This is a genomic window from Streptomyces sp. NPDC052773 (genome assembly GCF_044547145.1).
GTDB lineage: Bacteria > Actinomycetota > Actinomycetes > Streptomycetales > Streptomycetaceae > Streptomyces.
In genome coordinates this window covers 57,672-107,956 of sequence record NZ_JBITZX010000014.1, presented here as the reverse complement: position 1 = coordinate 107,956, position 50,285 = coordinate 57,672, and the positions used below count along the sequence as shown (strand labels likewise).

83 protein-coding genes and 1 pseudogene (2 of these 84 cut by a window edge) are annotated in these 50,285 nt (G+C 70.1%); 75 read left to right on the top strand and 9 right to left on the bottom strand.

The features are described 5' to 3' along the window. From ACIG0D_RS27485 to ACIG0D_RS27390, 20 genes are all read left to right on the top strand, one after another. Nucleotides 1-93, top strand: the end of a protein-coding gene (locus ACIG0D_RS27485; RefSeq protein WP_399805964.1) for a hypothetical protein. 528 nt of this gene lie to the left of the window's left edge; 93 of the gene's 621 nt are visible here — the last part of the coding sequence; its start codon lies off the left edge, out of view; the stop codon is at nucleotides 91-93. Next, on the top strand, nucleotides 90-419 hold the full coding sequence (locus ACIG0D_RS27480; RefSeq protein WP_399805962.1) for a hypothetical protein: 330 nt from the start codon (nucleotides 90-92) through the stop codon (nucleotides 417-419). The genes ACIG0D_RS27485 and ACIG0D_RS27480 overlap by 4 nt, the downstream gene beginning before the upstream one ends. Continuing rightward, nucleotides 416-724, top strand: coding sequence for a hypothetical protein (locus tag ACIG0D_RS27475; protein ID WP_399805960.1), 309 nt, complete (start codon nucleotides 416-418; stop codon nucleotides 722-724). The genes ACIG0D_RS27480 and ACIG0D_RS27475 overlap by 4 nt, the downstream gene beginning before the upstream one ends. After that, on the top strand, nucleotides 721-927 hold the full coding sequence (locus ACIG0D_RS27470) for a hypothetical protein (RefSeq protein ID WP_399805958.1): 207 nt from the start codon (nucleotides 721-723) through the stop codon (nucleotides 925-927). The genes ACIG0D_RS27475 and ACIG0D_RS27470 overlap by 4 nt, the downstream gene beginning before the upstream one ends. Nucleotides 928-970: 43 nt before the next feature. After that, the gene (locus tag ACIG0D_RS27465; RefSeq protein WP_399805956.1) at nucleotides 971-1,195 is read left to right on the top strand and encodes a hypothetical protein; all 225 of its coding nucleotides are present in this window, start codon (nucleotides 971-973) and stop codon (nucleotides 1,193-1,195) included. A gap of 7 nt (nucleotides 1,196-1,202) precedes the next feature. Beyond that, nucleotides 1,203-1,628 (top strand): hypothetical protein, encoded by a 426-nt coding sequence (locus ACIG0D_RS27460; RefSeq protein ID WP_399805954.1) that lies wholly within the window; start codon nucleotides 1,203-1,205, stop codon nucleotides 1,626-1,628. Beyond that, nucleotides 1,625-2,422 carry a hypothetical protein gene (locus ACIG0D_RS27455; RefSeq protein WP_399805952.1) on the top strand — a complete coding sequence of 266 codons (798 nt, stop codon included), beginning with the start codon at nucleotides 1,625-1,627 and terminating at the stop codon, nucleotides 2,420-2,422. Before ACIG0D_RS27460 ends, ACIG0D_RS27455 begins: the two co-directional genes overlap by 4 nt. Beyond that, nucleotides 2,419-2,631 (top strand): hypothetical protein, encoded by a 213-nt coding sequence (locus ACIG0D_RS27450; protein ID WP_399805950.1) that lies wholly within the window; start codon nucleotides 2,419-2,421, stop codon nucleotides 2,629-2,631. The genes ACIG0D_RS27455 and ACIG0D_RS27450 overlap by 4 nt, the downstream gene beginning before the upstream one ends. Nucleotides 2,632-2,716: 85 nt before the next feature. Beyond that, nucleotides 2,717-3,034, top strand: coding sequence for a hypothetical protein (locus ACIG0D_RS27445; RefSeq protein WP_399805948.1), 318 nt, complete (start codon nucleotides 2,717-2,719; stop codon nucleotides 3,032-3,034). Then, entirely contained in the window at nucleotides 3,031-3,228 is a 198-nt protein-coding gene (locus tag ACIG0D_RS27440) for a hypothetical protein (RefSeq protein WP_399805946.1), read from the top strand. Before ACIG0D_RS27445 ends, ACIG0D_RS27440 begins: the two co-directional genes overlap by 4 nt. Nucleotides 3,229-3,297: 69 nt before the next feature. Beyond that, nucleotides 3,298-3,789 (top strand): hypothetical protein, encoded by a 492-nt coding sequence (locus tag ACIG0D_RS27435; RefSeq protein WP_399805943.1) that lies wholly within the window; start codon nucleotides 3,298-3,300, stop codon nucleotides 3,787-3,789. Between the two features lie 265 nt (nucleotides 3,790-4,054). Then, complete coding sequence (locus tag ACIG0D_RS27430; protein ID WP_399805941.1) at nucleotides 4,055-4,237, top strand: hypothetical protein; 183 nt, start codon at nucleotides 4,055-4,057, stop codon at nucleotides 4,235-4,237. Further along, nucleotides 4,234-4,476, top strand: a complete 243-nt coding sequence (locus ACIG0D_RS27425; RefSeq protein WP_399805939.1) for a helix-turn-helix transcriptional regulator — start codon at nucleotides 4,234-4,236, stop codon at nucleotides 4,474-4,476. The genes ACIG0D_RS27430 and ACIG0D_RS27425 overlap by 4 nt, the downstream gene beginning before the upstream one ends. Then, complete coding sequence (locus ACIG0D_RS27420) at nucleotides 4,473-4,898, top strand: hypothetical protein (RefSeq protein ID WP_399805937.1); 426 nt, start codon at nucleotides 4,473-4,475, stop codon at nucleotides 4,896-4,898. Before ACIG0D_RS27425 ends, ACIG0D_RS27420 begins: the two co-directional genes overlap by 4 nt. After that, nucleotides 4,895-5,080, top strand: coding sequence for a hypothetical protein (locus ACIG0D_RS27415; RefSeq protein ID WP_399805935.1), 186 nt, complete (start codon nucleotides 4,895-4,897; stop codon nucleotides 5,078-5,080). The genes ACIG0D_RS27420 and ACIG0D_RS27415 overlap by 4 nt, the downstream gene beginning before the upstream one ends. Beyond that, the gene (locus tag ACIG0D_RS27410) at nucleotides 5,077-5,382 is read left to right on the top strand and encodes a hypothetical protein (RefSeq protein ID WP_399805933.1); all 306 of its coding nucleotides are present in this window, start codon (nucleotides 5,077-5,079) and stop codon (nucleotides 5,380-5,382) included. The genes ACIG0D_RS27415 and ACIG0D_RS27410 overlap by 4 nt, the downstream gene beginning before the upstream one ends. Nucleotides 5,383-5,412: 30 nt before the next feature. Further along, complete coding sequence (locus ACIG0D_RS27405) at nucleotides 5,413-5,865, top strand: HNH endonuclease signature motif containing protein (protein ID WP_399805931.1); 453 nt, start codon at nucleotides 5,413-5,415, stop codon at nucleotides 5,863-5,865. Beyond that, a complete protein-coding gene (locus ACIG0D_RS27400) occupies nucleotides 5,865-6,473 on the top strand; it encodes a hypothetical protein (RefSeq protein WP_399805929.1) in 609 nt (202 codons plus the stop codon). The genes ACIG0D_RS27405 and ACIG0D_RS27400 overlap by 1 nt, the downstream gene beginning before the upstream one ends. A 131-nt stretch (nucleotides 6,474-6,604) precedes the next feature. Beyond that, nucleotides 6,605-6,898 (top strand): hypothetical protein, encoded by a 294-nt coding sequence (locus ACIG0D_RS27395; protein ID WP_399805928.1) that lies wholly within the window; start codon nucleotides 6,605-6,607, stop codon nucleotides 6,896-6,898. Beyond that, nucleotides 6,895-7,140 (top strand): hypothetical protein, encoded by a 246-nt coding sequence (locus tag ACIG0D_RS27390; protein ID WP_399805926.1) that lies wholly within the window; start codon nucleotides 6,895-6,897, stop codon nucleotides 7,138-7,140. The genes ACIG0D_RS27395 and ACIG0D_RS27390 overlap by 4 nt, the downstream gene beginning before the upstream one ends. Nucleotides 7,141-7,195: 55 nt before the next feature. Here ACIG0D_RS27390 and ACIG0D_RS27385 read toward each other — a convergent pair whose 3' ends face one another. After that, on the bottom strand, nucleotides 7,196-7,567 hold the full coding sequence (locus ACIG0D_RS27385) for a hypothetical protein (RefSeq protein WP_399805924.1): 372 nt from the start codon (nucleotides 7,565-7,567) through the stop codon (nucleotides 7,196-7,198). Between the two features lie 88 nt (nucleotides 7,568-7,655). Then, nucleotides 7,656-7,952, bottom strand: coding sequence for a hypothetical protein (locus ACIG0D_RS27380; RefSeq protein WP_399805922.1), 297 nt, complete (start codon nucleotides 7,950-7,952; stop codon nucleotides 7,656-7,658). 579 nt (nucleotides 7,953-8,531) lie between these two features. Between ACIG0D_RS27380 and ACIG0D_RS27375 the strand changes: the two genes are divergently transcribed. The 42 genes from ACIG0D_RS27375 (at nucleotide 8,532) to ACIG0D_RS27170 (ending at nucleotide 39,303) form a co-directional block, all read left to right on the top strand. Continuing rightward, nucleotides 8,532-9,290 carry a GntR family transcriptional regulator gene (locus ACIG0D_RS27375; RefSeq protein WP_399805920.1) on the top strand — a complete coding sequence of 253 codons (759 nt, stop codon included), beginning with the start codon at nucleotides 8,532-8,534 and terminating at the stop codon, nucleotides 9,288-9,290. Between the two features lie 170 nt (nucleotides 9,291-9,460). After that, nucleotides 9,461-9,706, top strand: a complete 246-nt coding sequence (locus ACIG0D_RS27370) for a helix-turn-helix transcriptional regulator (RefSeq protein WP_399805918.1) — start codon at nucleotides 9,461-9,463, stop codon at nucleotides 9,704-9,706. Further along, entirely contained in the window at nucleotides 9,703-10,020 is a 318-nt protein-coding gene (locus ACIG0D_RS27365) for a hypothetical protein (protein WP_399805916.1), read from the top strand. Before ACIG0D_RS27370 ends, ACIG0D_RS27365 begins: the two co-directional genes overlap by 4 nt. Further along, nucleotides 10,020-10,214 carry a hypothetical protein gene (locus ACIG0D_RS27360; protein WP_399805914.1) on the top strand — a complete coding sequence of 65 codons (195 nt, stop codon included), beginning with the start codon at nucleotides 10,020-10,022 and terminating at the stop codon, nucleotides 10,212-10,214. Before ACIG0D_RS27365 ends, ACIG0D_RS27360 begins: the two co-directional genes overlap by 1 nt. Beyond that, on the top strand, nucleotides 10,211-10,339 hold the full coding sequence (locus ACIG0D_RS27355; RefSeq protein ID WP_399805912.1) for a hypothetical protein: 129 nt from the start codon (nucleotides 10,211-10,213) through the stop codon (nucleotides 10,337-10,339). The genes ACIG0D_RS27360 and ACIG0D_RS27355 overlap by 4 nt, the downstream gene beginning before the upstream one ends. A gap of 2 nt (nucleotides 10,340-10,341) precedes the next feature. After that, nucleotides 10,342-10,506, top strand: a complete 165-nt coding sequence (locus ACIG0D_RS27350; RefSeq protein ID WP_399805910.1) for a hypothetical protein — start codon at nucleotides 10,342-10,344, stop codon at nucleotides 10,504-10,506. Nucleotides 10,507-10,598: 92 nt separating this feature from the next. Then, on the top strand, nucleotides 10,599-11,042 hold the full coding sequence (locus ACIG0D_RS27345) for a hypothetical protein (protein WP_399805908.1): 444 nt from the start codon (nucleotides 10,599-10,601) through the stop codon (nucleotides 11,040-11,042). A 66-nt stretch (nucleotides 11,043-11,108) separates the two neighbouring features. Next, nucleotides 11,109-11,309 carry a hypothetical protein gene (locus ACIG0D_RS27340; RefSeq protein WP_399805906.1) on the top strand — a complete coding sequence of 67 codons (201 nt, stop codon included), beginning with the start codon at nucleotides 11,109-11,111 and terminating at the stop codon, nucleotides 11,307-11,309. 305 nt (nucleotides 11,310-11,614) lie between these two features. Further along, nucleotides 11,615-11,800, top strand: a complete 186-nt coding sequence (locus tag ACIG0D_RS27335; protein ID WP_399805904.1) for a hypothetical protein — start codon at nucleotides 11,615-11,617, stop codon at nucleotides 11,798-11,800. Nucleotides 11,801-11,892: 92 nt separating this feature from the next. Then, a complete protein-coding gene (locus ACIG0D_RS27330; protein ID WP_399805902.1) occupies nucleotides 11,893-12,102 on the top strand; it encodes a hypothetical protein in 210 nt (69 codons plus the stop codon). A 22-nt stretch (nucleotides 12,103-12,124) separates the two neighbouring features. Further along, nucleotides 12,125-13,408: a hypothetical protein gene (locus tag ACIG0D_RS27325; RefSeq protein WP_399805900.1), complete on the top strand. Its 1,284-nt coding sequence runs from the start codon at nucleotides 12,125-12,127 to the stop codon at nucleotides 13,406-13,408. Nucleotides 13,409-13,414: 6 nt separating this feature from the next. After that, nucleotides 13,415-15,475, top strand: a complete 2,061-nt coding sequence (locus ACIG0D_RS27320) for a hypothetical protein (protein WP_399805898.1) — start codon at nucleotides 13,415-13,417, stop codon at nucleotides 15,473-15,475. 222 nt (nucleotides 15,476-15,697) lie between these two features. Beyond that, entirely contained in the window at nucleotides 15,698-16,090 is a 393-nt protein-coding gene (locus ACIG0D_RS27315; protein ID WP_399805896.1) for a hypothetical protein, read from the top strand. Between the two features lie 88 nt (nucleotides 16,091-16,178). Next, on the top strand, nucleotides 16,179-16,364 hold the full coding sequence (locus ACIG0D_RS27310; protein WP_399805894.1) for a hypothetical protein: 186 nt from the start codon (nucleotides 16,179-16,181) through the stop codon (nucleotides 16,362-16,364). Continuing rightward, nucleotides 16,361-16,825: a hypothetical protein gene (locus ACIG0D_RS27305; protein ID WP_399805892.1), complete on the top strand. Its 465-nt coding sequence runs from the start codon at nucleotides 16,361-16,363 to the stop codon at nucleotides 16,823-16,825. Before ACIG0D_RS27310 ends, ACIG0D_RS27305 begins: the two co-directional genes overlap by 4 nt. 9 nt (nucleotides 16,826-16,834) lie before the next feature. After that, on the top strand, nucleotides 16,835-17,092 hold the full coding sequence (locus tag ACIG0D_RS27300) for a hypothetical protein (protein ID WP_399805890.1): 258 nt from the start codon (nucleotides 16,835-16,837) through the stop codon (nucleotides 17,090-17,092). A gap of 12 nt (nucleotides 17,093-17,104) precedes the next feature. Then, nucleotides 17,105-17,692 carry a GIY-YIG nuclease family protein gene (locus tag ACIG0D_RS27295; protein WP_399805888.1) on the top strand — a complete coding sequence of 196 codons (588 nt, stop codon included), beginning with the start codon at nucleotides 17,105-17,107 and terminating at the stop codon, nucleotides 17,690-17,692. 122 nt (nucleotides 17,693-17,814) lie between these two features. After that, a complete protein-coding gene (locus ACIG0D_RS27290; protein ID WP_399805886.1) occupies nucleotides 17,815-18,039 on the top strand; it encodes a helix-turn-helix domain-containing protein in 225 nt (74 codons plus the stop codon). A gap of 140 nt (nucleotides 18,040-18,179) precedes the next feature. Beyond that, nucleotides 18,180-18,503: a hypothetical protein gene (locus ACIG0D_RS27285; RefSeq protein ID WP_399805884.1), complete on the top strand. Its 324-nt coding sequence runs from the start codon at nucleotides 18,180-18,182 to the stop codon at nucleotides 18,501-18,503. Nucleotides 18,504-18,546: 43 nt separating this feature from the next. Next, on the top strand, nucleotides 18,547-18,837 hold the full coding sequence (locus tag ACIG0D_RS27280) for an HNH endonuclease (protein WP_399805882.1): 291 nt from the start codon (nucleotides 18,547-18,549) through the stop codon (nucleotides 18,835-18,837). A gap of 279 nt (nucleotides 18,838-19,116) precedes the next feature. Next, nucleotides 19,117-19,560 (top strand): hypothetical protein, encoded by a 444-nt coding sequence (locus ACIG0D_RS27275; protein WP_399805880.1) that lies wholly within the window; start codon nucleotides 19,117-19,119, stop codon nucleotides 19,558-19,560. 299 nt (nucleotides 19,561-19,859) lie between these two features. Then, entirely contained in the window at nucleotides 19,860-20,135 is a 276-nt protein-coding gene (locus tag ACIG0D_RS27270; protein WP_399805878.1) for a hypothetical protein, read from the top strand. Next, entirely contained in the window at nucleotides 20,071-21,654 is a 1,584-nt protein-coding gene (locus tag ACIG0D_RS27265) for a terminase (RefSeq protein ID WP_399805876.1), read from the top strand. Before ACIG0D_RS27270 ends, ACIG0D_RS27265 begins: the two co-directional genes overlap by 65 nt. A 5-nt stretch (nucleotides 21,655-21,659) precedes the next feature. After that, a complete protein-coding gene (locus ACIG0D_RS27260; RefSeq protein WP_399805874.1) occupies nucleotides 21,660-21,815 on the top strand; it encodes a hypothetical protein in 156 nt (51 codons plus the stop codon). Further along, nucleotides 21,812-23,164, top strand: coding sequence for a phage portal protein (locus ACIG0D_RS27255; RefSeq protein WP_399805872.1), 1,353 nt, complete (start codon nucleotides 21,812-21,814; stop codon nucleotides 23,162-23,164). The genes ACIG0D_RS27260 and ACIG0D_RS27255 overlap by 4 nt, the downstream gene beginning before the upstream one ends. Continuing rightward, nucleotides 23,164-24,219, top strand: a complete 1,056-nt coding sequence (locus ACIG0D_RS27250; protein WP_399805870.1) for an HK97 family phage prohead protease — start codon at nucleotides 23,164-23,166, stop codon at nucleotides 24,217-24,219. Before ACIG0D_RS27255 ends, ACIG0D_RS27250 begins: the two co-directional genes overlap by 1 nt. Continuing rightward, on the top strand, nucleotides 24,219-25,706 hold the full coding sequence (locus ACIG0D_RS27245; protein ID WP_399805868.1) for a phage major capsid protein: 1,488 nt from the start codon (nucleotides 24,219-24,221) through the stop codon (nucleotides 25,704-25,706). The genes ACIG0D_RS27250 and ACIG0D_RS27245 overlap by 1 nt, the downstream gene beginning before the upstream one ends. 83 nt (nucleotides 25,707-25,789) lie before the next feature. Beyond that, nucleotides 25,790-26,137 (top strand): hypothetical protein, encoded by a 348-nt coding sequence (locus ACIG0D_RS27240; RefSeq protein WP_399805866.1) that lies wholly within the window; start codon nucleotides 25,790-25,792, stop codon nucleotides 26,135-26,137. A gap of 11 nt (nucleotides 26,138-26,148) precedes the next feature. Further along, a complete protein-coding gene (locus ACIG0D_RS27235) occupies nucleotides 26,149-26,421 on the top strand; it encodes a hypothetical protein (RefSeq protein WP_399805864.1) in 273 nt (90 codons plus the stop codon). A gap of 10 nt (nucleotides 26,422-26,431) precedes the next feature. Then, entirely contained in the window at nucleotides 26,432-27,247 is an 816-nt protein-coding gene (locus ACIG0D_RS27230) for a hypothetical protein (RefSeq protein ID WP_399805862.1), read from the top strand. Beyond that, nucleotides 27,248-27,721 (top strand): hypothetical protein, encoded by a 474-nt coding sequence (locus tag ACIG0D_RS27225; protein ID WP_399805860.1) that lies wholly within the window; start codon nucleotides 27,248-27,250, stop codon nucleotides 27,719-27,721. Nucleotides 27,722-27,734: 13 nt separating this feature from the next. After that, nucleotides 27,735-27,968 carry a hypothetical protein gene (locus tag ACIG0D_RS27220; protein WP_399805858.1) on the top strand — a complete coding sequence of 78 codons (234 nt, stop codon included), beginning with the start codon at nucleotides 27,735-27,737 and terminating at the stop codon, nucleotides 27,966-27,968. A 2-nt stretch (nucleotides 27,969-27,970) separates the two neighbouring features. After that, nucleotides 27,971-28,957, top strand: a complete 987-nt coding sequence (locus ACIG0D_RS27215; RefSeq protein WP_399805856.1) for a phage tail tube protein — start codon at nucleotides 27,971-27,973, stop codon at nucleotides 28,955-28,957. 7 nt (nucleotides 28,958-28,964) lie between these two features. Next, complete coding sequence (locus ACIG0D_RS27210; protein ID WP_399805853.1) at nucleotides 28,965-29,474, top strand: hypothetical protein; 510 nt, start codon at nucleotides 28,965-28,967, stop codon at nucleotides 29,472-29,474. A 10-nt stretch (nucleotides 29,475-29,484) separates the two neighbouring features. Beyond that, complete coding sequence (locus ACIG0D_RS27205) at nucleotides 29,485-30,036, top strand: hypothetical protein (RefSeq protein ID WP_399805851.1); 552 nt, start codon at nucleotides 29,485-29,487, stop codon at nucleotides 30,034-30,036. Between the two features lie 76 nt (nucleotides 30,037-30,112). Then, nucleotides 30,113-33,877, top strand: coding sequence for a hypothetical protein (locus tag ACIG0D_RS27200; RefSeq protein ID WP_399805849.1), 3,765 nt, complete (start codon nucleotides 30,113-30,115; stop codon nucleotides 33,875-33,877). Nucleotides 33,878-33,893: 16 nt separating this feature from the next. Continuing rightward, on the top strand, nucleotides 33,894-36,611 hold the full coding sequence (locus ACIG0D_RS27195) for a carbohydrate binding domain-containing protein (RefSeq protein WP_399805847.1): 2,718 nt from the start codon (nucleotides 33,894-33,896) through the stop codon (nucleotides 36,609-36,611). Nucleotides 36,612-36,622: 11 nt separating this feature from the next. Continuing rightward, the gene (locus tag ACIG0D_RS27190; RefSeq protein WP_399805845.1) at nucleotides 36,623-37,060 is read left to right on the top strand and encodes a hypothetical protein; all 438 of its coding nucleotides are present in this window, start codon (nucleotides 36,623-36,625) and stop codon (nucleotides 37,058-37,060) included. A gap of 4 nt (nucleotides 37,061-37,064) precedes the next feature. Continuing rightward, entirely contained in the window at nucleotides 37,065-37,559 is a 495-nt protein-coding gene (locus ACIG0D_RS27185) for a hypothetical protein (RefSeq protein ID WP_399805843.1), read from the top strand. Between the two features lie 62 nt (nucleotides 37,560-37,621). Continuing rightward, on the top strand, nucleotides 37,622-38,560 hold the full coding sequence (locus ACIG0D_RS27180; protein WP_399805841.1) for an N-acetylmuramoyl-L-alanine amidase: 939 nt from the start codon (nucleotides 37,622-37,624) through the stop codon (nucleotides 38,558-38,560). Nucleotides 38,561-38,583: 23 nt separating this feature from the next. Next, the gene (locus ACIG0D_RS27175; protein WP_399805839.1) at nucleotides 38,584-38,940 is read left to right on the top strand and encodes a hypothetical protein; all 357 of its coding nucleotides are present in this window, start codon (nucleotides 38,584-38,586) and stop codon (nucleotides 38,938-38,940) included. A 12-nt stretch (nucleotides 38,941-38,952) separates the two neighbouring features. Next, on the top strand, nucleotides 38,953-39,303 hold the full coding sequence (locus tag ACIG0D_RS27170) for a hypothetical protein (RefSeq protein ID WP_399805837.1): 351 nt from the start codon (nucleotides 38,953-38,955) through the stop codon (nucleotides 39,301-39,303). 326 nt (nucleotides 39,304-39,629) lie between these two features. Here ACIG0D_RS27170 and ACIG0D_RS27165 read toward each other — a convergent pair whose 3' ends face one another. After that, nucleotides 39,630-39,842, bottom strand: coding sequence for a hypothetical protein (locus tag ACIG0D_RS27165; RefSeq protein ID WP_399805835.1), 213 nt, complete (start codon nucleotides 39,840-39,842; stop codon nucleotides 39,630-39,632). A 191-nt stretch (nucleotides 39,843-40,033) separates the two neighbouring features. On the opposite strand from ACIG0D_RS27165, the gene ACIG0D_RS27160 reads away from it, so the two are divergent. From ACIG0D_RS27160 to ACIG0D_RS27135, 6 genes are all read left to right on the top strand, one after another. Further along, complete coding sequence (locus ACIG0D_RS27160) at nucleotides 40,034-40,192, top strand: hypothetical protein (RefSeq protein ID WP_399805833.1); 159 nt, start codon at nucleotides 40,034-40,036, stop codon at nucleotides 40,190-40,192. Between the two features lie 250 nt (nucleotides 40,193-40,442). Then, on the top strand, nucleotides 40,443-40,877 hold the full coding sequence (locus ACIG0D_RS27155) for a DUF6221 family protein (protein ID WP_399805831.1): 435 nt from the start codon (nucleotides 40,443-40,445) through the stop codon (nucleotides 40,875-40,877). Then, nucleotides 40,874-41,515, top strand: coding sequence for a hypothetical protein (locus ACIG0D_RS27150; protein WP_399805829.1), 642 nt, complete (start codon nucleotides 40,874-40,876; stop codon nucleotides 41,513-41,515). Before ACIG0D_RS27155 ends, ACIG0D_RS27150 begins: the two co-directional genes overlap by 4 nt. After that, on the top strand, nucleotides 41,512-42,546 hold the full coding sequence (locus tag ACIG0D_RS27145) for a tyrosine-type recombinase/integrase (protein WP_399805827.1): 1,035 nt from the start codon (nucleotides 41,512-41,514) through the stop codon (nucleotides 42,544-42,546). Before ACIG0D_RS27150 ends, ACIG0D_RS27145 begins: the two co-directional genes overlap by 4 nt. Next, nucleotides 42,543-42,821, top strand: coding sequence for a hypothetical protein (locus ACIG0D_RS27140; RefSeq protein WP_399805825.1), 279 nt, complete (start codon nucleotides 42,543-42,545; stop codon nucleotides 42,819-42,821). The genes ACIG0D_RS27145 and ACIG0D_RS27140 overlap by 4 nt, the downstream gene beginning before the upstream one ends. A gap of 333 nt (nucleotides 42,822-43,154) precedes the next feature. After that, complete coding sequence (locus ACIG0D_RS27135) at nucleotides 43,155-44,042, top strand: Ku protein (protein ID WP_399805823.1); 888 nt, start codon at nucleotides 43,155-43,157, stop codon at nucleotides 44,040-44,042. On the opposite strand, the gene ACIG0D_RS27130 is transcribed toward ACIG0D_RS27135, so the two are convergent. Beyond that, a complete protein-coding gene (locus ACIG0D_RS27130; protein WP_399805821.1) occupies nucleotides 44,039-44,377 on the bottom strand; it encodes a DUF6233 domain-containing protein in 339 nt (112 codons plus the stop codon). The two genes, ACIG0D_RS27135 and ACIG0D_RS27130, sit on opposite strands and share 4 nt — an antisense overlap. Before the next feature lie 45 nt (nucleotides 44,378-44,422). Here ACIG0D_RS27130 and ACIG0D_RS27125 point away from each other — a divergent pair, with 45 nt between their 5' ends. Both ACIG0D_RS27125 and ACIG0D_RS27120 read left to right on the top strand, forming a co-directional pair. Then, a complete protein-coding gene (locus ACIG0D_RS27125) occupies nucleotides 44,423-44,647 on the top strand; it encodes a MarR family transcriptional regulator (RefSeq protein WP_399805819.1) in 225 nt (74 codons plus the stop codon). Then, nucleotides 44,644-44,865 (top strand): hypothetical protein, encoded by a 222-nt coding sequence (locus ACIG0D_RS27120; RefSeq protein ID WP_399805817.1) that lies wholly within the window; start codon nucleotides 44,644-44,646, stop codon nucleotides 44,863-44,865. Before ACIG0D_RS27125 ends, ACIG0D_RS27120 begins: the two co-directional genes overlap by 4 nt. Nucleotides 44,866-45,081: 216 nt before the next feature. On the opposite strand, the gene ACIG0D_RS27115 is transcribed toward ACIG0D_RS27120, so the two are convergent. Further along, complete coding sequence (locus ACIG0D_RS27115) at nucleotides 45,082-45,279, bottom strand: hypothetical protein (RefSeq protein ID WP_399805815.1); 198 nt, start codon at nucleotides 45,277-45,279, stop codon at nucleotides 45,082-45,084. 9 nt (nucleotides 45,280-45,288) lie between these two features. Continuing rightward, nucleotides 45,289-45,492 (bottom strand): hypothetical protein, encoded by a 204-nt coding sequence (locus tag ACIG0D_RS27110; RefSeq protein WP_399805813.1) that lies wholly within the window; start codon nucleotides 45,490-45,492, stop codon nucleotides 45,289-45,291. A gap of 89 nt (nucleotides 45,493-45,581) precedes the next feature. Between ACIG0D_RS27110 and ACIG0D_RS27105 the strand changes: the two genes are divergently transcribed. Then, nucleotides 45,582-45,944 carry a hypothetical protein gene (locus tag ACIG0D_RS27105; RefSeq protein ID WP_399805811.1) on the top strand — a complete coding sequence of 121 codons (363 nt, stop codon included), beginning with the start codon at nucleotides 45,582-45,584 and terminating at the stop codon, nucleotides 45,942-45,944. 61 nt (nucleotides 45,945-46,005) lie between these two features. Here ACIG0D_RS27105 and ACIG0D_RS27100 read toward each other — a convergent pair whose 3' ends face one another. Both ACIG0D_RS27100 and ACIG0D_RS27095 read right to left on the bottom strand, forming a co-directional pair. Continuing rightward, entirely contained in the window at nucleotides 46,006-46,182 is a 177-nt protein-coding gene (locus ACIG0D_RS27100) for a hypothetical protein (protein WP_399805809.1), read from the bottom strand. A 34-nt stretch (nucleotides 46,183-46,216) separates the two neighbouring features. After that, nucleotides 46,217-46,483, bottom strand: a complete 267-nt coding sequence (locus ACIG0D_RS27095; RefSeq protein WP_399805807.1) for a GntR family transcriptional regulator — start codon at nucleotides 46,481-46,483, stop codon at nucleotides 46,217-46,219. A 214-nt stretch (nucleotides 46,484-46,697) separates the two neighbouring features. On the opposite strand from ACIG0D_RS27095, the gene ACIG0D_RS27090 reads away from it, so the two are divergent. After that, nucleotides 46,698-46,877 (top strand): hypothetical protein, encoded by a 180-nt coding sequence (locus tag ACIG0D_RS27090; RefSeq protein ID WP_165996261.1) that lies wholly within the window; start codon nucleotides 46,698-46,700, stop codon nucleotides 46,875-46,877. Here ACIG0D_RS27090 and ACIG0D_RS27085 read toward each other — a convergent pair. Continuing rightward, a complete protein-coding gene (locus ACIG0D_RS27085) occupies nucleotides 46,874-47,122 on the bottom strand; it encodes a helix-turn-helix domain-containing protein (RefSeq protein WP_399805804.1) in 249 nt (82 codons plus the stop codon). The two genes, ACIG0D_RS27090 and ACIG0D_RS27085, sit on opposite strands and share 4 nt — an antisense overlap. A 243-nt stretch (nucleotides 47,123-47,365) precedes the next feature. Here ACIG0D_RS27085 and ACIG0D_RS27080 point away from each other — a divergent pair, with 243 nt between their 5' ends. The 3 genes and pseudogenes from ACIG0D_RS27080 to ACIG0D_RS27070 all read left to right on the top strand — a co-directional run. After that, nucleotides 47,366-47,599: a hypothetical protein gene (locus tag ACIG0D_RS27080; protein ID WP_399805802.1), complete on the top strand. Its 234-nt coding sequence runs from the start codon at nucleotides 47,366-47,368 to the stop codon at nucleotides 47,597-47,599. Between the two features lie 182 nt (nucleotides 47,600-47,781). Beyond that, nucleotides 47,782-49,200, top strand: a pseudogene (locus ACIG0D_RS27075) (polynucleotide kinase-phosphatase); the annotation flags it as partial. Between the two features lie 171 nt (nucleotides 49,201-49,371). Further along, nucleotides 49,372-50,285, top strand: the 5' portion of a protein-coding gene (locus ACIG0D_RS27070; protein WP_399805800.1) for a hypothetical protein. It continues 619 nt past the right edge of the window; the window shows 914 of its 1,533 coding nt (coding positions 1-914); the start codon lies at nucleotides 49,372-49,374; its stop codon lies off the right edge, out of view.

Genomic DNA, 50,285 nt, shown 5'->3' with positions numbered 1-50,285 from the left:
CCGGCTGCCGAGCAGGCCGAGTTGGAGCGCCGCCGCCAGGCATCGGCCGCCTTCCTCGCCGCTCAGCGTGACCTCGACGAGGAGGCGTCGTGAGCGACCAGCCGGACGAGATCGGCATCGACGACATCAAAGCCGTCCGCGCCGAAGGCCGCGCCGAACTCCGCGCGCTGATGCGGGCCCAGATCGACATCGGCCGCGCCCGCCGCACCCCACCCCCCAAGCCCGCCGCGCCCAAACCGCCCGGACACCGGCCCGGCGCCTGGCCCGCCGGCACCAGCCCGCCCGGCCCCCCGCCCGAGTGGCAGATCCCCGACCACGTGTGGCGGGCCGCCGCCCGCCACCTCAGCAACGAGATCAACCGCCCCGACCAGCCCTGCGACTGCGGCAACTGCCCGCCCGACACCGAGGAGACCCGATGACCACCCGACGCCCCGCCGCCCAGATGCCCGACACGATCCGCCACATCCTCCGCGCCAAGCAGGACCCCGCCCGCGCTGTCGCCTGCCCCCACTGCGGAGCCGCCCCCCACCGGCCGTGCCGCCTGCGCACCAACGGCCGCGTCCTCGCCGAACCCCACCCGCAGCGCCGCTCCAACTGGGCCCAGACCACCGCCTGCTGCCCCACCTGCCAGGTCACCCCCGCCGTGCCCTGCCACGACAACGGCCGCGCCCTGCCTACCGTCCACGCCCGCCGCTACCAGGAAGCCGAGGCCACCGCCGCATGACGCCATACGAGCGCCTGATGGCCGAAGCCGTGCCGACCGGCACCTTCGGCCGCGCCCGCCCCACCCGCCGGCAGCAGACCGAGCCCGCGCCCGCGTGGACGCCCGAACAGCAGGCCGCCCACCGCGCCGAACTCGAAGCCGCCCTCAGCCCCAAGCGGCCCCGCCGCCCGCAGCTCCGCCTCGTCGACACCCCCGCCGCCTGACCTGCCGCCCACACCACGGCACCCACCACCCCGAGAGGACACCATGCCGTACCCGCCTGCGGACGACCGCCTCCGCCACCTCCTGGCGCAGCGCATCAACTGCCACGTCGACACCTGGAACCTGGCGTTCTTCATCGCTGGCGCCATTGTCGACGACCCCGAGATCCGAGTCGAGCTTGACCGCATCGCCGCGGCGCACGCCTCCGGCCAGCCGTGCGGCGACCGCCACTGCCGTGCGTGCTTCGAAGCCGCCACCACCACCCCGTGAGGACATCATGACCCAGCAGACACCCGGCCGCGCGATGACCATGCGGGAGATCCGCGAAGGCCTCGGCCACGCCCAGCCCGGCCAGCCCGAGCCGACCGTGCAAGCCACCCGCTACGAGGTGTCGCTCCTGCCCGAGGGCGACATCAACCGACTCTCGTTCACGATCAACGTCGAGTACCGGGGCGGTGACCGGTGGGCCGTGGTCCGGCACCGGCAGTGCATGAACGCCCAGGGCGAGTGGTCGTGGGAATCGGTCCCGTCCGAGCGTGAGGACGAATGGCTGGCCGAGCACCGCTTCGACCTGGACACCGCGCTCCGGCTGGCGAAGCAAGCCGCCCCGCACGTCGTCGTCAACGGCCACACCGCGGCCGAGGCGTACCGCCGATCTCAGAGCCCCGTCGTCCCGGCCGCCAGCGAGGAGACCGGACGATGAGCACAGGCCAGCACGTCGTCATGTGGTCCGGCGGCATCACCTCCTGGGCCACCGCCCGCCACGTCATCGCCGAACACGGCACCAGCAACGTCACCCTGCTGTTCGCCGACACCAACGCCGAAGACCCCAGCCTCCACACCTTCAATGCCGCGGCCAGCGCCCAGCTCGGCGTACCGATCACCCGCGTCGTTGATCCCCAGGAGCGCGACCCGTGGCAGGTGTTCGAGGACAAGCGGTGGCTCGGCAACACCCGGATCGCCCAGTGCTCCCATGTCCTCAAGCAGGAGCCGTGCCGCGCGTGGCTGGCCGAGCACACCAACCCTGCGGACACGGTGCTGTACGTCGGCATCGACTGGACGGAGGAGGAACGCCTGCCCGGCATCGTCAAGGGCTGGGCGCCGTGGACGGTCGATGCCCCACTGACTCGGCCACCGATCCGCCACAAGGACCAGCTCCTCGCCGAAGCCCGAGCGGCCGGCCTGCCGATGCCGCGGCTGTACGAGTTGGGGTTCGCACATAACAACTGCGGCGGCGCTTGCGTCAAGGGTGGCCAGGCCCAGTGGGCGCGGCTGCTGCGGGTGTTCCCCGACAGGTACGCCCGCGCGGAGGCCGCCGAGGAGAAGATGCGTCGCCTGCTCGGCAAAGACGTGTCGATCCTCCGCGACCGCACCGGTGGCCAGACAAAGCCGCTCACCCTGGCCGCGCTCCGGCAGCGCATCGAGGAGCAGCCCGACCAGCTCGACCTGTTCGACGAAGGCGGCTGCGGCTGCTTCACCGAGCTGAGCGCCGCATGACCGCCCGCACTTGGCGGCCCGACGGCCCCGGCTCGTTCCAGGCCCCGCCCGCTGTGACCGCCGTCCAGGACCGTGCTGGCCGCCTGTGGACCAAGCGCGGCCCGCGCTGGACCTGCAACGGCAGGCGGTTCATCCGCTGGCGGGTGCTGGTCGCCGAGCACGGGCCCGTCACCGAAGCCGCCCGCCCCGCTGTCCCGGTCTCGTCCTGACCGGAGCCCACCCCGCAAGCACGGCCGCCCACTGTCAGTGCCACCCGCTAACGTCCCAACACACCACAAACCCGGAGGAATCGACATGAACGATCCGCAGATCACCGACGAAATGCCCGACACCTGGGTCCGCCAGATCGCCGACGCCATCGAGACCTACGACCACCCTGTGACCGACGCCCACGAGTCCGCCATCGTCATCGACCTCACCCCCACCGCGATCCGTGCCCTCGACGCCGACCCCGGCGAGCAGCTGATCATCGGCTGGACCGAACGCGCCGGCGTCGACTGGGGGTTGGGCCGCGTCGACCACGTGCCCGACCCGCAGCCCCTCGACGCCACCACCCCTCAGGAGATCGCCGCCCGCGTCCACCTCCTCCTCACCACGGGGAGGCCCGCGTGATCCGCCACGCCGTGCCCTACGTGGCCGCGTCCGACAACTGCTGCTGCGCCATCCAGACCTGCGGCGGACTCATCCCCGACTCGGACTGCCCCGACCACGGCGCGAAGAAGGAACCCGTCATGGCCTGGCACCACGCCGACAGCCCGACCTGCCTCGAAGGGCAGGCCTCCCGCCGCGAGCGCCGCACTCGATGACCACAAGCACGGCCGCCCGTGTTGGAGCCACGGGCGGCCGGCCCGCCGATCTTCCCACGAGGAGCAACCATGAACCACCACACCCCGCCCACCGAGCAGGCCGCACTCGACCTGGACGCGATCTCCGCCCGCGCGGCGGACGCGCAGCAGTACGGCATCGAGGACGAAGGCTTCGAGCAACTCGTCCGCGAGGACGTGCCCGCGCTCGTCGCCGAAGTCCGCCGCCTCCGCGCCGCCGTGCTGCCGCCGCCCGTGCCCCGGGCCGACGTCCTCCGCGAAGCCGCCGACGAGCTCGGCCGTATGGACTACGACGCAGACAGCAACGACTACGGCTACGACACCTACCGCGACGCTTGGAACGGCGGAGTGATGGACGGCGCGGAGAAGCTGCGCCGCATGGCCGACGAGGCGCAGCCCGCCCCGTGCGCTGAGTGCGGCCACTCCCACGCCGTGCACCGGGACGGCGACGATCCCGTCACCCCCGGCGAATGCACCGCATGCCCGGACGACGAACGCCACGACTACACGCCCGGCCGAGGCGCGGAGGTAGGGACATGCTGAGCACACCCATACCGAAGGACCTGTGTCCAGTACACCGAGAGTCCTTCCGCCGCTGGCGCGAGAACCACTACAGCCCATGGAAGGCAACCGAATGGCCGGGCGGCATCCACATCCGCGACAGCCGCACCAGCCACGCCGAACGGGCTCGGGACTGGGACCGCAAGAACCAGGAAGCGATGGACCGAGTTGCGGCCATCTGCCGGTCCGGACGATCCCCGCAATGCAGCAAAGCCGCTCCCGGTCAGGCGACACCGGGGGCGGAGCGGTGACCGGGCGCCGTGCCGCCGGGTGGGCTGTGCTGTCGCTCATCCCGCTCACGCTCGTGACGCTCGCCGTCCTCGCCGGCCAACTCGCCGAGCTGGCGGTCGGGGTGGTGATCGCCGCGTTCTGCTGCCTGGCGCTCTGGGTGGGCGTCCGGCTTCTCGACGAAGGCAGGCGGCGGCCATGAAGTCACTGACCGCCCGGCGCCGCCACATCCTCGCCCTGGTCGCCAACGGCCACACGAACGCCCAGATCGGCCGGCTGCTCGGCATCCACGAACGCACCGTCAACCGGCACCTCGCCGAGATCTTCCACACCCTCGGCGCCCGAGACCGCGCCCACGCCGTCGCCATCGCCCTGGTCGTCGGCGAGCTCGGCACCCACCAGATCCACCTCCCCAACGAGCAGAAGGAGACCGCCGCATGACGACCCCCACCGACCCGACCGCCCTCGAGACGCCCGAGAACGGCCACAGCGGGCCACAGGACGCCCTCAACACCCACGGCGGGCAACGAGAGGCGAGGGAGGGGGAGAACGGCGCTCAGACGGGCGCACAGAGCTTCGAGCACTCAGTTGCTGCTGCCGAGAAGCGTCTTCGCCTCGCCCACCAGGCCCGCCGGGCCAAGGAACACCAGCTCGACGACATCCGCCGCGCCCTCTGCGACATCGGGTTCATGCATGACGACGACCCCTACTCCCACGCCGACCTCGCCGACGTCATCCGGCAGAACGGGCAGGCGCTGCACGACGCAACCCCGCCCACCCACAACGCCGGCCCCAGCATCCGGGAAGCGGCAGCCGACGACCGGCGCTGGTGGACCGACAAGTACGCCGGGGAGCAGCCGTGACCGACGACCTCAACCCTGGCCCGCACCTCGTCTACCGCAGCACCCGGGATCTCGACGGCACCCGCACCCACTACCTCGTCGACCTGGCAGCACCCGACGACCCCCGCGACCGGGCCATCTGTCGCGGCCTCCTGCTCCACGCCCTCCGCCTCATCGACGAAGCCGACCAGGAGACGCCGTGACCGACCGCCACCACCTCGACCTGTGCCCCGACTGCGGCGGCCTCCGCGTCACCGAACTCACCAGCATCGGCACCGTCGACATCACCCTCGACGGCCACACCGCACCCGTCGAACTGTGGATCGGGCCACCGGCCGGACCGTGCCACGTCAAGGCCACCGCCCTCCCCCTCACCCTCGCCCGCGAAATCGCCATCGACTGGGGACTCATCCCCGCCGACACGCCGCCCGAGCCCACACCCGTCCAGCGCGCCCTCGACATCCTCCGACCCCACCTCGCCTGGGACCACCGCTACCGCCCCTGAGCCGCCCCGCCCGCACCAAGGAGCACCGCCATGAACGATGGTCGCCCCAGAAGGGGACGTCGCCCGAAAACACCTGCTGAGAAGTTGATCGGCAAGTATCGAGTCGACCCGGACACCGGCTGTTGGCTGTGGACTGCCTCGTTCAACAACACCGGTTATGGGCGCCTTCGAGAGCACCCCACCAACAGGACACTCCTCGCCCATCGCGTCTCCTATGAGGCGTTTATCGGGCCGATACCTCAGGGGCTCGTCCTCGATCACCTCTGCCGGAACCGGGCTTGCATCAACCCCAAGCACCTCGAACCGGTGACGTTCGCGGAGAACGTGCGCCGCGGCGAGGCGGTCAAATGGCACTGCCCTCAGGGGCACGCATACGACGAAAGCAACACCGGCAAGGGGGCGCGTGGCTCGAAGCGTTGTCTGACCTGCCATCGAGAACAACAGCGTGAGTACTACCACCGCACCAAGAACGGAGCAGTCTGATGCGCGACGACGCACCCGAGTCCCAGCCTTGCGCCGTCTGCGACCGACCCGCCCGCGAGCGCGTCCACCGCGGCTGCCGCGAACGCGTCGACGCTTACCTGCGCGAACTCCCGAAGCTCTACCGGCAGCTCGGCGCCGCCCTCACCCCCGGCCGACGCGGCGGCGACGGACGCTCCGCCACCCGCACCGCCCCGCTGCCGTGCAACGAAACCGCGCTCGACCTCCTCGGCCGCGGCGGCATCGAAGGCGTCGTCGGCGGCTGGGCCCGCGACCTGTGCGAGCGAGAGGAGTGGGACGTTCCCCAGTTCGGCACCATCGTCGCAACCGTCGACTGGGCCTGCGGCATCCTCGGGCTTAACCTCGCCATGATCTGCGACGAACACCCGGCCATACGGGAAATGGCCGACGAACTCCGGCAGACCGTCGGCCAGGCCCGCCGCATCATCACCGGGGAGAAACCGCCCCGCCGGATCGGCGTCTCCTGTGCCTGCGGGCACACCCTCCGCGTCACCCTCGACACCGCCGGCGTCCGCTGCCCCGCCTGCAGCACGCAGTACGGGCACTCCGAAGCGCTCCGGCTGCCGCTCGCCGAAAGGCGGGCAGCTTAGGCGAGCGGACCTGTCGCGGCATATGCCAAGTGGTACCACCTACGGATATTCGTAGGTGGTACCACCATCGCGACGTAGGCCGTGCGCTACGGTGAAATCACGCCCCATGAATTGCACGTGCGGAGGCCAGGATGAGCGAGCAGCCGTGGACCATCGACTCGATCGCCCACGCCCTCCCGCACCCTGTCACCAGGCAGAAGTTCCTCACGGAGATCAACCTTGCCCCCGTCGATCAGCTCCCGACCGTTGTCGACAAATGGGTGCGCTTCATCGAGCAGTGGGAAGCAGGACGTGATCACGCCGAACAGCTTCGTGACCACTTCCAGGAACACGGCCACCTCCCGGCGACCTACGAAGCTACCCTCGTCGACGTGACAGATCAGGTACTGGAGGAAGCGGAGCGTATCCGCCGAGGCGCCGCGTGACCTACCGCCTACGCCTCGACCCCAGCATCCACGCCATCTACGCATCCCTCCCCGAAGATGGCCGCCGCGACATCGCAGTCTGCCTGCTCGACGCCCTTGCCGACCCGATCGCCCACTCCGTCCCTTTCGGCGTCGACGACGGCATCATGCGAATCCTCGCCCATGGCAGCGTCACCATCTCGGTCCTCCTCGACCACGACGCCAAGGCGATCACCGTCGTACAGATCGGCTACGCCGGCTGAACAGCACGGGCCCCACCCACCCGGGTTGGGGCCCGCTTTCGTTCTCGACCAGCTGCTACAGCTGAGGTCGCTGCCGCTGCAACGCCTCCTCCACCGCCGCCACGAACTTCGCGAACGTGTCCCGCTGATTCCACGTGAACATGATCGCCCGCGGGTTGCCGGCCACCGCCTTCACCGGATCACTCGCAGCGGCCCGCAGCCGACCCCCATCCGCAGCCGTCAGCAAGTGCACATAGCCGTTCACGAACCGCGTCGGATCCTGCCGCAACACCTTCAACACGTCCGGCAGCAGCACCACCCCGCTCCGGTTCCCGCCCAACCGCGCCACCCACCGCCGCTTGAACTCGACCCGATCTGGATACAGCAGCGCCGACGCCAAGTGCCCCTTGAACACGAGCGGACCCGCCGCCCCCTTCGAAAGATCCATGCCCGGCAGTCTGGCCCACCACCAGCCAGGCGGCAGCAGAACACAGAAAGCCCCCGCCCAGGACAGGCGGGGGCTCCGAGAGTGGCGGTCAGACCCGCGTCACCTCGAGCGGCGCCGGCACCGGCGGGGCATCCAGACCCAGCCCCTCCGCCAGCAGCATCCGCGCCGCGGTGTTCCGCTCGAACACCGACCGGCCGACCGGCATCGACAGCACGCGCGAGCCGTCACGACGCTCCACCAAGGCGCCGAAGAAGCCGGCGTCCGTGATCGACGAGTCCACCAGCTCGACGTCCAGGGCGTTCAGCAGCTGGGGGAGCGGCGTGTCGAGGAGGTAGTCCGGAGACGGCTTGCCCTGGGGAGACGAGCAGCCCTGCGATACAGTCATTGGCGAGACCTTCTCTCTGGCGAGTGATGGTTGAAGATCCAGCGGCTGGCACCGCTGGTGATGAACTGGCCGGGCGCGGGCAAGGCGCCCGGCCGTTCGTGTTCTGGACGGTACAGATTTTTCGACGAGCGCAACCTGGGGGCTGCAATTCGCGCTCGACGGCAACCGAACGCGACAGAACCTAGCCGGTCCGCGCTGTGGTCGACAACCGCTTCGGAAGAACAACACCGCAGGTCAGCGCATATTGAGATGCGTTACGGTGGGGTCAGGCGATCGGGCTGGAGCGGTCGCCGTTGTGGACCACGTTGCGCAGCGGACGCTCGGTCGGATCGTAGGGGTCCTCGTACATCTGGATCGGCCCACCGTCGGGGTCCTGAACATGGCGCTCCCACCGTGCGCACAGGCGCGCACCCTCGGTTCACGACCGCCTACTCAGCGCGGTCATCCTAGACAGGAGGCTCTACTGGTATAGGACTGCTTGTCAAGATGTCTGAGTTGGCGGAGATGGACATCCGGTATACGTCCAGTCTGTTCCGGCAGGTAGACCGGTATCTTGGTCGCTTGTAGACCTGAGGAGGGATGGACGTGACAGATCCAGCGCAGGGCAAGAAGCCGCGCTATGCCGAGATCGCGGATGAGCTGCGTGCGCGGATCGAGGCTGGTGACTACGCAGAGACCGGCAAGCTCCCGAGCGAGCGTCAGCTCACGGAGGAGTTCGACGCGGCAAGGAACACCGTAAGAGACGCACTTCAACTACTTCGTGTCGATGACCTTATCGAGTCGCGCGGTGGATCCGGGGTGTACCTCCGCAGCTTCCGGCGTATCCAGCGGGATGCCGTGGAGCGCCTGTCCCGCAAGCACTGGGGCGCCGGCCGTGCTGTCTGGGATAAGGATCTTCAGGGGAGAGATCGCACCGAGGACGTGAAGGTCTTCAAGACCGCCCCTCCGGAGCACGTGGCGCGCACGCTCGGGGTGAGAGGGCAGGACGTCTGGTGTCGCGACAAGCTGTATCGATCCGAGAACCGCGTCGTGCAGCACTCAGTGGCTTGGTATCCGGCCGACATCGTGGAAGGGACGGCTATCACCGAGCGAAACACCGGCCCGGGTGGCAGCTATGCCAGGCTGGAAGAGGTTGGCCACGGTCCGGTCCGATACAGCGAGGAGATCGAAGTCCGTCTCCCGCTGTCCGCGGAATCCAAGCTGCTGGGCATCACCTTGAGCACGCCGATCATCCTCATCGTCCGAACGGCTTACAACGCTGAAGACCGGCCGGTTGAAGTCAACGAGATGAAGCTGGACTCCGACAGCTACAGGTTGATCTACAAGTTCCCCTCCTGACCTGCATAGCTTGCTCGCAGCCCCCGCCCCTCCAGGCGGGGGCTTTCTCATGCCTCCAGAACCTGTCTAGAACCAATCCGTTGACCGGAGCTGTCCAAGCTGTTTAAGTGGTCCTAGACAGGTTCCGGCGACCGGGGCCTACCGACCGAGCTATGCCTGAAAGGAGTTCCATGAGCGACACCGCTTCCGCCCCGGCCCCCACGGAGAAGCTGCTGCCGGCCGCCGACGTGGCGATCGCCCTGAACCTCTCGCTGACCGCCGTATACCGCCTTGTCCGCAGCGGCGACCTGCCCAGCCACCGGTTCGGCAAGGGCAAAGTCCGCCCGCGCGGCGTGCGTATTCCCGAGTCCGCCGTCGAGGCCTACCTCAACGGCACCCTGACCACCCCCACCGTCGCGCCCGAGGAGGCTGCGTGAGCACCGAGACCCCCACCCCCACCTTCTCCCTCTCGCCGGTCGCCGTCGACGCGATGCACCGTTTGGAGCTGGCGCTGGCCGACCGGATCGTCGCGAACTTCGACTCCTACGGCTCGCTGTGGGGCTTCGACACCGTCGAGGACGCCGAGCGGTCGATCGACTGGGAGCTCGTCAGTGGCACGGCCATCGACGAGTGGGAGACCATCGACCGCGACGGCCGGCCGCTGCGTGTCGTCCGGATCGCCGACCCGACGTTCCTCGACACGATCTGCGTCTTCTCCGCCTGGGGCACGGGCTCGAAGGCGGTGGCGTGATGGCGACCGCCCACCTGGCCGCGCTGGCTGCCGCGCTGGAGTCCGGCGACCGTGCGCAGGTGTTCGCCGAGTTGGCGGACGAGGCGCTGGAGTTGTCCGGCCGTGCGTCGTTCGGGCAGCTGTCGGACTTCTGGGGCGACCTGCACGAGACGTTCTGGTACGAGGCGAAGGTCGCCCGGGGAGCGGTCCGGTGACCGCCCGCCCCGAGTCCCGGCCGCAGCCGGCGGACACCCGTCGAGTGGAGCCGACGCCGGATCTGCCGCCGCTGCCGGTGGAACCGAAGGCCCGCCGCCGCGCGCTCGCGGTGCGGGGGTGGTGACGGTGGCCGAGCACGAGAAGGTCAAGGACCCGCTTCCGATCCGGCCACCGCGCCCGCACCCGCAGGGCATCAGCCCGTTCGTCTGCTTCTTCAGCTTCGGCCAGTGCGCCTACTGCGGTGCGTGGCTGGACGACTGGGATGGCGGCGTCTGCGACGCCTGCCGCTGACCCCCTGATCGCCGCGGGTGGCGTGTCCGCCCCCGTCCCGTCGCCCGCGGCCCTCTCCTTCCTTCCCGCCTCAGCCTCTGAGAGGAGGCACCGTGATCTTCTTCGACGACGACGACCCGAGGCTGAGCCCCATGTGGGCCGGCCGGCGCGCACCGTTCGCGGCCTTCCAGTCGGCGCTCCGCGGCGTGGCCGGCGCCTACGACCTGCGTGACGGCCGCAGCGACGACCCAATGAGCCGGATCGCTGTGTCGATCGACGACTGGTACGGCCAGCGGATTGTCCCGGCCCGCCGTATCCCGGTGACCGCGTTCGACGATGTGCTGCACGCCGTGCAGCTGTTGCGGGGCCGCCAGTTCGCTGAGAACCGGCGGTCCGGCTGGACCAGCCAGGCGCAGACCGACCGCTGGGCTGCCAACCGGGAGCAGCTGCTGGCCCGCGGCGCCGACCCGGACGAGTTCCGGCAGCGCCTCCGAGCCGAGTACGCCGAAGCCGCCCGACTTCACGAGGCATCCCGCCTCCTCGACGGCACGGCCTGACATCCGCCGCTGCCAGACCTTCGCTCACCCTTCCACCCCCCTTCGACCCGAGAGGTCTATCCCGTCATGCCCACGCTCACCCTGATCACGTCTGCTCCGTCGTCGGACGCGGCGTACCGCACCGACCTGATCCGCCGCTTCCTTGCCGCCCCCGACGAGTTCACCGAGCTGGCGCTGCTCGCCGAGGCGGCCCGCTACGACAAGGCCAACCCGGGTGAGTCGCTGGTCGACGAGCTGTGCGGCGCCGCTCTCGGGGACGTGGCCTGATGGCCGACCGCTGCGCTCAGTGCGAGGACCACGCCCGGAACGGCTGCCCCGACCATCGCAAGAGCCGTGGTGGTGACTGACGGCTGCCCGATCCGCCCGACCTGCGCGGGCGGTGAGGGGAGCCGGGACAGCCCCGGCCCGGAAAGGAGCCGTCGATGTACGCCCAGAACGATCCCGAGCCCGAGTACCCGATCCGTAAGCCGCTCGACGAGGTCTGACCCGCCCAGCCCCGGACCCGGCGCGACGCCGCCGGATCGGATCCGGCCCGGGGCACGCACCACCCCAACCGACCGAGAGGAATCCCCATGAACCACAAGATCCACGTCACCCCCTGGCGCTCGCGCCGCCCCGCTCTGGCCGCCCAGTTCGACTGGAGCTGTTCCTGTGGTCGGCGCGCCTCCAGCCCCTCCCCCGACCGGGCCGCCGCCGAGAAGGACGCCCTGCGGCACGCCCCGCCGCAGAACAAGGTCACGCGGTGCCACCACTGCTGACCGGCTGTCCGCGGCGCCCGGCTCGTCCCGGGCGCCAAGGAGATCTGGCGCAGCACCACCCCACATCCGTTTTCGACCCCGAAGAGGTCGTCATGATCCGTCTCATTCGCTGGCTGCTGCTCGCAGCCTTCCTGATCACGGTCGGCGTGTGGCCGGCCGCCGCCACCCCGATCGCGCTCGCTGCCACCGGCGCGGCCGTGATCCTCAGCCTGATCCCCGTCCCCGTGTGGCTGGCCGCCGGGCTCATCGCCTGGTGGAGGCACCAGCCCGCCCCCGCGCCGACCCCGACCGTCACCGCCTGAACCCGCGAAAGGACTGATCACCGTGACCGCCACGTCCATCGAGCACGTCAACGGCCATCCGGTGGCCGAGCGTGGCTTCGACGCCGTAGCGCTGGCTGAGGCGGAGGCGATCCGGACCCGCGCCGCCGCCGAAGCCGAAGCCGCCCGGATCGAAGCCGAAGGCCGGGCCGAGGCCGAGAAGATCAAGGCTGCCGAGGAAGCCGAGCGGCAGCGCATCGCCAACGAGCGTGCCGCGATGCGGCTGGAGAAGGAGAAGGCCGACCACGCCGCGTACCTCGCGAAGAAGGCCGCGGAGAAGACGAAGGCCGACGCTGAGAAGCAGAAGGCCGAGCAGGCCGCCCAGGAGGAGGCCGAGCGGGAGGCGCAGCAGCAAGCGGAACAGGAACGCGCGGAGCGCTGGTGGAAGTGGGGCGCGCGCGGCATCTACGCCGTCGGCCTGATCATCGCCGCCCCCGTGCAGTTCATGCACTTCTGGGACCCCAAGCGGCCCTTCCTCGTCGCCGCCCCGGCCCTGCTCGAAGGCCTCGCCCTGGTGCTGGCGTTCGGTGCCGCCTGGGCAGTCGCTCACCGCCGGGACGTCGCCCCCTACCGGGTCGGCATCATGCTCGGCGCCGCGATCGCCGCTGCGATCAACCTGCACGGTGGGCTCACCAATCCGCACATTGGCTTCAACGCCGGCCTGATCGGCGCCATCGCTTCCCTCGGCGGGCCGATCGTGCTGATGGCCTACGAGCACGGCATCGCGCAGAAGGCCGACGGGATTCCGTCGTTCCGGGAGCGGCGTGCCGCAGAGCGGGCCCGGCGTGAGGAGGAGGCGGCGAAGCGGAAGGCGCGCGAGGAGCGGAAGGCCGCGGAGGAGAAGGCGGCCCGCGAGAAGGCTGCCGCGCAGACTCGTGCCTACGAGGAGCAGCGGCGCCGCGACGAGGACCGCAAGACCCACCACCGAGATGTGTGGGACGTCGCCGACGCGATGCGCTCCGCCCGCGGCGCGGAGTTCGTCACCGAGCAGATCTGGGCCGACGCCTGGTACCGGGTGACGGGCTGCAAGACCGTCGGCATCACCCCCGAGATTGAGGCCCGCTCGCGCGTCGCGCAGGCCCGCATGAAGACGGCCGCCGAACTGCCCATAGAGGGCCCGTTGTCGCTGGTCGATTCCCAAAAGGGTCCCCGCGTCAAGAAGGACCCGGACGCACCCGACGGGCGCCGTAACAACGGCGGCACCCCGCCCGTCCGCCGGCCCGGCCAGACCGCCCCCATCCACCCTCTCGCTCGCGTCCAGGCGCGCCTCGAGCAGAAGAAGGACTGACCCGCCATGGCTACTCCGCTGCCCGAAGAGCGCCCCACGCTGACGCTCGTCCCACCGCCCGCAACCCCCGTCTGCAAGGAGCAGGCCGAGCCGGGCCGCCCGGCCTGGATCGAGTCCGCCCGCACCGTCGCAGCCCGCACCAACCGGATCGCCTCCCTGGCCCTGCTGCCGCACACCGTCCGCGGCTACCGAGAGCTCGGTCGGCGCTGGATCGAACGCTTCCACGACGACTACCCGCAGATGATCGCCTCGACGAACCTGGCCATCCGCGACGCGGCCGGCGACGTCAACCAGGAAGCCCGCCTCAAGGACCACCGCGCGCAGCTGCGGGAGGAGTACCGGCGGCACCGCCTCGTGTACAGCGGCAAGACCGCGGGCGTGGCCGCCGCCGTCGCCGGGGGAGTCGGCTTCGGCGCCGTCACCGGCAGCCTGTGGATCGACCTTGCCGCGCTGCTCGGGGCGTGGGGGATCGGCGCCTTCCACGGCCGCGACCGCGGCGAGCCGTCCACGGAGGAGGTGCTGGGCCTGCCCGCCGAGGAGACGATCCGCGGCCACGGCTCGATCACCCTGGACGACCTGCCGGAGGGAGCGAAGCCGTTCCCGATCCGCCGCGCCGAGACACCGCAGCAGGCCGCGATCTGCGTGCTGCTGGCGATGGTCGCCGAGGGCGTCCCGGTCGTGGAGGTGTGGGACGTGGAGCGGCAGCCGTGGGGCTGGCAGTGCAAGGTCCGCGTCAGCGAAGGCACCCCCGAGGTCATCATCGCCAAGGCGGGCGGCCTGGAGACCCGCTTCGACCTGCCCACCAACGGCGTCCGGCCTCAGCCCATGGCCGAGCGCCGGGCCTGCGCCATCCTCCGCCTCGTCGAAGGCAACCCGTTCGCCACCGCCCCCGGCCTTCCCTACCGGGCTCCCAAGTCCATCAGCATCACCGACAAGTCCCGGCTCGGCACCTCCGTCGGCGGCGACCCGCTGGAGGCCGCGTTCGCCGGCGTCATGGGGCTCGTCGTCGCAGCGTCCGGCGGTGGCAAGACCGGCATGCTGCAGGCCATTGGCGAGATCACCACCGCCTGCTACGACAACATCACCATCGACCTCGACCCGCACGGCGACGGCTTGGAGGACCTGCACGACGCGGTCCGCGTCACCGGGCGCAGCCACGAGCAGATCGAGGCCGTGCTGTTGTTCCTGCTGATGCTGTCCAAGGGCCGGGCCCGCCTGCGGGCCAAGCTCGGCATGGGCAAGAAGTGGAAGATCAGCAGGCAGCACCCGCACATCACGGTGATCTTCGATGAGTTCCCGAAAGGCTCCGAGCTCGCCAAGCGGCTCGCCTTCGAACTCCTCCTCGTCGGCCGCAAGGAAGCCGTCACCCTGATCATCGCGTCGCAGGGCGGCACCAAGCTGTACCTCGGCGAGAACATCGCCCAGATGATCGCGCTCAAGGCCGTCGGCCCCTGCAAGGTCGGCGACACCCGCGCGGTGTTCGGTGATGGCGCCGTCGCCGAGGGGTGGCTGCCCCACAAGCTCAGCCCGGCCACCGACACCGACCCGAAGGACGCCGGCCACATCTTCGTGCAGGGCGTGCCCGGGATGGCCGACGAGCCCATCGAGTACGCCATCCACCCGACACCGTCCGACGTACTGCGGAAGCTGGCCGCGGAGCGACGCGAGGACGGCCTGCTCGACCCCGACCAGGACTCCCTGCGTGCCATGGCCGATGTCGACCTGCCGGACATCGGGATGCCGCTGCCGAAGCTCCTCACCTGGGAGCAGCTGCTGCGTCTGTGCGGCGCGGAACCGCCGGAGGGCGCCGCGGCCGAGGGCGCTGCCCGGGTCGTCGTCGAGGACGCGGTCACGGTGATGGAGAAGCAGGGCGTCGACCGGATGAAGACCGAAGCGCTGCTGCTGGCCCTGCGCGACTACGAGGACGCCTACGTGGCGTGGACCGTCGACGACCTGAAGGCCCGGCTGAAGGAGGCCGGCGCAGGATCGCCGGAAACGCTCGGCCGGATCGGCGACGAACAGAACCCGCGAGGCTACAAGCTCGCCAAGCTCACCTCGCTCCTGTGACCGATACGCGAACTATGTACCCCTGAGCAGGGCCTGCTCAGCCCTGCTCACGGCGCAAACCCGCAGGTCACAGCCGCTCAGCCTGCTGCTCACGACCTGCTCACCGACTGCTCTGAGCAGCCCCTGATCAGACCCCTGAGCAGCCCTGACCTGCACATTCACCCGCTGAGCAGCCCTGAGCAGCGGGAACAAACCACCACAAACCAGAAACGGAGACCGATCATGCCCAAGAAGTGGAACCCCGGCCAGGAGCGCAAGTTCTGCCGCGAACTCCAGCTCGGCAAGCCCTACTACGTCGTCCACAACGTCGAACGACGCGTGGCCCCCTATGAGGACGCCCAGCTCTACAGCGAGTACGTCTTCACGAAGCGGCTGCCGATCACCGGCACCCCCTGCACCGAGCACGGAGCCTCCGCCAGCACCCTGCTCCGCCAGCACGGCCCCATCTACGACGCGCCCCCGCGCGGCATGCGCAACCTCGCCGACCCCGCCCCGCAGGTCGCCGGCCCGCTCCCCAAGGGCTACACGGCCCGGCTCGACGAGGCCGAGATCCGCGGCCTGGAGAAGCGCGTCGCCGACATGCCCGACCCGAAGAAGCGGCGCTGGGGCCGCTGAACCCGCCGGGGCGCCCCTCGATGCCTGCCAGCGACCAGAGGCGCCCCGCACCTCCCACCCACCAAGAGCGAGCAAGGAGATCCCAATCATGGCACCCCGTATGACCGACGAGCAGTGGGAGGCCCAGAACGGCCGCCTCTCACCCGGCGAAGCCACCGCCCGGGGCCTCTGCTGGTGCTGCAGCGGCAACGGCTTCCTTTTCAGCGCGTTCGGCGGCAAGCAGATCAAGACGCGCTGCCCCGAGCGGTGCGACCACGGCAAGGCCAAGCGGTGACCGCGACCATCGCCCCTGCGGCAACCCCGCCCAGGGAGCTGACCTTCGACGACCGGCTCGCGCTCGCCGCCCTCGCCGTCGACGCCCGGATCGACAGCACGCCACTCGACCTCGCCGACGTGATCCGGCTCCCCGTCGAGCCCACCCGCCCCGCGGCCAGCCCCTACCGGACGCCGATCGCCGCCCTGCTGCACCGGGCCCGGATCCGGATCGAGACCGTCGGCTGGTGCCAGACCGCGGCGTTCGACGACGCCGGCGCCGTGTGCCCCATCCACGCCATCCGCCAAGAGGCCGCCAGCCGCGGCCAGGCCGACGACGCGTGTGTGCTCCTGCTGGAGACCATCGAACGCGACTTCGGCGACCCCACGATCCCCGCTTGGAACCGCCGCCAGCCCGGCGCCGCCCCCGTCCTCCTCCAACTCGACCGCGCCGCCCAACTCGCCCACAACCGCAACCTGTAGGAGAACCCGATGCACCAACCCGTGTGGTGGCCGGAGGTGGTGGCTGCCGCCGATCGTCGCCGCCACGTGACCGGCCTGCTCCTCGCCCACGCCACCCCCACCGTCGACGGCGGCACGCTGCGGCTGGAGTTCCCTCGGCCCGACCTCGTTGCCGCCTGGCACGACAGCCACGCCGTGGCCGCACTCGACGGGGCGCTCGCACACCTCGGCTGGGGCATGCCTGTGCAGGTGGTCTGCTCGCCAGCCCCGGTTGTCAGTGGCGGCTAGGAGAATCAGCGAATGCAGGAAGTGACCGTGAAGTGCGGGTGCGGGCGGATGATGACTCCCGACGGTCGTGCGGGCCGAGGAGCCTACCGCTGCGGCTGTGGGGTCCGCATCCGGATGACAGAGGCTCAGGGCGGCCGGCGGAACTGCTGGTACCGCGGCTGCCCCGAGTCGGCTACCACCAACGAGCCACTCGACCTCTGCTCCGAACACGAGCGAGAGACCGTCCATAGACTCGCCCACCTCATAGTCCGCTTCGACTGGGGCGCCGTTCTCGATGCCTCGGTCGCCATTGACGCCGTGAACCGTCCAGTTGACGGCTACCGGACGACCGCAGCGAACTCTGGTGATGGGTGGGTGTACTTCATGCGGCGAGAACGGCTCATCAAGATCGGAACCACCACCGACGTCCTGCGGAGAGCCAAGACGCTCAACGCCACCGTCCTCGCAAAGTGCCCCGGCAGCTACAACGAGGAGAGGCGGCTCCACGCGAAGTTCGCCGCCCACCGCAGGCACGGAGAGTGGTTCGAGCCGGTCCCCGAACTCATGCAACTGATCAACGCGATCAGAGCCGAGCAGGGCCTGCCGAAGGTCCCCGATTAGGGATCTACTTGCAATGGGCCCTGACCTGCTGTAACACTAAAGGCATCTGAGCGCAGTGCGCCCAAAAACCACCCGAACCCCCGTCGCTCTTCGACGGGGGTTTCCGCATGTCAGGGGGTGTGATGAGTCGCATCTACGACCTGTACCCCCAGGACCTTCTGGCGCCGGCACAGGCAGCGGAATACGCCGGGGTCAGTGAATCGACCATTCGGCAATGGGTTCACCGCGGGCTCCTGGAAGCCGCGTTGCCCAGCCAGGGCCGCGGCGTTCCCGCGCTGTACAACCGCCCCGATCTCGACAAGGTGAAGCGGATCCTTGCCGAGCGGGAAGCAGCCCGCGCCGCCTGATCGTCCCGCCGCCTGCGTCCACTCCGTCCCCAGGCGGCGGGGCTTCATCCATGTCGGTCACAACACGGCCACACCGCCCCCGCGGTCGCCCCGCACCGCGCATGATGCCCCCTCAGCGTCAGAACGTCCTTGGGGGGACCATGAACACCCGCACCGCGGCCTGCGCCGCCCTCATTGCCCTCGCCGCCCTGACCACTGGGTGTAGCGCTGGAGGCGCCGACGACAAGCCCGAGCAGCCCGTTGCCACAGTCACCGCCACCAAGACGGTGGACCCAGTCGCGGCACGGGAAGCCTGCGTCGATGCCTGGGCGGAGGCCATCTTGGCCAACGACGACCTGGGCCTGGAGGACGAGCCTGTCGAGTGCGACGGCCTCCCTGAAGACGACCGCCTCGACCGCTACATGGAGGGCCTCCAGCGGCGCAACGAGATCTCCAGGGGCGCGTTCGATCAAGGCGTCGGATAGGCGAGCCGGGCGCGCAGCCCTTACGCACTGGAGGTGAGCGCCCGTGGCCGGCAACCCTCGCAACGGGCGCCCCTACCGCAGGTTGTGCGAGGCACAGCGCGCTCTCGGGCTGCCTTGCTGGTGGTGCGGCGGGCCGATTCGCTACGACATCACCGGCCCCCTCGCTGGGCGCCACCGTGACGCCTTCACCCTCGACCACGCGGTACCTCTCAGCCTGGGTGGCGACCTCCTCGATCCGGCCAACGCCCGCTCGGCACACCGCCGCTGTAACAGTGCGCGAGGCAACCGTACAGACGCCCAGCGCCAGCCAGTGCGCGCGTCACGGAGGTGGTGACTCACCGTGCTGCTCCGCATGCTGCATCGCATCGCCCGGCGTTGCCCAACCCACGACCGCGCCTCACACGCCGTAACCACGCGGCTGGAACGCCAGCTCGGGTTGGAGCCCAGCGCTCCGCCCGCCAGCTTCACCGACACGTACAGCGATCCCGAGCTGATCGACTGCGGGCACACTTGGTGTCGAACCCGGAGGCGGTGACCGCGTGGCCTGCGAGGAGCTCCCCGACCGCTGCTGCGGATGCGTCGGCGAGTACTGCTGTAACTGCGGTGAGGCACCGTGCTGTACGTCGTGACCGGCCCACCGGCCGCGGGCAAGTCCAGCTGGATTGAGGCGCGCGCCCGCGCCACGGACATCGTCATCGACCTGGACCGCATCACCCAGGCGCTGATGGGCCCTGGCGCCCCGGCGTGGTCGCAGCACCCCATCGCCATGAAGGTGGCGCACCGCGCCCGCTACGCGGCCATCGACGAGGCCGTGAAGCACATCGGTGAGGTGGACGTCTACCTGATCCACACCATGCCCAGCCCCAAGTGGCTGGCTCGCTACCGCAGGCACGGTGCCGAGGTGGTCGCAGTGGATCCAGGCAAGGACATCGTGATGCAGAGGATCAAGGACATGCGAGCGCCAGGGCTACAGGCTGTAGCGACGCGTTGGTACGCGCAGCAAGCCAAGAAGCCGGCAGGCAGGACGACCGGGCGCCAGGCGTCCCGCGCCTGGTGACCGACCCGCCTCGTGTGCACGCCGCCTGGGCGGTGGGTGCGGAGGGTGTTCATCATCCGCCACCCCGCCCTGACCATGGGTGATCGCCACGTTGTGCCGCGTCGATGGGGAGGTTGAGGGCCAGAGGGAGGGGGGCCCGAACCCATCGTGAACGCCGACGACCGGGCGACCCAAACGCCCCTGTCGCCCGGTTTTTTGCGCGGCCAAATCCTGGCCCTAATCCACGCGAACTCAGTTGGAGTGAATTAGTGGACCATCACTCTCCGTGATGTAACGCTCCGTGATGGCGGGAAGTGATCATGAGTGTCCTCGACAAGATCGACGCCGAGCTAAGTGATCTTCACGCCGACGAGACGTCGCCCGGCATGGCGGCCGTAGCCCGCGCCCTCGCCAAGGCGATCGACGACACGGAGGCCCTGACTGCGAAGGCGGTCGGCGCCGACAAGCTCCGCTCAATCATGTCCGACATCCGCAAGCTCGCCCCCGTCGGGGAGGAGGGGGACGCGGTCGATGACATTGCTCAGCAGCGAGCGAAGCGCCGAGCAGCAGCCCGACAGCAGGCCGTCGACGGCTGACGGCCGCGTGTACGGCTGGCAGCAGCCGCCGATCCAGGTCGCACCGCCGTCCGTGTCGACCGCCGGGCAGGAGGCGATCGACCTTGCCGCCCGCGCTGGCCTGCGCCTGGACCCGTGGCAGCAGCACGTGCTCCGGGTCGGCATGGGGGAGAAGCCGGACGGGTCATGGTCGGCGTTCGAAGTCGCGGTCAACGTGCCCAGGCAGAACGGCAAGGGCGGGATCATCGAGGCCCGCGAGCTGTGGGGCCTGTTCATCGGCGGCGAGGAGTTGATCCTCCACTCGGCGCACGAGTTCAAGACGGCGAAGGCCGCCTTCAAGCGGATCGAGCGTCTGATCCGGCAAACCCCTGACCTGCATAAACGCGTGAAGACGTACCGGCAGACGGTCGGTGAGGAGGGCATCGAGCTGCACACCGGGCAGGTGCTGCGGTTCATTGCCCGCTCCAAGGGGTCCGGTCGCGGCTTCACCGGGCACTGCAACATCTTGGACGAGGACATGATCCTCGGCGACAACGAGATGGACGCGCTGCTGCCCACCATGGCGGCCGTGGAGGACCCGCAGATCTGGTATCTCGGGTCGGCGGGTATCGGCGCGCTGTCGGTGCAGCTCGCGCGGCTGCGGAAACGGGCTTTGGCTGCGATCGAGTCCGGCACCCCAGACCCGTCGCTGGCGTACTTCGAATGGTCGGCGAACTTGCACGTCAAGGAGTGCCCGAAGGACTGCACGGCTCATGACGACGCTTCCTCCGACGAGGCGGTGCTGAAGTCCAACCCGGCGGTGGGCTACCGGCTGACGCTGGAGAAGGTGACCAAGGAGCGGGCCACGCTGAGCGCGGAGGGCTACGCCCGGGAGCGGCTCGGTGTGGGGGAGTACCCGTCCGATGAGGGCGACGCGTGGGCGGTCATCGGCAAGGACGCTTGGGAGGCCTTGGCCGACGAGGAGAGCCGGCCGGACGATCCGGTCGCTTTCGCCGTCGATGTCACGCCGGAACGCTCTCACGCGTCGATCTGCGTGGCCGGCCGCTGCGGCGACGGTGTGCACGTCGAGGTCGTCGACAACCGACCCGGTACCGGATGGGTCGCTGATCGTGTGCGCGACCTGACGGAGAAGTGGGGTCCGCGCTGCTGGGTCATCGACCCGGGCAGCCCGGCCGGCGCGCTCATCAAGGACGTCACGGACGCGCTGAAGGTCGACCCGGACGAAGAGGTCGACGAGGGAGAGGAGCCGCGGCTGCTGGCTCCGCTCGTGCAGACGAAGACGCGGGACGTCGTCCAGGCGACCGGCCAGTTCTACGACGCCGTGGCGGCCGGCCGCATCTCGCACCTGGACAACGCGCCGCTCGCGACGGCTCTGGCGGGGGCGAGGAAGCGAGAGCTCGGCGAGGCCTGGGCCTGGGCCCGCCGTGGTGCCGGCGTGGACATCACGCCGTTGGTGGCCGTGACGCTGGCCCGCTGGGGTCTCTTCGCCGAGATCGAGGAGCCGGAGGAGGAGGTGGAACCGTGGGCCGAGTTCGGCTGACGCGCGTGGTGCGTGCCCGAGTCGGGGTGCTGGCGGGCGGGGCGATGACGGCATCGGGGGCCGGGCTGGGCTTCGGCCTCGCGGTGGGCCTCATGGTCGGCGGGGCGCTGCTGGCGGCCTACTGCCTCCTGCTCACTGATGTGGACGGGGGCGGCCCGTGACGAGCCTGTGGCAGCGTGCGCGCCGCGGCGTGGCGGAGACGCGGGACATCGCAACGATCGACGACTACGTCGCGGCCCTGCAGCAGTCGCTGGGCTACGGCGGGTTCTCGCAGCTGGGGGTAGCCCAGACGCAGCCCGGCCAGGCGGCGGAGAGGGCGCCGTCGGACTTGCCGGGCTACGCGACGCTGTTCGCGACGAACCCGGTGATCTGGGCCTGCATGGTGGCCCGGATGAGCGTGTTCTCCGCCCCGCGGTTCACATGGCAGCGTCTGAACAACGGGGCGCCGTCGGAGATGTTCGGCACGCAGGATCTGCGGCTGCTGGAGGCGCCGTGGCCGGGCGGGACGACGCAGGATCTCCTTTCCCGCGTCATCCAGGATGCCGACCTGGCAGGCAACTCGTATTGGACCCGGCATGAAGACCAGGCGATCCGGCTGCGGCCGGACTGGGTCCAGATCATTCTGGAGCGGATCCGGCACCCGCACGGCGGCGATCTGGGCTGGCGCCGGTACGGCTACCTCTATCAGGAGCCGGAAGCCGACCCGGTGTTCCTGTGGCCGGAAGAAGTCGCGCACTTCGCGCCCGTCCCGGACCCGCTGGCGACGTACCGCGGGATGTCGTGGCTGACCCCGGTGATTCGTGAGACGACGAACGACAACCTGATGGCCGCCCACAAGCGGAAATACTTCGAGAACGCGGCCACACCGAACCTGGTGGTGCGGCTGGCCCGCGAGGTGACGCCCGAGGCGTTCGCCAAGTTCAAGGCGAAGATGGAGTCGTCGCACCGTGGCGTCGAGAACGCCTACAAGACGCTGTACCTGGGCGGCGGCGCCGATGTGACGGTGGTCGGCTCCGACTTCAAGCAGATGGATTTCAGCAGCGTCCAGGGCGCCGGCGAGACCCGTATCGCGTCGGCAGCCGGAGTGCCGCCGATCATCGTGGGCCTGTCGGAGGGGCTGAAGGCGGCCACGTATTCCAACTACGGCCAAGCCCGCCGCCGGTTCGCCGACGGAACGATCCATCCGCTGTGGCAGAACGCGGCCGGCTCCTTCGCCCCGCTGGTGACGCCCCCGGGGAGCGGCTCGGGCGCGGTAAGGCTCTGGTACGACGCGCGGCACGTCCCGTTCCTGCGTGAGGACGCCAAGGACGCCGCCGAGATCCAGGGCATCCAGTCCCGCACGATCCGCACCCTCGTCGATGCCGGGTACACGCCGGCCTCCGTCATGGCCGCTGTCACCGCAAGCGACTGGTCCCTGCTTGTGCACACGGGCCTGTACTCCGTGCAGCTGCAGAAGCCCGGTTCCGCCGAGCCTGCCGCGCTTCCCGCACCCTCCGAAGGGGGTTCCTGATGCCCGCCCTGTCCGCCGTGACGCGCGACCTGGAGAGGTCGGCGCCGTTCCAGCTGGTCCGCGCCGACGGTGACGAGGAGGGCGACGGCCGGACGTTGACCGGGTACGCGGCCCTCTTCGACACCCCCACCGAGATCAACTCGTGGGAGGGCGTTTTCACGGAGAAGATCCGTAAGGGGGCCTTCCGGAAGACGATCCGCGAGAACACGCCGGTCATGCAGTTCGACCACGGCCGCCACCCGCTCATCGGCTCCATCCCGATCGGCTCGATCACCGACCTGCGCGAGGACGACCAGGGCCTCTATGTCGAGGGCCGCATCACCGACAACTGGCTGATGCAGCCCGTAAGAGACGCAATCGCCGAACAGTCCGTGAACGGCATGAGCTTCCGGTTCGAGGTCGTGCGCGAGGAGTGGCGCGACGTCAACGGCAAGCTCGTCAAGCCGGAAGAGGTCTACGACCTGCTGTGGATGCCTGGTGACCGCGGGCCGCTGCAGCGCGAGCTGATCGAGCTGAAGTGCCGGGAGCTGGGCCCCGTGGTCTTCCCGGCCTACGCCGGCACCAGCGTGTCGGTGCGGGCCCGGGACGTCGCCGACGGGCTCGCTCACGACGACGAAATGACCCGCCGGATTCGCCACTCCCTCGCCCGTGACGCCGCAGCGCCGAGCGTCCCCGACGACCCGGACCTGCGCCGCGAGGTCGCCACCGCCCTGCTCTACCAGCGGTCCGGAGACCCGCTGGGCGGCCGGCAGATCGTCCTCGACCTGCGCAACACCAACGACCCCGAGGCCGTCGCCGACGCCGTGCGCACAGCCCTCCGACACCGCCATCCCGCCGCGCCGCCCACCCCCGGGCACCCGGCCCCGACGCCTACCACCGGCGCGCCGCTCGCCACCGAGCACCCGCCGACCCCCAGCACCACAGACGCGCCGCCCTCCGATGGGCACCCGTCGCCACCCGAAAACCCCAGGTCAGCCCGACTTCGCGGCTACATCCGGGAGATCGCCGGAGCCATGAAGGAGAAGCTGCCGCCCATCGAAGAGGACAAGAACTGATGGAGCTCTCCCACTCCCAGGCGGTGATCCGCCTTCGGGACATCCAGGCCGAGCTGGAACGACTCGGCGAGAAGGACGAACTGACGGCCGAGGACGAGCAGTCGTTCGACGAGCTCACCCGCGAGTTCGCCGACGTCGACGCTCACCGCCGGCAGCTGGAGCGCACGGCCGCGCTGGAGCGGGTGCGTTCGGCGACGAAATCCACGGAGCGCCGCCCGGCTGCCGTTCGGATCGAGGGTGGCACGCCCACCTCCTCGCGGGACGGCTACGACGTCGACCCGATCCTCCACCCCGACTCCGTCGAGGACCGCCGGTTCCGCAACCCCTGGGACCTGTCGGAGGTGCGGACCTTCGGCCGCTCCAAGGGCGAGGTGGCTCAGGAGCTGAGGGCTCGCGCCCTGTCGGCCGTAGAGAAGATGTCCGGCGCCAACGACGCCGTGCGGTCGGCCGGCACGCAGATCCTGGAGCGCTGGGACGACAGCGACTCCCGCATCGCCCGGCTGTGCCTGGCGACCTCCAGCCCCGAATACCTGCGCGCCTGGTCGAAGGTCGCCTCCGGACGGGGTCACATGATCGCCCCGGAGGAACAGAAGGCGCTCGAGCGGGCCATGTCGCTCACCGACACCGCGGGCGGCTACCTGGTCCCGTTCCAGCTCGACCCGACCGTCATCATCACGGCGAACGGATCGCGCAACCAGATCCGCGAGGCGGCCCGCACCGTGGTCGCCACCGGCGACGTGTGGAACGGCGTTTCCTCGGGCGCGGTCGCCTGGTCGTGGGACGCCGAGGCCACTGAGGTGTCCGACGACGCGACGACGTTCGCGCAGCCGTCCATCCCGGTGTACAAGGCGCAGGGCTTCGTTCCCATCAGCATCGAGGCCCTGGAGGACGAGGCGAACGTCACCCAGGAGGTCGCCCGTCTGCTCAGCTTCGGCCGGGACGTGCTGGAGGCGGCAGCGTTCGTGACGGGCACCGGCGTCGGGCAGCCGACCGGCATCGTGACGGCTCTGGCTGGCACAAGCAGCGTCGTGACGCCGACGACGGCGGAGACGTTCGCGGCGGCCGACATCTACAAGCTCGATGGGGCGCTCCCGTCGCGGTACCGCACGGGCGCCTCCTGGCTCGCGAACCGCGGCATCTACAACATGGTGCGGCAGTTCGACACAAACGGCGGCTCGCAGCTGTGGGAGCGGATCGGCGCGGACATGCCGCCGCAGCTTCTCGGGCGTCCGGCGCTGGAGGCCGAGGACATGGACGCCTCCTTCGACCCGGCAACCACCGGCGACAACCACCTGATCGTCTACGGCGACTTCAGCAACTACGTGATCGCCGACCGGGTCGGCATGACGGTCGAGTTCATCCCGCACCTGGTGGGCGCCAACCGCCGCCCGACCGGCCAGCGCGGCTGGTACGCCTACTACCGGGTCGGCGCCGACTCCGTGAACGACGCCGCGTTCCGGATGCTCAACGTCGCCACCGCTGTCTGATCCTTCCGACGGGCTCTGACCGGTACGCCCGGACAGAGCCCGCATCGGCCCACCGCCCACATCCCTCCCAGGGAGGTTCCGCCATGGCGGACAAGACGACCGAGAAGCCGACCACTCCGAACACCACCCCCGGCGCACCCAGCACCGCCAACACGCCCAGCTCCGCACGCGCCAAGGAGCAGACCGAGCCGACGGAGAAGCTCGCCGTCGACGCCGACGATCCGGGCATCGACCCGCGGCTCGACAACCGGCGCGGCGACCAGCGGCCGAAGCTGGAGAGCTTCCCGGCCAAGCCCCAGCAGATCGACGGCCCGGAGCTCGGCCAGGAGAAGACGGTCGCCGCCCGCGCCGAACGCGAGGACGTAGGGCCGCGCAAGGGCGCCAAGTCGCCCGGCCCGCACGGCCTCGGCGACACCGCCGACCAGGTCTGAGAGGTGGCGCTGTGAGCATCAAGCGAGCCGTCCAGTCCTTCACTGCCTACGTCGACGGCATGCCGCGATCTGTGCGAGCCGGCGACCTGGTCGAGGACGGCGACCCGGTGCTGAAGGGTCGAGCGCACCTCTTCGAGGACGTCGAGACGCACGTAGCGCAGGGCAGCCAGCGCCCGCGCGTAGAGGCGGCCACGGCCGCCCCCGGCGAGCAGCGCGACCTGACGCCACCGTCAGGCGACAGCGGCACCACGTCGCCAAGGCGTGGCCGCCGCGGCGGCAAGTAGGAGGTGAGCGGTGCCGTTCGATCTGGGCGCGACAGTGCGCCTCACCGCCGACTGCCTCAACCCGGACGGCACACTCACCGCGGCCACCACCGCAACAGTGGTCGTGACCCTCCCGGACGGCACGACGGCCAGCCCCGCACCAGTGGAGACGGGAACGCCGGGCCGCTACCGGGCGGACTACGTGACCGAGATGCCCGGGCGCCACATGGTGCGCTGGCTGTGGTCCGGACCCGCCCACGCCTACACGGACACCTTCGACGTCCGCGAGGCGACACCGCCCACGATCCTCTCGCTTCAGGAGGCCAAGCGACACCTGAAGAAGACCGACGACCGGGACGACGAGGAGATCCGCGACTGGAACGAGGCGTGCACCAGGGCGGTCGAACAGTTCGTCGGCCCCGTCGTGATGCGCACGGTCACCGAGAACGCGCGATTCGTCAGCGCCCGCTCCCTGGCACTGACGCTGACGCCGGCGGTCGAACTGACCAGCGTCACCTCCGCGACCGCGAGCGGCACGTCGTACAACGTCGACGATCTAATCCTGGATGGCGCCACGGGAATCGTCACCCGGCTCGACGGCGGTCTGATGTACGGCCCGCTGCGGTTCGTGTACGTCGTGGGACGCCCGATCGTGACGGCGAACATCCGCGGGGCGGCCCGGATCATCCTGCAGCACCTTTGGCGCACCAGGCAGGGCCCTGGCCGGCCGCAACGAGGGATCGAGGACTTCGACGTCACCGAGCCCCTCCCTGGTCTGGGCTTCGCCATCCCCAACCGGGCCGTGCAACTGCTCGACCCGGACCGCCTGCCGCCGGCGGTGGGGTAGATGACCACTTCATCCCTGCCTGCGGCGATCGCTTCCCTCCTCGGCATCCTGGAATCCTCGAGCGCACCGGCGTTGGCCAACGTGACAATCGTCGACGGGCCACCGGCAGATGACATTGCCACGCAGGACTTCCTGGCCGTCGGCTGGTCTGGCGGCGAGGACCAGAGTGCCGAGCTGGTCCAGGACTTCAACGCAGCTGGCGCACGCACCCGTGACGAGGAATTCACCATCGCCTGCGTCATCGACGTCTGGAACGGTGATGACGGCTTCGCCGAGGTGCGGAATCGAGCCTTCGCCATCTTGGGCGTCGTCGAGGCTGAGCTCCGCGCGACTGCCGCAAACCCTGAGGCGCCGACCCTGAACGGCGCTGTCCTGTGGGCGCATCTGACACGCGCGTCACTGCGCCAGTACTTCACCGACCAGGGTGCGCGGGTGGCCCTGGGTTTCACGGTGTCCTGCCACGCCCGGATCTGAGAAGGAGAAGCAGATGGCGCGTGTGCGCTTTGTCGGCGCGGAGCCGGTGACCGTGCCGGAACTCGGCGGGCGGTCTGTCCAGCCGGACGAGGTCGTCGTGGTTCCCGACGACCGGTTCGACGGCTACGTGTGTCAGCTCGGCACGTGGGAGGCCGTGGAGGAACCGAAGCAGGAAGGGCCGGAGCCGTCCCTTCCTGCCCCGAAGAAGACCATCGCGGCCCGGGCGCCGCAGAAGGATGAGGGCTGATCATGGCGATCGGATCCGGACTCGGCGCCCAGATCGGGATCGCCGCCGAGTCGACCTACGGAACCTTCGCGGCGCCGACCAGGTTCCTGGAGTTCACACAGGAATCCCTTCAGCTGAAGAAGACGACCGCCCAGTCTGCGGGCATCGCGGCCGGCCGCCTGATGGCGCTGGCCTCCCGGCGCGTCGTCACGCGCCGGGAGGCCAGCGGCAGCCTCTCCCTGGAGGTGACGAACAAGTCCATGGGGCTGCTGCTGCAGGCCCTGATGGGCACGACGGTCACGCCGGTGCAGCAGGCCACGACCGCCGCCTACCTGCAGACCCACACCCTGGCCAGCGTCGCGGGCAAGAGCCTGACGATCCAGAAGGGTGTCCCGTTGACCACGGGCGTCGTCACCGACAAGACGTTCCTCGGCTGCAAGGTGATCAGCGGCGAGTTCTCCTGTGGTGTCGGCGAGATGTTGACGGCATCGTTCGAGATTGACGGCAAGTCGGTCGATGAGGGGCAGACCCTCGCGGCGGCCAGTTACTCGAACATGTCGCCGTTCCACTTCGGGCAGATGGCGGTGAAGGCCGGCAGTTTCGGCGCGGAGACCGTGCTGGACGGCATCCGCAAGATGACCTGCAAGGTGGAGCGCCCGCAGGACACCGAAAGGTTCTACGCGGGGCAGTCGGCGCTCAAGGCCGAGCCCATCGAGAACGACCAGGTGAAGATCACTGGCAGCATCGAGACGGACTACGTCGCCACTATCCTCGACGACCTGCACACCTCTGATGGCGCGACGTCGGTCGTGTGGGAGTTCGTCGGCCCGCTTATCGAGGCGACGCACTTCGAGACGTTCCGGATCACGTTGCCCGCGGTCAAGCTGGACGAGGGCCCGCCCACCGTGGACGGCTTCGGTGTCGTCAAGCCCACGTTCAACTACACGGCGCTGTACGACGGCACGAACCAGCCGAAGATCGAGTACATCTCGACCGACGTCACTCTGTGAGTCGATCGTGACCCGGGACATCCGGCTGCTCGGCACCGGCCAGCTGCTGGAGCTGCAGCGCCGCCTGCGCGCCGCAGGGCACGAGAACCTGCGAGCGTCCATGCAGCGCCGGATCCGCCGTGCCGCCGAACCTCTTCGCACCGACCTGCAAGCGGCGATCCAGACGACGCACATCCGCCCGCCCGGCCGCACCACGCGGCCGGGCGGGCCATCGCCCACCAGCCGCCCACTGCGGGCCACGATCGCCTCGGCGATCCGCATCAGCGTCCGCACAACCTCCGGCACGGCCGGCGCCCGCGTGTGGATCGACCGCAGCGCTCTGCCGCCTGACCTCGTGAACATGCCGAAGACGATCAACGACGGGCGGATCCGGCACCCCGTCTTCGGCAACCGCAGGCGGTGGGTCACGCAGTGGGCCCAGCCCCCCTGGTGGGACACCACCGTCCGCCGCCACACCCCCCGTATGGAGCGAGAGGTGGCCCGCATCGTCGACGACGTGCGCCGCCGCCTCGAATAGGAGCAAGCCCGTGATCATCATCTATACGCCGGCTGGCGGCGAGCCCGAGGAGTACGACGCGTCCACGCTGCGGATCTCCGAGGTGTCGGTCGTGCAGCGCACCATCGACATGAAGTGGGCCGACATTAAGGCCGGTCTGCCGGACGAGGACTTGGACGCGATGCGCGGCATCGTCTGGGTGCTGAAGAAGCGCAGCCAGCCGTCCCTGCGGTTCAGCGAGTTCGACCCCGGCGTCACCGAGATGGTCACCCGGTACGACAAGACCGAGATCCGCAACTTGGTCGAGAACGTCATGGCCTCGGTGTCCCGCGACCCGAGCATCAGCATGGACAAGGTCGCCGAGGCGCTGAGCGACCTGGCCGACGCCGCCCACGATCCGGAGCACTGCCGCCAGCTGATCGCCGAACTCACCGCGCAGGATGCCCCAAAAGAGGAGCCGTCCCCCGAGGAGACCTCGCCGTCCGAGCCGAGCCCGACCCCGACGTCGAGCACGCCCGACTCCAGTACCTCGGACTCTTCGCCCACCTCCTCCACATCCCCCCAGCAGCCGTCGATGACCTGACCGTCGACGACTTCTACAACCTCATCGCCTGGATCGACGCCCACCAGACGCAGCTCGCAGCGGAAGGCGGTGACTGATGGCCCGCCTCGACTTCACCCTGGTCGGCCGAGACCAGCTCTCCCGGGTCCTGGACCGGGCGGGCGATGCCAGCGACCGGCTCGGACGGCGTCTGATGGCGATGTCCAGCAGTGGCGACGCCGCCGTGCGCCGGTTCACCAACAACGCGGCCCGCAACCTGGCGGGCTTCGAACGGGACACCACCGCGGGCAGGAAGGCGCTGACTGCGCTGCGGCAGGCGTCGCTGCTGCTGGCGCCCGCTGCGATCCCCGCCGCCGCGTCGCTGGCGCCGATCGCCGCCGGCGCCGGGGCGGTCACCGTCGCGCTGGGCGCGATGGGCGCCGCGCTCGGCCCGCAGATCTCCAAGCTCGGCGAAGCCTCCGACGCGCAGAAGAAGCACGCGGACGCTGTCGCCAAGAACGGGGCCGCCTCGAAGGAAGCCGCAGCCGCCGAGCTGGACTTGCAGCGGGCCATTGCGGACATGCCCGCACCGACCCGGCGCGCGGCGGCGGCCGTCGCAGACTTGAAGGAGAACTACGAGGACTGGTCCGACAGCCTGGCCGGCGACACGATGGAGCCCTTCACCAAGGGCGTCGCCCTTGCCAACGAACTGCTGCCCAAGACGACCGGCCTGGTCAAGGCGGCATCGGGCGAGACTGACCGGTTCATGACCATCCTCGGCGGCGAGATGGCGATGCCGGGCTTCGACCGGGCCAACCGCCGGTTCACGGAATTCGCCGATTCGACGATGCAGCGCGTCAACGACCGCCTGGTCCACCTGCTGCGCATCTCCGAGACCGGCGAGGTCGGCGGCAACGCCCGCCGCTTCATGGACTGGGCGCGCGCCCAGGGGCCCACCGTGGCGGCCACGCTGTCCAGCGTGGCGAGCGCGCTGGTCACCGTCCTGGAGGCGGGCAGCGACGTGGGCGTGAGCCTGCTGGGCGTCATCAAGGTGTTCGCGGACATCGTCGCCGCCGTCCCCCCGGGAGCGATCGCGCTGTTCCTGCAGCTGGCCATTGCCCTGAAGTTGACGAAGGCGGCGGCGCTCGGAATGGCCGCGGCCCGGACCGCGCTCGTCGGGTTCGGTGCCTCGCTGGTCGCGATGAACACGGCCGCGGCTGCGGCGCCCGGCCGCCTCGCCGCGGCCCGCGCCGCCATCGCCGCGCTGTCCCGCACAGCGAAGGTCGCCCTGGCGGGCACGGGCATCGGCCTGCTGGTGCTGGGACTGACCGAGCTGGCTCAGCTCGGCCGGCAGGCACCGCCCGACGTTGACAAGCTGACCGGCTCGCTCAAGCAGTTGGGCGCCACGGGCGCCGTGACGGGCGAGTTGGCCGGACACTTCGGCAAGGATCTGGGCGACTTGCACGGCAAGGTGTCCGCCCTGACCGACCCCAGCACCACCGACAAGGTCCAGCAGTTCATCGTCACCCTCGGCGGCCTCGGCAACTGGGACTCCACCCCGGTCAAGGACGCCAAGGAGAACATCGACAGCATCGACAAGGCGCTCGCCGGGCTCGTCTCCAACGGCCAGGCCGACTTGGCGGCAGCCGCGCTGAAGCGCTTGACTGCCGAGTACGGCAAGGGCGGCCGGGACACCAGCGCGTTCACAAGCCAGCTGGGCGACTACAAGTCGGCGCTGGCCGACGCAAAGTTCGAGGCCCAGCTGGCGGCCGAGGCCCAAGGGCTGTTCGGTCGGCAGGCGATGTCCGTGCAGGAGAAGCTGGCAGCCCAGAAGACCAGCGCGGACGGACTGCGCCAGTCGATCCAGGCCCTCTCTGACACGAGCCGCAGCGCGTTCGACGCGCAGACGAAGTTCGAGGAAGCGGTCGACAACGTCACCAAGTCGATCCGGGAGAACGGCGCCACCCTCGACGTCGGCACGGAGAAGGGGCGCGCCAACCGCGACGCCCTGAGCCAGATGGCGTCGGCCACCCAGGACGCCGCGGCCAAGGCGCGCGAGAACGGCGCGACCTGGGAGACGGTGGCCGGGATCTACGACAAAGGCCGAAAGACCCTCGTCGACAACATCGCCGCGATCACCGGCAACAGGCGGGAAGCCGCTCGGCTGGCCGACCAGCTGCTGAAGATGCCCAGCCCGAAGATGCGCCTGGAGATGCGCACCGAGGACGCGGTCCGCAGCCTGGACTCCGTCATCTCCGCCATCCGCAAGACGCCGGGCGCGAAGTCCGTCAAGGTCAAGGCGCTGACCAGCGACGCCATCTCCCTGCTGCGCGACCTGGGGTTCCGGGTCGAGCGCATGAAGGACGGCCGGTTCAAGGTCATCGCCGAGACCGGCACGGCCAAGTCGAACATCGCCGCGGTGCAGCGGGCCCGGGACGCGCTGAAGTCGAAGACCATCGACCTGAGGGCGCGGGATCTGGCCTCGGCCCAGGCGCGCGCGATCCAGCGGGCGATCGACAACCTGCGGGGCAAGACCGTCACGGTCACCACCGTGCACCAGACCCTCGGTCTGGAGGGCACCGCTGGCCGACAGAACCGGCACGCCAAGGGGTACGCCAGCGGCGGCCGGCCGAAGCCGGGTGAAATCGCCTGGGTCGGTGAGAACGGCCCCGAGCTGATGCAGTTCACCGGCACCGAGCGGATCTTCGATCACCGCACCTCCATGTCGATGATCAAGCCGAGCGCCGAGGCGGGAGCCTCCGCCGGTCAGGGCCTCATCGTCGGCATGACCGGATCGACGTCCGGAGTCCGCGCGGGCGCCCGCGCGATGGCCGCCGCCGTCACGGCAGGCATCCGCGAGGAGCTGCAGATCGCGTCTCCGTCGAAGAAGACGAAGGCGCTGGCGAAGGACGTCGGGAAGGGATTCATCGACGGCCTCACCGGCAGCCGGGACAAGATCAAGGCGGTGGCCAAGGATCTGGCCACCGACATCAAGTCGGCGTTCTCCGGCAAGAAGGAGTCATCGCTGCTGGCGATGGTGGACAAGCAGACGAAGAAGCTGCTCGACGCCGCCGACAAGCGCGACAAGATCGCCAAGCGCATCGCTGAGGCGAAGTCCTTCGCCGCCGATGTCACCAAGACCGCGCGCGACCAGTCGTCCCTGTCCGCGCTCGGCATGCAGCCGGAGGAGGTGACCGCCGGCGGCATCAAGGCCGGGCTCGCGTCAAAGCTCGCGCAGATCAAGCAGTTCACCAAGTACATCGACATCCTCGCCAAGCGCGGCCTCGCCAAGGGCCTGCTGCGGCAGATCCTCAACATGGGACCCGAGGCGGGCTACGCCTACGCCTCCGCCCTCGCCGGGGCCGACAAGGCCACGATTACCTCGATCAACAAGACCCAGAACGCGATCGACAGCGAGTCGAAGAAGCTCGGCAACAAGGGAGCCGACCACCTCTACGACTCCGGCAAGAACGCCGCGAATGGCTTCCTGACCGGGCTGACGAGCCAGAAGAAGGACATCGAAAAGCTCATGGAGGGCATCGCCAAGGCGATGCAGAAGAGCATCAAGAAGGCGCTCGGCATCAAGAGCCCCAGCAGGGTCATGGCGGAGATCGGCGCCTTCTCCACCCAGGGCCTGGCCCGCGGGCTCACCGAGGCGCTGCCCGCCGTCGACCAGGCCCTCGGCGTCGTCAGCCAGCGGGTCGCCTCCACCCGGCCGGTCATCGGCCGCGCGGCGGTGACCGGCACCCGCGGCGGGATGAACTTCTACGTCACCGTCGAGGTGGCGCCCACAGCCGACCGCATCGCGATCGGCCGGGAGATCCGCACCACTTTGCTGGACCTGAAGCGGACCAACGGCGGGGCCGCCCTCGGTCTCGCCTGACAGAAGGGAGGGGCCGGTGACGCGTCCCATCGTGGAGGTCGCCTTCGGATATACGCTGGCCTCAGCGTCACCGGCGTGGACGGACATCACCCAGTACGTCAACCTCGCCCGTGGGATCGACATCACCCGGGGCGCGCAGGACGAGCTGTCCGACACACAGCCCGGCACGGCCACCCTGTCTCTCGACAACAGCGATGGGCGGTTCACCCCCGGCCGGACGACGGGCGCCTACTACCCCAACGTCAAGAAGGGCGTCCCGATCAGGATCCGGGCCGTCTCCGCCGGCCGGAACCTGGTGACGAACCCGTCGTTCGAGACCGGGCTGACGGACTGGTCGAAGAGCGCGACCCCCACGATCGCCCAGTCCTCGGCACGCGCGAAGGTCGGCAGCCAGTCGCTGCTGCTGACCTTCGGCGGTGTCGGTGTGGGCGGGCAGACCGCCCAGACCACGGTGTACGGCCTGGACATCGGCACCACCTACACCGCGAGCGCCTGGGTGTGGGTCCCGGCGGGCGCCACGCACGTGCACCTGCGGGTGGCAGGCATCGCCGACGGCGCTGCCTCGACGCTCACCGACACCTGGCAGCGCATTACGGTGACCTGGACGGCGACCGCCACTCAGCACGTGCTCGGGGTGCGCTCCTTCACCACCCCGACGTCCGGCCACCAGGTGTGGATCGACGCCGTTCAGGTGTGGGAGGGCAGCAGCCCGCTGCCGCTCAACCTGATCGGCAACTCCTCCTTCGAGACCGACATCTCCGGCTGGGTCAGCTCCGGGTCGCCCACTCTGAGCCGGTCCACGGTCCGCGTCTACGAGGGCGTCGCCAGTCTCCTGGTGACGTGGCCCGCGGCGGCCGGAACCTTCGCCGCCACGACCGTCGGCGGGCTCGCGTCCGGGACGACGTACACCGCGAGCGCCTGGGTATGGGTCCCGGCCGGACATCCGGCGGTGCAGTTGCGCATCGCGGGCCTCGTCAGCGGCGCCGCGAGCACGGTGACGGGCGCCTGGCAGCGGATCACGGTGACGTGGACCGCGACCGCAGCGTCGCACGATCTGCGCCTCCAGCCGGTCACCACCCCCACCGCCGGCCAGCAGGTGTGGGTGGACGCGGCCCAGGCGGAGGAAGGGGCCACGCCGTCGGCGTACACCCCGCTCGACGGCGCGCAGATCCACGCCCGCTATTACGGCACGGTCAACCAGTGGCCCGTCGACTGGCGCGGCCTGTTCTCCGAGGTCAGCATCACCTGCACGGACGTCCTGACCTGGGCGGCACTCGCCAAGCAGCTCAAGCCCATGCTGGTCCAGGAGGTGCTACTGGACCGGCCGACCGTGTACTTCCCGCTGACCGAGGCATCCGGCAGCACCAGCGCCGGCGACCTGTCCGGCACCGCGGGCGTCGGCGCACTCGCCGTCACCTCGGCAGGATCCGGCGGCACCCTGGAGTTCGCCGCCGGTACCGGACCCAACGAGCTTCCCGCGCCCGTGTTCACACCCTCCTCGTCGACCGTCGGCAAGTACCTGACGGGCAACCTCGGGCCCACCTTCGAGGACGCCAACACAAGCTGGCGGGCGCGAATCGAGGTCTGGTTCTCCACCTCGGTCACCGGCCGCGTGCTGCTGGCGCTCGCCTCATCCGACAACGCCACCAAGCTGGTCATGCTCCTGGACTCCGGCGGGGAGATCTCCCTGGAGAAGGCGCAGAACGGGCTCAACGAAACCCTCTACGTCTTCGGGTCGCCCAACCTGGCCGACGGCCGCCTGCACCACGTCATCTACGACGAGCTGACCAGCGATGTCGTCGTCGACGGCGTCACCTACAACCAGCCCATGGCGGCCGGTGACGGGCTGCGCGTGCTCAGCATCGGCGGCTACCGGAACGCGCGCCTGTGGTCCGGCAGCATCTCCCACGTCGCCGTCTACCTGCGGTCGGTGACCACGGCCGACCTCGCGTCGCACCGGATCACCGGCACGACCGCCCACGTGGGTGAGGGCGCGGACGAACGGCTCACACGGCTCGCCTCCTACGCCGGCCTGAGCATCACCACCCAGGGCACGGTGTTCGACGGCATGGCGTCCCAGGCCGAGCTGGGCCGCTCCGCGCTGGAGCACATGCGGGAGGTCGAGACGACGGAGTCCGGGAAGCTGCTGGCCTCCCGCGCGAGCGCGTCCCTGCTGTTCCAGTCCCGGGACCTGCGCTACAACCCAGCCTCAGCGGTGTCCCTCGTCTACGCCGACCTGGAGACGGACGGCGTCCGGTACGCAGATGACGACCAGAAGCTGGTCAACGACTCGACGGGGAGTCGGGTCGGCGGCGCCACCCAGCGCGCCTACAACCAGGCCTCCATCGACACCTACGGCGTGAAGTCGCGCGACCTGACGCTGTTCAAGGACAACGACAACTCGGCCGCCGACGCCATCAACTGGCTCGTCTCCCGCTACAGCGATCCGCCGCCAGAGATCCGGCAGGTTCCCGTCGAGGCCTACTCCCTGCCGCTGGCCACCTACCGGGCGCTGCTCACCGCCGACGTGTCCACGGCGATCACCATCACCGAGCTGCCCGCCCAGGCGCCCGCCTCCACGGCGACGCTCACCATCGAGGGCTACACCGAGCGCATCAGCCTGAGCCAGCACCACCTGGATTTCCACACCTCGCGGGCCGACACCGACGCCGTCTGGGTCCTGGATGACCCCGTCTACTCCGTCCTCGGCTCCACCACCCGCCTCGCCTACTGAAAGGGGACGCTGTGGCCATCGACATCCTGCGGGCCGAGACGTTCTACCTGCCGCCGCCGACCATGCCCGCGGACGCCTGGGCCGATGTCCCGCCGGCCGAGCTGGTCTGGCGGTGGTACGAGACCCGCACCGGCCGCCGCGTCATCCCGCCCGAGGGCGAAACCGGAGAGTCGTACTACGCCCGCATCAACCAGAACCGGTGGGTGGCCGACTGCAGCAGCTGCGGATCCGCGCAGGTCGTCTCGCCGGCGGACCCGCGGTACGCGTGCGTCGAATGCCTCTGGGGCTGGAGCGCGCTCGTCTTCCCCGAGGACGTCGCCGCCGTCGAGGCCAGCCTGATGCATCTCAAGCCGTCCCTGCGGAACTGGTGGCACGCGGACGACCCGGCCAACCCGGACCGGCCGCCAGCCGACCCAGTGCCCGAGCCGGGCCCGCTGAGCGAGGTGTAGCGCCGTGACGTTCGCACCCCGCACGTGGGTCGTCGGTGAGGTCGTCACAGCGGCCCTTCAGAACCAAGAGATCCGCGACCAGTTCAACTCGATGTTCGCGGCCTGGACGTCGTACACGCCGACCTGGACATCGAGCACCGCACCCAGCCTCGGCAACGGAACCCTCGTCGGCCGCTACATGAAGATCGGCCGCACCGTGTTCGTCGTCATCCACCTGACCACCGGATCCACGACCACCTACGGGTCCGGCTCCTACAACTGGAGCCTGCCGGTCACGGCCGCCAGCGGCGGCGCTGCGGTCGTTGGAACGGCGCAACTGCTCCACACCAACCGATGGCTCGGCCAGATCGTGATCAGCAGTGGCGCCGCCAACTGCTCGGCGTTCTTCCCGCCGACGAGCACCGACACCCGTGCCGCGTTCTTCAACGCCACGACGCCCGAGACGCTGTCCGCCGGCGCCCAGATACGGCTGACGTTCATGTACGAAGCCGCGTCCTGACCCCACCCCGCCTCTTCGCCCCGCGCCCACCGGCCGGGGCGTTCTCGTTCCTGGAGCCCGCCTTGGCCACACCCATGTCCGCCGCCGCCTTCCTCGACTGCCTGCGCGACGAGGGCCTCGACGTCGTCGAGGTCGGCAACTGGGAGACCCACAACCGCAACAGCAAGGGCCCGTGGGGCCCGGTCAACGGCGTGATGATCCACCACACCGTCACCCGGGGCAGCGCCACCACGGTCGAGCTGTGCCGCAAGGGCCACAGCACCCTGCCCGGCCCGCTATGCCACGGCGTCATCACCAAGGACGGCACCGTCTACCTCGTCGGCTACGGCCGCGCCAACCACGCCGGCCTCGGCGACCCGGACGTCCTCGCCGCGGTCATCGCCGAGCGCGCCGCGCCCGCCGACAACGAGGCCACCGTCGACGGCAACCGGCACTTCTACGGCTTCGAGTGCGAGAACATGGGCGACGGCAAGGACCCATGGCCGGCCGAGCAGATCGAGGCGATCGTCCGCGCCATCACGGCGATCTGCCGCCGCCACGACTGGTCGGCGCGCTCCGCGATCCGGCACCTCGACTGGCAGCCCGGCAAGATCGACCCTCGCGGCCCCGGCATGGACTGGGACGACATCCTCAGCCGCGTAGCCGCCCGGCTCGCCGGGGCCACGCCCAGCGCGCCGAAGCCCCCGGCGCCCAAGCCGCTGCCCAAGCCGGTCAAGCCGGTCGTCGACCTGTCCCGGCTGGTCGCTGCAGCCAAGTCCAACCCGGCCGCCAAGGGCACGCCGGTCACGTACAGCGGCGTCCGCACGGTCGAGGCCGCCCTCGTCGACGCCGGCCTGCTGGCGAAGCGGTTCTCCGACGGTCACTTCGGGACCAGCACGATCGCCGCCTACGCCGCCTGGCAGCGCAAGCTCGGCTACCGCGGCAGCGACGCCGACGGCATCCCCGGCAAGACCAGCCTCACCCGCCTCGGCGACAAGTACGGCTTCACCGTCACCTCCTAACCACCTCCTAGTCAGGAACGCCCATGAAGATCTTCGGTAGAGAGCCGGTCGTCGTCCTGAACACCGTGTCTGCGGTGCTCGGCCTCATCGTGTCGATCGGCGTGACCCCGCTCTCCGCGGAGATGGCCGGCGCCATCGTCGGCGCGGCCACCGCCATCCTCGGCGCCATCGCCGCCGCGATGACCCGGCCCATCGCCCCGCAGGCCTTCACGACCGTCGTTGCCGCGGGCGCCGTCCTGGTGGGCACGTTCGGCTACGAGGTCAGTCAGGAGACTGTCGGCGCCATCAACACCGCGGTCCTAGCCGTCCTCACGCTGCTGACCCGGGTGCAGGTCACCCCGTCCAGCCCGTCCGCACCTGCCGGCCCGCGGGGCGTCTGATCGGAGTAGCACGTGCCCGACGAGCTGAGCGTCGGCGAACTCGGGCGCGCGGTCGCGGCCCTCCGCCAAGAGATCCAAGCCATGGGCCAAGGCATCAACCAGCGCTTGGACAAAGTGGTGTCGACCGAGGTCTACACGCTCCAGTCCGCCTACACCGACCAGCGCATCACCGCCCTGTCGCAGGACTTGCAGAAGGTCGCGGACGCGCGTGACGCGCTGGAGAACGCCTTCGAGGCGTACCAACTGGCGGAACGGGATCGGCGAGAGCAGGAGAGGCAGAAGCGCCTGTACCAGGCAGTGATCCCTGTCCTGCTGGGACTGCTGTCTGCCGCGATCGCGATCTGGGCGGTGGTGGCGAAGTGACCGGCTTCCGCAAGAAGCGCCGCCTGCTCCGGCTGCCGCGCGCCGAATGGCTCATCGGCCTCACCGCGGTCCTGGTCGTCGCCTTCCTCGGCTGGCTCGCCATCCACGTGGTGCTGCTGTCGCGCGACCTGCGCACCGCCAACGAGGCCCGGGACGCGCTGGCGACGCAGGTGCAGCGCCTGGGAGGGAACCCGGTGGCTGGGCCGCCCGGATCACGTGGCGAGCCAGGCGAGTCCGTGCGCGGACCGAAGGGCGACCCGGGGGAACCGGGAGAGCCCGGTGGCCCCGGCGCGTCCGGCGAACCAGGGCGTCCGGGTCCGTCCGGTTCACCCGGCCGGCCAGGCGAAGCAGGCGAAGACGGTCGGCCCGGTGAGCCAGGCCCATCGGGGCAGCCCGGAGCAGATGGAGCCCCAGGCGCGGACGGCGCCGACGGCGAGGCCGGCGAGGCCGGACCTCCCGGACCGCAGGGCGAAGCCGGACCGCCCGGACCCGCCGGACCGCAAGGCGAGCGCGGCGAGAAGGGAGAGCCGGGCGAGCAAGGGCCGCCTGGCCCAGCGCCATCGAGCTGGACGTTCGAGTACCGGGGCGCAACCTACACCTGCACTCCGGACGGCGACGGCTCCACCCATTACACCTGCCGCCAGACCGGCGGAGAGCCCGAACCTGAGCTGCCCGGCCCGCTCGCCGCGGCCATGGACCCGCACCGCCGCCAATACCCGTAGGAGGACGCATGCCTGACCCGATCCCGCTCCAGCCGCGCCGGGACGACACGGCCGCGGACATGCGGTCGCTGGTGCAGCTGGGGGAGGCCGAACCCCAGCCCATACCCGCCCCGGCCGCCAACCCGTTCCTCGAGCCCGACTGGCCGCCCGACGACGAACCCGCGTGAACGGCAGTGCCCCGCCCTCCTGCTTCGGCAGGGGAGCGGGGCGCTTCGTCGTGTCTGGGGACTTCCTAACTGCCTCCTAACTCAGGAGGTGTACGCGTCGAGTTGCGCGTCTCAACTCTTGATAACCCACACGTATCGCGGGCCCCCGCTCCACCGAGGAGCGGGGCCCTGCGTCATGCCCGGAAGTGCTGGCGATCACTCAACTCTATGGTTGATAATGACAGTTATTCCATACTGATGGAGGCCGTGGATGGATGAGCTAGTGCAGTGGCTGCGCGCCCAGCTCGGCGAGGACGAAAGGATCGCCCTGGCGGCGCCGAGTGGCCCTTGGGCGGCTGACGCCTCTGGCAGCATCGCCGCTGCCGACGGCGGCCGTGTGGTCCCTTCGGTCGGCGGCGCGCTGGACGGCCGGGCCATCCGGTGGCCTGAGGGCCCGGTGGTTGGGCACCTCGTGGCGCATGATCCGGCGCGGGTGCTGCGCGAGATCGACGCCAAGCGGCAGGTGCTAGGCGAGCACCTGCCCCGGAAGCCGAAGGGGCGACCGAACATGGAGCGACACTGCCTGTCGTGCACCACCGCGCAGGCCTGGGATGACACGGCAGGGGAGTCGAACTGCCTGACCCTCCGCCTGCTCGCCCTGCCCTACGCGGACCGGTCCGGCTACCGGGAGGAGTGGCGGCCGTGAGCACCCTTGTCCCGCCCCAGAGGGCTACCTGGCATCGCGACGTCGTCCTGTCGGATGGCCGCGTCTATCCGCTACGCAACCGGCTCTCCGAAGACATCCGCGGCGACATCAGCGACGAGGCTCTAGGTCTCACAGGTGAGCAGAGCCGGGCATCCACTGCTGTGCACGAACTGGGGCACGCAATGGTGTGGCTCGCCAGCGGTCTCCATGTGCAGTACCTCGGAGTGGGGATCGGGCCGGGCGGTCAGGCTGCATGCAAAGCCGTCACGAAGACCCCGCAGGAGCTCATGGCGCGAGTCACGGGAGTCGTGGCAGGCGAACGAGCCCAGGACCGGTGGTTGCGCGAGACCGGCTTGTGGACTTCGGACTTGGCGGCCATGGCCGAACTCGGCGCTGCTCACGACCGGGCCTACGTCTTTGCCTGCGGCCCCGAGCCCCAGCCAGGCTTCGGCGATGGCCAGGTCGACTACAGCGTCCTGCATGACCTGGCAGACGTAGCGCTTGACGCAATCTGGGGCAAGCTCATGACAGCTCTGCCGATCCTGACCCGCGTAGGCAAGATGACCGGCGACGAACTAGCCAACCACGTCGGGCTGCGTAATGGACCTGCTCCCGCTGCTCAGAGGGGACACTCGTGACCACCCTCGTCCCCCGCCCGCCGGCGGAGCTGTCGACCGACCGGCACGACCCCCGCGACGACTGGCCCGCCGAAGCCCGCCAACTCGCCGACCACCTCACCGCCATCTACGGCGACCACGACCCGCTACCCACCGCCGCAGGCGCCTGGATCGCGCGGCAGGAATCCGAGCACACGATGCGCGCCTACGCGCGCGCGTTCCGGCGCTGGGAGGAGTACGCCCGCTCCACCAAAGCCCACCCACTCACCGCGAAGATGCCGCTCGCCGAGGCCTACGCCAAACGCGTCGCCAACACGCCCACCCGCAACGGCAAGCTCCCGCAGGACGCGACTGTCGTCCAGACCCTCTCGGCCGCCGCGTCCTTCTACACCTACGCCATGCGGCTTGGAACGGCCGAGGCGAACCCCTTCGCCGGGATCAAGCGGCCCCGCGTCGATCCCGACTACAGCCCCACCGAAGGCATGACCGAGGAGGAGACGACCCGGCTCATCGAGACCGCACGCGACTGGGCGCCCCGCTCCTACGCCCTCGTCATGCTCCTCTACCTCACCGGCGCCCGCGTCGACGAACTCCTCTCCCTCAACGCCGACCAACTCGGCTACGACCGAGGGCACCGCACCCTGCCCCTCACTCAGAAAGGCGGCAAGAAGCGGCCCGCACCCGTGCCGCCGCTCGCCCTCGACGCGCTCCTCGCCTACCTCGGCGACCGCACCGACGGCCCCCTCTTCACCACCGAGACCGGCCGCCGCTGGACCCAGCCCGAAGTGTGGAAGCACCTCCGCGTCCTCGCCCGACGGGCCGGAATCCCGCAAGCCGCCACAATCAAGCCCCACACGCTGCGGCACCAGTTCATCACCGACAACCTCGCCAACGGCGTCCCCCTCCAAGACGTCCAAGACGCCGTCTCCCACTCCGACCCGCGAACCACCCAGCGATACAACCGACGCCGACGACAGCTCGACAACCACCCCGCCTACGCCCTCGCCGCACGGCTGGGGGAGCGTCTTCACCCGCAAGAGGAGAATGCGTGAGCGACGACACGAACAACGTGGTGCAACTCTTCCGCGAGGAGCCGAACGCACGCATCAAGCGAGAGATGGCAGAGAGCTGGGAACTCGCCTTCATCGAAGCTGGACAGTCGCTGAGTGACCCGGAGACGGCAACCAGCGCACGAGTAGCGATCAAGGTGATGAGCCACTTCATACGAGGCCACTACGAGGTCGGCCACATCACAGAAGAACAGAGGGACTCACTCCTGTGGTGGCTCAGCACTGGAACATATGCAGCGGACGAGCTGCACAAGTAGCCTCCGCTCTTGACGCCCTCGCGCCACACTGCTGACCCTGGCCCGCCGAGCATCCCCCGTCTCGGCGGGCCTTCTGTGTGCCGCGAGAAACCCGTGGCCGATATCTACCGCCGTGGCTGGATGTGATGCATGGTGGCGCGCACGGGATCCCGCATCCTCCCCCGGGTGAGGTCCCCCTCGCTGGGCCCTGCCGTCTACTGCGGATGGCAGGGCCCGCCGCGCCTCCCGGCTCCCCACGGGAGGCCCGCGGCTGCCCTGAGCCGGACGGGCTGCGTCGGCTGCGTGCCCGCCATAGGCTGGACCCTGCTCGGGGCAGGCACTGGAGGTCCCCTCATGCCCCGCACCATCTGGTCCGGCGCCATCAGCTTTGGCCTGGTCACCGTGCCGATCAACGTGGTCAGCGCCACCGAGAACCACTCGATCCAGTTCCACCAGTACCACCTCGAGGACATGGGCCGCGTCCGCTACAGGAAGGTGTGCGAGCTGGAGGACCGTGAGGTCGCACAGTCGGAGATCGGCAAGGGCTACGAGCTCACGAAGGAGCGCGTCATCCCGATCACCGACGAAGACCTCAGCAACCTGCCGCTGCCGACCGCGAAGGCGATCGAGATCGTCGCGTTCGTGCCACTGGAGTCCGTCGACCCGATCCGGATCGGCGAGGGCTACTACCTCCAGCCGCGCGAGCAGGTCGCAGCCAAGCCCTACAAGCTCCTCGTCCAGGCACTCGGCCGCTCCTCCCGGGTCGCCGTCGCGAAGTACGCCTGGTCCGGACGCGAGAGGTTGGGCCTGCTGCGGGTCCGTGACGACGTGCTCGTCCTCCACTCGATGCGCTGGCCCGACGAGATCCGCGACCCCACCGAACTCCTGCCCCCGCCCGTCGAGCTGTCCGACGACGAGGTCCAGGCCGCGCTGCAGCTCATGGACAGCCTCACCGTCGACGAGCTGGAGGGCGACGAGTTCCAGGACCGGTACACCGAGGCCATCGCCCAGATCATCGAGGCCAAGCGCGAAGACCGCGAACCGCCTGAGGTGCCGGAGCCGGAGCAGCCGGCCAAGCTCGTCGACCTCATGTCCGCCCTCCAGGAGTCCGTCAGCAAGGCGCGGGCCTCCCGCGGCGAAGACGCGGAGGTGCACGAGCTGCCTAAGAAGCCGGCGAAGAAGCAGCCTGCCAAGAAGACCGCGGCGGAGAAGACGACCGCTCGGCGTCCGCGGAGCGCCTAGCCGTCGAGGAACCCCAGCTCCGAGTCGGGTCGGCATGCCGAGCAGGCCTTGACCCCGTCGGCGAGTGCCCGCAGCGCGTCGTCCCGGCTGATACCGCGCGTCCGCTTCCCGGCGTTCCAGCAGCCGCCGACGTGCACCTGTACCGGCGGGGAGTCCTGGTTCAGGCCCAGCTCGAGCAGCCAGTCGGGCGGCGCCGGCCGGGCGGCGAGTCCGCGCTGCCGCTCCGCCTCCCGCCGCTCGGCGTCCGCGATCTGCCGCCGCACCCGGTCGAGGGTGTAGACGAGCCACGTCTCCAGCGTGCGGAGCCGGGGCAGGTCAGGCGGCAGGTCGTCCACGACTCCAGCTTGCACCAAAAATCGAACAGGCGCTCTAATCGGGGCATGGCAAGGCACCGCGTCGACTACCTCACCCCCGTCCAGAAGCGCATCCTCCGCTACATCCGCGAGCAGATCACCGACCGCGGCGAGGCCCCCACGGTCGCGGAGATCGGCGAGCATGTCGGCATGACCAGCCGGGCGTCCGTCCACTACCAGCTCGTCGAGCTGCAGACGAAGGGCGCCATCGCGCGCGAGCCGCGCCGGTCCCGCGGAATCCGGCTCCTGTGACCAGCCCCGGCCGCTACCACGTCACCCTGATCCTCGCGGGCCGGCCCACGCTGCACGGCTGGTGGGATGACGAGCCGGTCGCCCGCCGCCAGTTCGCGAGCCTCGTCGGTCAGTGCGGCAGGCCCGGCGCCCGCGTCACCCTCGTCGACGAGGCGACCGGCGAGACGTTGACGGAGTGGCCAGGCGGTGCCCAATCCTCTGCCATGCTTCCCGCATGATCCATGAGAAAGAACCGGTGGCAGCAGAAGAGGACGGCTTCGAGGATACGGAGGCTGACTTCGCCGACCCAGGCCCTGGGGGCACCTACGTGCTGTCCTCGCGGCGGCCCGGCGCTGTCAGTGCCGGCCCGTACAGTGAAGACACCTAGCACCCGAGACAAGTCGGGTTGCTGCTGCTGGTCCCGCCCCGGCGTGATGCACCGGGGCGGACTGCTGTCAGCCCTCCCTGTGCCGGACGGCCTTCTTCAGCTCCATCTCGACGTCGTACCGCGACAGCCCGGCCTCGTTGGCGTGCGCGGTCACGGCATCCTGCACGGCCGCCGCGGTGTCGACGGTCAGATGCCCGGCTTGGATCTCCTCCCAGGCGGCGCGTTCCAGGTCCAGCAGGGCGTCGGGGAACTGTATGTCGCTCACGGGCGGATCCTACGTGGCGTCGTCGGTGGCCTCGGGTGCGGCTGGCCGCCGTGGGTGTTCGGCGCCGTGGCGGCGGACGTACCACTCCATGAAGCGGCGGATCTCGGCTGACCGGTCGCTGTCGACGCGCGCAACTGCGGTGCCGAAGTCGTCCCACAGTTCGTCGTCGACTCCGCGCACGCCGCGCAGCTTGTTCCGGTGCTGATTCGCCATAGAGCCATCATGCACGGGTGGTTGACCACCCGTCCAGAGGATGCCACTATGTGGGTGGTTAACCACCCACACTTGAGGGAGAATGCGGCATGACCGCCAATGGACTCGGTGACGTCAAGGTCGGCGACAAGTTGATACTGGCCACCGGCAACCGCTACAGGGGGGATGAGCCCGTCACCATCTCTCGTGTCGGCCGCAAGTACCTGTACGTCGCCCGCGAGGACGGGCGCGAGCTGCGCGACCGCTTCCACCGGGACACCGGCGTCGAGGACAGCCAGTACGGCGCCCGTCAGCGGCTGTACACCCCCGAGCAGTACGAGGAGCAGGCGCAGCGCACCAGCCTGTTCGACGGCCTGCGTAGGGCCGGGATCGACGTCACGCACGAGGTGCGCAGCGACTTGACCACTGACCAGTTGCGTGCGTTGCTCGCCGTCGTCCAGCCCACGCCCTGACCTGGGCGGATTGAACGAAGCCCCGGCCTGAGGAAAGCAGGCCGGGGCTTCGTTGTGCACTCTACGCCGCGGCGGTCATCTCCCCGCGCACGGCTTCCACCCACTCATCCCGCAGCGCCTCGTACCGCTGCCGCGTCGGCCCCCACAGCCAGCCGCCCGTCGACAACAGCAGCGCACGGATCTCCGCATCAACGACCTCAGCAGGCCGCGCGCCGACGGGCGGGGGAGTGGCGGACATGGCGATCAGCGTAGCCGCCGGGTCTGACAGCGGGCTATGACTTCTCCGCGGGCGGCTGGCCCACGTAGGTGCCGCGGCCCTGCACCGTCCACACCACGCCCTCCTCGACCAGCACGGCGATCGCCCGCCGCACCGTCGTCCGGGCCAGCCCGTACTCCTGCACCAGCCGCGTCTCGGACGCGATCGGCCGGCCCTCCGCCCAGTCCCCACGCGCAATCCGCGCCTTCAAAATCTCGGCAAGCTGCCGGTACGGGGTGACCGGGCCCTCGTGGTCGATCTCAGCGTCTGGATCCATGGCCATGATCCCGACGCTAGGCAAGCCCCTACAGGTCAGCACCACGAGCTACGTATCGACACGTAGCGAGACAGGGCGATACAAGTCGGCGTAGCCTGCAATTGCAGGACCCCCGCGACCGCTGGCCCGCGGCCCGGGGGCATGGCCGACGAGCACAAGGCGGTGCGTCGACGTGGACGAGAGTAGAGACGCCACACCCCCAGCCGGAAGTGCGCCGACCGTGGCAGCTGCCAGTCGGCTCGCCCCACCGCAGGAGGCTTACGCCCGCTACACCCACCACGCCACCCGCTGCTGGGCTTGCCGCGACATCGACCAGCGGTGCAGCACCGGAGAGCAGCTGTACCGCGCCTGGCGCCAGCGGCTGGACCGGGCCGCGCACAAGGTAAGCGGGTGCGATTAGTCGCGCGGGGGGAGAAGGTCGGCGGGGTGAACGTCCAGCGCCCGGGCGATCAGCAGGAGATCCGCGTACCGCGGGTCGCTGACAGCTCGCTCGTACCGCTGGACGGTACGCCGCTCTACCCCCATCAGGGCGGCTAACTGGTCCTGCGACAGGCCGGCGGCTCGGCGGCGTTCAGCGATGCGGTCGCCGAGGGCGAGTTGCTCGGAGCGGACCCAGTCGGGGCGGGGATGTCGGCGGGCTGGCACTCGACAAACCAACGGGTCGAGTCGATCATGTGTCAGTACCTAAACTGTCGCTTTCGCATGACGTGCCAGCCCTGCGGCGATCTGGCATATGCCGCAGGGCTCGATGTACTGTCCAGGGATCGAACGTTTGTTCACCTGATCGGGTGAACCGTGTTTGAGCTGGGTGTTTAGCAACCCGCCGGGGGAATTCGGGCAATGCCCCCCCATGTCTCCCAGCCGGCCGACATCACCAGGAGAACGACCATGAAGCGACAGCAGATCCTCGACCTGTACGAGTGGAGTCCAGGGGTCTGCTTCCGCCATCCCGGCAGGGGTGAGCTGCCCACGGCACACGTCAAGACGATTCGGCCCCCAGCTGGCGGCCTCCAGGACGTCCGGGCCTGCGCGGAATGTGTACTGCGGATGGAAGAGCAGCGGAAGGCCGCAGCGGAACGCGACGGAACCAGTTACCGGCCCGGCCAACTGGGGCTCGAGTAACGCCTGCTGGGGAGCCGGAGCGGGGTGGGATTCTGGGGAGCGTCTGGGGAGCCAGGGAAGCGGGGGAGTCCTCGGGGAGCGCCAGGTTACTCGGTTACGCTCTTCAATGTTCGACTAAGTCGGTCAATGCATTGCTGGTCAGAGGCGTGATGGCACTTCGGACCCTCGAATGCGCACTTCACCCGGAGGCCACCTGGCTGAACAACACCATCTGCCTGGACACCGGCGCCGTGTTCGGCGGCAAGCTCACCGCGCTGCGCTGGCCGGAGCGGGAGCTGGTCGACGTACCGGCGGAGCGGGTCTGGTACGAGCCGGTGAAGCCGCTGCGCGGCGAGGCGCCCGGCGGGCACGACGGACGGCCGCTGGACCTGGCGGACGTACAGGGCCGGCGGATCGTGGAGACCCGGCACGCCGGCCGGATCTCGGTGCGCGAGGAGAACGGGGCCGCCGCCCTGGAGGTGATGAGCCGCTTCGCCATCGACCCGAGGCTGCTGCCGTACCTCCCGCCGACCATGGCCCCGACGGCGACCAGCCACGAGGACGGTTATCTGGAGCACCCGGCGGAGGCGTTCGCGCAGTACGCCCGGGACGGTGTCGCCCGGGTCGTGTGCGAGGAGAAGCACATGGGCTCGCGGGCGGTCGCCCTGGTGTGCAAGGACGCGGACGCCGCCCGCAAGCGGTTCGGGGTGGACGGTCCGACCGGCTCGCTCTACACCCGTACCGGCCGTCCCTTCTTCGACGACGAGACGGTCACCGAGGCCATCCTCGGCCGGCTGCGGGAGGCGGTCGGCGCCGCCGGGCTGTGGGCGGAGCTGGACACGGACTGGCTGCTGCTCGACGCCGAGCTGATGCCGTGGTCGCTGAAGGCGTCCGGGCTGCTGCGCAGCCAGTACGCCGCGGTCGGCGCCGCCTCCGGTGCGGTGTTCCCGGGCGTGCTGTCGGCGCTGGAGGGCGCCGCCGCGCGCGGGGTCGGCGTCGGCGACCTGCTCGACCGGCAGCGTGAACGGGCCGCCGACGCGGCGGCGTTCACCACGGCGTACCGCCGCTACTGCTGGACCACCGACGGCCTGGACGGCGTGCGCCTCGCCCCCTTCCAGATCCTCGCCGTGGAGGGCCGCAGCCTGGCCGGCCTCCCGCACGACGAGCAACTGGCCCTGCTGGACCGGCTGGTGGAGCACGACGCCACCGGACTGCTCCAGACCACGCGGCGGCTCTACGTCGACACCGGCGACCCGGAGTCGGTGCGAGCCGGAGTCGACTGGTGGCTGGAGATGACCGGGCGCGGCGGCGAGGGCATGGTCGTCAAGCCGGTCGGCGCACTGGTCCGCGACGCGCAGGGGCGGCTGGTGCAGCCCGGCATCAAGTGCCGTGGCCGGGAGTACCTGCGGATCATCTACGGTCCGGAGTACACCCGCCCGGACAACCTCGCCCGGCTGCGGCAGCGGTTCCTGAACCACAAGCGGTCGCTGGCGATCCGCGAGTACGCCCTCGGCCTGGAGGCCCTGGACCGGCTGGCGGACGGCGAGCCGCTGTGGCGGGTGCACGAAGCGGTGTTCGCGGTGCTCGCACTGGAGTCCGAGCCGGTCGACCCCCGGCTCTGAGCCGGTCCGACGGCGGTTTTTGGCCAGGTCGCCCCCCGTGAAGGGGGCGATCTCGGCCGGACCCGTCGATCCCGTCGGCCCGGTCCCACTCGTCCCTGGTTAACCGCTGGTTGCCGTGCTAACTTCGCGGTCGGTCAGGCAGGCGTAACCGACTCAGGGGGAAAGTCGGTGGTGACAGGCGCGGGTTTCGGTGCGGCGGGCGAGCCGGACGACGAGGCCGCGCGCGCCCGCGGCCTGGAACTCCTCTTACGGCTGACCGACGCGCTGTGCGAGCTGAGCTGTATGGCCGATCCCCAGGAGCGGACCCGGTTCGCGGAGGTCCTCGCCGAACACCTCGACCGGCCGGTCGACATCCGGGGTGTCAAACAGCGTGAGGACGCGGTGACCCTGGCGCGGGTCGCGCTGAACGTGCCGCACGGCGAGCGCGTACTCGTGACGGTGGTGAGGATTTTCGAAGGCGCCCCGGCCGCCGCGGAACTCGGCCGGCTGATCGAGGCCGCCGCCGCCCCGCCCGCCCCGGTCCTGCCCGGCCCGCTCTCCACCCACGACGAGAGCACCGCCCGCGCGTTATTGGCCAGAGCCCAGGGGGAGATCTCCGCGACCCGGCTGCGCGACGGACTGGTCGGCGACCTCAACGGCCTCCAGATCCCCGCCGGACTCACCCCCGAACAGCTCTTCACCCACGTCGCCGAGTGGAACGCCCAGCCCGACGGACTCCCGCCCGCCGTCCTCCTCCTCGACCACGCCGCCCGGCTCTCGCCCACCCACCACGCCGCCTTCACCGCCTGGGTCGACACCTGGGCCCAGCGCGCCGGACTCACCGACGCGGTCCGCAGGCGCCGCGCCGAACGCCCCACCGGACCGGCCGACCCCGACATCCCCCGCTGCCTGATCATCGCCGTCGAACCCGCCCGGGACGGCTCCGGCGAGGTCGTCGTCCGCGCCTGGCTCAACACGGTCGCCGGATACTGGGACCCGCAGCCCGAGGAGCCCGTCGTCACCACCCTCGAAGCCCTCGGCGGGGCCGTGGAGGCCGCCCTCCAGCGGGGCGCCCGGCTCTGGGCCGACCAGCGCACCCCCGACGC

What these genes read in the sequence shown, in the direction of transcription:
- ACIG0D_RS27475 (WP_399805960.1), top strand. Translation starts at nt 416, where the DNA reads ATGACCACCCGACGCCCCGCCGCCCAGATGCCCGACACGATCCGCCAC.
- ACIG0D_RS27470 (WP_399805958.1), top strand. Translation starts at nt 721, where the DNA reads ATGACGCCATACGAGCGCCTGATGGCCGAAGCCGTGCCGACCGGCACC.
- ACIG0D_RS27465 (WP_399805956.1), top strand. Translation starts at nt 971, where the DNA reads ATGCCGTACCCGCCTGCGGACGACCGCCTCCGCCACCTCCTGGCGCAG.
- ACIG0D_RS27460 (WP_399805954.1), top strand. Translation starts at nt 1,203, where the DNA reads ATGACCCAGCAGACACCCGGCCGCGCGATGACCATGCGGGAGATCCGC.
- ACIG0D_RS27455 (WP_399805952.1), top strand. Translation starts at nt 1,625, where the DNA reads ATGAGCACAGGCCAGCACGTCGTCATGTGGTCCGGCGGCATCACCTCC.
- ACIG0D_RS27450 (WP_399805950.1), top strand. Translation starts at nt 2,419, where the DNA reads ATGACCGCCCGCACTTGGCGGCCCGACGGCCCCGGCTCGTTCCAGGCC.
- ACIG0D_RS27445 (WP_399805948.1), top strand. Translation starts at nt 2,717, where the DNA reads ATGAACGATCCGCAGATCACCGACGAAATGCCCGACACCTGGGTCCGC.
- ACIG0D_RS27435 (WP_399805943.1), top strand. Translation starts at nt 3,298, where the DNA reads ATGAACCACCACACCCCGCCCACCGAGCAGGCCGCACTCGACCTGGAC.
- ACIG0D_RS27425 (WP_399805939.1), top strand. Translation starts at nt 4,234, where the DNA reads ATGAAGTCACTGACCGCCCGGCGCCGCCACATCCTCGCCCTGGTCGCC.
- ACIG0D_RS27420 (WP_399805937.1), top strand. Translation starts at nt 4,473, where the DNA reads ATGACGACCCCCACCGACCCGACCGCCCTCGAGACGCCCGAGAACGGC.
- ACIG0D_RS27405 (WP_399805931.1), top strand. Translation starts at nt 5,413, where the DNA reads ATGAACGATGGTCGCCCCAGAAGGGGACGTCGCCCGAAAACACCTGCT.
- ACIG0D_RS27400 (WP_399805929.1), top strand. Translation starts at nt 5,865, where the DNA reads ATGCGCGACGACGCACCCGAGTCCCAGCCTTGCGCCGTCTGCGACCGA.
- ACIG0D_RS27395 (WP_399805928.1), top strand. Translation starts at nt 6,605, where the DNA reads ATGAGCGAGCAGCCGTGGACCATCGACTCGATCGCCCACGCCCTCCCG.
- ACIG0D_RS27385 (WP_399805924.1), bottom strand. Translation starts at nt 7,567, where the DNA reads ATGGATCTTTCGAAGGGGGCGGCGGGTCCGCTCGTGTTCAAGGGGCAC.
- ACIG0D_RS27380 (WP_399805922.1), bottom strand. Translation starts at nt 7,952, where the DNA reads ATGACTGTATCGCAGGGCTGCTCGTCTCCCCAGGGCAAGCCGTCTCCG.
- ACIG0D_RS27375 (WP_399805920.1), top strand. Translation starts at nt 8,532, where the DNA reads ATGGACGTGACAGATCCAGCGCAGGGCAAGAAGCCGCGCTATGCCGAG.
- ACIG0D_RS27370 (WP_399805918.1), top strand. Translation starts at nt 9,461, where the DNA reads ATGAGCGACACCGCTTCCGCCCCGGCCCCCACGGAGAAGCTGCTGCCG.
- ACIG0D_RS27360 (WP_399805914.1), top strand. Translation starts at nt 10,020, where the DNA reads ATGGCGACCGCCCACCTGGCCGCGCTGGCTGCCGCGCTGGAGTCCGGC.
- ACIG0D_RS27340 (WP_399805906.1), top strand. Translation starts at nt 11,109, where the DNA reads ATGCCCACGCTCACCCTGATCACGTCTGCTCCGTCGTCGGACGCGGCG.
- ACIG0D_RS27335 (WP_399805904.1), top strand. Translation starts at nt 11,615, where the DNA reads ATGAACCACAAGATCCACGTCACCCCCTGGCGCTCGCGCCGCCCCGCT.
- ACIG0D_RS27330 (WP_399805902.1), top strand. Translation starts at nt 11,893, where the DNA reads ATGATCCGTCTCATTCGCTGGCTGCTGCTCGCAGCCTTCCTGATCACG.
- ACIG0D_RS27320 (WP_399805898.1), top strand. Translation starts at nt 13,415, where the DNA reads ATGGCTACTCCGCTGCCCGAAGAGCGCCCCACGCTGACGCTCGTCCCA.
- ACIG0D_RS27315 (WP_399805896.1), top strand. Translation starts at nt 15,698, where the DNA reads ATGCCCAAGAAGTGGAACCCCGGCCAGGAGCGCAAGTTCTGCCGCGAA.
- ACIG0D_RS27310 (WP_399805894.1), top strand. Translation starts at nt 16,179, where the DNA reads ATGGCACCCCGTATGACCGACGAGCAGTGGGAGGCCCAGAACGGCCGC.
- ACIG0D_RS27300 (WP_399805890.1), top strand. Translation starts at nt 16,835, where the DNA reads ATGCACCAACCCGTGTGGTGGCCGGAGGTGGTGGCTGCCGCCGATCGT.
- ACIG0D_RS27295 (WP_399805888.1), top strand. Translation starts at nt 17,105, where the DNA reads ATGCAGGAAGTGACCGTGAAGTGCGGGTGCGGGCGGATGATGACTCCC.
- ACIG0D_RS27290 (WP_399805886.1), top strand. Translation starts at nt 17,815, where the DNA reads ATGAGTCGCATCTACGACCTGTACCCCCAGGACCTTCTGGCGCCGGCA.
- ACIG0D_RS27285 (WP_399805884.1), top strand. Translation starts at nt 18,180, where the DNA reads ATGAACACCCGCACCGCGGCCTGCGCCGCCCTCATTGCCCTCGCCGCC.
- ACIG0D_RS27270 (WP_399805878.1), top strand. Translation starts at nt 19,860, where the DNA reads ATGAGTGTCCTCGACAAGATCGACGCCGAGCTAAGTGATCTTCACGCC.
- ACIG0D_RS27265 (WP_399805876.1), top strand. Translation starts at nt 20,071, where the DNA reads ATGACATTGCTCAGCAGCGAGCGAAGCGCCGAGCAGCAGCCCGACAGC.
- ACIG0D_RS27250 (WP_399805870.1), top strand. Translation starts at nt 23,164, where the DNA reads ATGCCCGCCCTGTCCGCCGTGACGCGCGACCTGGAGAGGTCGGCGCCG.
- ACIG0D_RS27245 (WP_399805868.1), top strand. Translation starts at nt 24,219, where the DNA reads ATGGAGCTCTCCCACTCCCAGGCGGTGATCCGCCTTCGGGACATCCAG.
- ACIG0D_RS27240 (WP_399805866.1), top strand. Translation starts at nt 25,790, where the DNA reads ATGGCGGACAAGACGACCGAGAAGCCGACCACTCCGAACACCACCCCC.
- ACIG0D_RS27225 (WP_399805860.1), top strand. Translation starts at nt 27,248, where the DNA reads ATGACCACTTCATCCCTGCCTGCGGCGATCGCTTCCCTCCTCGGCATC.
- ACIG0D_RS27220 (WP_399805858.1), top strand. Translation starts at nt 27,735, where the DNA reads ATGGCGCGTGTGCGCTTTGTCGGCGCGGAGCCGGTGACCGTGCCGGAA.
- ACIG0D_RS27215 (WP_399805856.1), top strand. Translation starts at nt 27,971, where the DNA reads ATGGCGATCGGATCCGGACTCGGCGCCCAGATCGGGATCGCCGCCGAG.
- ACIG0D_RS27200 (WP_399805849.1), top strand. Translation starts at nt 30,113, where the DNA reads ATGGCCCGCCTCGACTTCACCCTGGTCGGCCGAGACCAGCTCTCCCGG.
- ACIG0D_RS27175 (WP_399805839.1), top strand. Translation starts at nt 38,584, where the DNA reads ATGAAGATCTTCGGTAGAGAGCCGGTCGTCGTCCTGAACACCGTGTCT.
- ACIG0D_RS27160 (WP_399805833.1), top strand. Translation starts at nt 40,034, where the DNA reads ATGCCTGACCCGATCCCGCTCCAGCCGCGCCGGGACGACACGGCCGCG.
- ACIG0D_RS27155 (WP_399805831.1), top strand. Translation starts at nt 40,443, where the DNA reads ATGGATGAGCTAGTGCAGTGGCTGCGCGCCCAGCTCGGCGAGGACGAA.
- ACIG0D_RS27135 (WP_399805823.1), top strand. Translation starts at nt 43,155, where the DNA reads ATGCCCCGCACCATCTGGTCCGGCGCCATCAGCTTTGGCCTGGTCACC.
- ACIG0D_RS27125 (WP_399805819.1), top strand. Translation starts at nt 44,423, where the DNA reads ATGGCAAGGCACCGCGTCGACTACCTCACCCCCGTCCAGAAGCGCATC.
- ACIG0D_RS27110 (WP_399805813.1), bottom strand. Translation starts at nt 45,492, where the DNA reads ATGGCGAATCAGCACCGGAACAAGCTGCGCGGCGTGCGCGGAGTCGAC.
- ACIG0D_RS27105 (WP_399805811.1), top strand. Translation starts at nt 45,582, where the DNA reads ATGACCGCCAATGGACTCGGTGACGTCAAGGTCGGCGACAAGTTGATA.
- ACIG0D_RS27100 (WP_399805809.1), bottom strand. Translation starts at nt 46,182, where the DNA reads ATGTCCGCCACTCCCCCGCCCGTCGGCGCGCGGCCTGCTGAGGTCGTT.
- ACIG0D_RS27095 (WP_399805807.1), bottom strand. Translation starts at nt 46,483, where the DNA reads ATGGCCATGGATCCAGACGCTGAGATCGACCACGAGGGCCCGGTCACC.
- ACIG0D_RS27080 (WP_399805802.1), top strand. Translation starts at nt 47,366, where the DNA reads ATGAAGCGACAGCAGATCCTCGACCTGTACGAGTGGAGTCCAGGGGTC.